Origin of the sequence: Flammeovirga aprica JL-4 (assembly GCF_012844305.1) — a bacterium.
GTDB lineage: Bacteria > Bacteroidota > Bacteroidia > Cytophagales > Flammeovirgaceae > Flammeovirga > Flammeovirga aprica.
The window spans coordinates 1-57,671 of the sequence record NZ_JABANE010000031.1; the positions used below are offsets into that span (position 1 = coordinate 1).

A 57,671-nucleotide genomic window follows, 5' to 3' on the forward strand; every position below is an offset into this window, starting at 1 on the left:
GAAAGGAGAGAGTATACTTGAGGCTTTTATAACGCTTGCTTCGTTGAAAATTCCTATTGCTGAGTAGTTACAAACCAGGTAAACCACCAAATGTATAAGGTCCATCTGAAAAAGGGAGTTCAGGAGTAAACCATGCTACTATAGAATAAAAACCATAGTTGGTTATTGCCTTGAAACATTTATAGCCATTTATCATTTTAGAATCTTCAGTAATATTCCATGATATATCAGACATGTCTTCTATAAACAAATTCCTTATTACAAATAGATAACCTAGTTCTACTTTTACTTCATTTGATTCATGGTCTTTTGTAACAATAATATCATTTGTTTTGGGTTCTGGCATGTTATGAATAATACCCGCTAATGACGTAAATTGACCTAATTGCGAGGTGATATCATCGTCATTTAACTTACCTTTACTTATTACAACCTCTTTATTATAGGTTTGAATAGACTGATATTCAGAATATTTCTTATTAAGTACTAAAATAAATTCACCTTCAACTCTGCTTGTATCATTTTGCCATGGTTGAAATGAATGTATGTACTTACAGGACAATTTTGCTAATCCATGATTTTTAATCTGTGAATGTAAAGAGGTTGACCAGAAAATGAGGAGAGTTGTAATGATATATTTCATAGATTTCTAAAGAATGGTAAGTAGCATAAAAAATATGACCAGTAATGAGTACATCCGATAAGAAATACTATAAAGTACATGAACATAAAATTAATAGTAATAGAAGCTTTGTTCTATTAGAATTGACCCATTTAAACATAATTAGTAATGAAAAAAGTTTGTTTTGCCTTGATTTAAAGTAGATGCAATTATGAAATTATAATTCGAATAACAAAATAAAAATTCAAAAACACTTCACACAGGACAATTAAATCTAAAAATATTAATACAAAAAAATAAGGATACCACATTGTGGTACCCCTATGAGAAAAAATTTCGTGATTGAAACTTTTACCATTCTATGTTACTGTAATTTTGTAAGCGTTGCTTACTTTTTTCTCCTTTTTAAAATTCTTACTCCTCTGAAACCATACTCGTCGTATGCTTCTTTAAGGTCAACTGTCTCAGTAGTTCCATCAGACAATGTAACATCTACTAGGTAATCACAAGTACCGTCACCGTAGTTGATTGTGATTGTTGACTCACCTTTTGTCATTACTTCCACACCTGAAACTGGTGCAAATACTGGCTTTTCACCACCGCAGTCTTTTACATATGATAATGGTTCTGTAATCTCTGTTGAGAAACTTTCACCTTCCAATGAACTTGTTACAGTCAATGATCCTGTTACTGTTTTAGTACCATCGATTTTCTCTACCTCTACATTTCTTACAATTTGCTCTGTGTAAGCTTCCGTTGTATCTGTTGCTGCAAATGACAACGATAAGTTCACTGTTTTAGAAATTTCAGATGAAACAGGAGTTGGTTTTTCATCTTCCTCAGTACCTTCTTCAAATACAATTGTTCCTTCCATTGAAGATGTACCGTTGATTACTTTTCCGTTTTCAGAGAAATCCTCAAATGTTGTTGAGTGGCTTACTTCTCCTTCTACTCTTGTATGTACTTCAGTTACTTTACCTGAAACCGTTTCTCCGTCTTTGCTTTCACAAGTGCCACCACTGAAATCAAATACTACAGTTTTTGTATCTCCTTCCTCTGTTTTTGTAACATCAGCACAATCCATATAGTGTCTAATATGGAAACGCTTGCCACACTCTCCTTTACCTTTCTTTGGTCTTTCTTCACCTCCAACTGATCTTGTATTTGAAGATGAACTGATTGAAAGTCCTCTTTCCATTGCATCGTCTGCAAGGTTGTCTGTATATTCTTGAACCTCTAAGTTAGATGATAGACCTGATGCTTCATCTGAAGCTAATTCTAAACCTGAAAACTGTGCATCTGCTGAAGTACCGTTATCCATGTCATTACAAGCCACCATTACAGATAAAAGAGCGATTCCGATTCCAATGTTTCTTACTTTCATTTCGTTAGATATTTTAAAGAGTTAAAATAGATTATCTTTGTGTTTTTTGAACTGCTTTATTGCAGTGTCATTCATAGAAAGGGAGATACTCTATTTTTGTACTCAATAAAATTTAGTTTTTTTTGAAAAAAAATTAAAAACCGCCAAAACAGCCCAGAATCGAAGATTTTTTCTTAAATTAATTTCATCTTTTTTTATCAACGTTTCCAATTCTATCTAAACTACACCAATGAAAAGAGTACATTTATTCGAATTTGAGGATCAAAAATGGCTTCCTTCTTTTTTAAGAAACTATGCCACCGACTTCCTGCAGTTTCTTTCCAATAAAACAAAAATGTATCAGCCTATTATCCCTATTATAGAAAAAGGACTTGAACATACTCCAAAAAAACAAATTGTGGATTTGGGCTCCGGTGGTGGAGGTGGATTGGTGTGGTTAAATGAAGAACTATTAAAGAAAGAGAAAGGCCTTAAAATTTTAATTACAGACCTCTATCCTAATTTACCCGCCTTCCAAAGAACAAAAGAGCAATCCCTTAATTTTGAGTTTATTGATCAATCTGTTGATGCCCGTCAAGTACCCTCGGATTTAAAGGGATTGCGAACGCAGTTTTTATCTTTCCACCATTTTAAACCAGAAGATGCCAAGCAGATATTAGAGAATGCTGTAAAGGAAAATGCTCCTATTGCCATTTTTGAAGCACAGGAAAGAAGTATTCCAAGTGTAATTGCGATGCTTTTCTCTCCACTTACCGTTTTATTGACCACCCCTTTAATCAGACCTTTTAGATTAGGCCGATTATTCTTCACTTATTTAATTCCAATTGTTCCTTTGTTAGCGTTATGGGACGGTGTGGTTTCTTCTTTCAGAACTTACTCTGTGAAGGAAATGAAAGACCTGATCCAACAAGTTGAAAACCACGAATTGTATGATTGGGAAGTCAACAAAGTCAAATCAGGCCCTGGAGTGATTTTATATTTATTGGGAACAAGAAAATAAATGATTATAACTTCCTCACCCAAATCAATATTCCTGTCACTGGCATGGAACAAGCGATCATTGTCACAATAAAGTAAAGGATGATACCACTCAAACCGAGAATTTCTCCTGTATGTAAGGGTAGAGAGACTTCCATAAATTGGTCAGCAATACTTTGATCAGAAAATAAGATGAGTTTTTTAAACTTACCATCTTTTCCATATTTCACATGATCGGGGACTACAGCCGAGAAAATGCTTTCCTGCTTGATTTTCGTGATTTGATAATGGGGGTTATCTTCAGTTGGAAGTTGAATTGTTGTGATCCCTTTATAAGGTAGTCGCTGATCGCTGTCTTCTAAAAGTACATTTAAAGAAACAGCTGCATCCTTTTTCTTTTCCTCCTGATTGTCGATTGACTCTTCCAAAAACGAAGCAAAAACATTGGACAACTCACTTTTCATATCCTCTGCATTGGAAGCATTCAGTACGGGCTGACCACCTAATGAAACCACCACTGTACTTTTTACCCAAGCATAAGAAACATACAATCCTGTGATCGAAATAAATAACAATAAAAGGAAAGTATAAAAACCAAGTGTATTATGAAGGTCATAAATCACTCTTGGCAATTTTGCAGACCACTTGACTTTAAAACCTTGTTTCCATTGTTTTTTATTTTTTGGAAACCATAATACCAATCCGGAAACAAGCAGTACTACAAAAATAAGAATGGAAATACCTACCATATGATTTCCCACTTTACCTAATAATAGGTTTTTGTGAAGGCTTTTCATTAAATCAAAAAAAGCACCGGTAGAACGGCTACTACTTCCTATAATCGCTCCTGAAGTTGGGTGTATATAATAATGTCCATCATAATCTTCTTCTTGATTATGATAGGCAACTAAAATATTTCTTGAAAAATCAGCGGGGTAAATAATGTTGGTAACTTGATGTCCTTCTTTCAAGAAATTGGTTTTAATTTGATCAGGTTGAATCCAATCTGTATTCGTTTTCTCTTGATTGAAAACCACTTTATAATTAAGCAGTTCTGAGATTTGCGTTTTAAAGGAATACATTGCTCCAGAAAAACAGACTACAAAAACTACTACACTTGACAAAAGTCCGAGCCACAAGTGTGACACGGACATAATGTATTTGAAAAGGGATTCCTTTTTTCTTCTTTTTCTGAATAAGGATTGTTTCAGACGCATTATCCTTTTTCGTTTTGACCTCTATAGCTTTCCTTTTTGATCAACTCCAAGTATTGAGCAAACTGCTCTTCAGAGAAGATTTGCTGAAGTGCTGTTTTACGGTCTTCGTTGAACTGATTCCAGTACATTGTTGCCGCTTCGCCATTACCATGGTAGTGATCGTGAGCATCTCTAAATGCTTTTGTGAAAGCTTGGTTGACAGCTTGGTACTTGATTGTTTGAGCTGAATCCAATGCTAAAGTCTGGATAATTTCCGCTTTCAACTCATCAGAATAATCAGATTGACCTGGCATATATCTTTTGATGTATTCATGAGTTGCCTCTTTTTGCTCATCATTCATGAAAGCTTTCAATTCCACTTCTTGTTTTGTGTAAGAAGTTTTCATGATTTTCATATATCCTTTACGGCTCATTTTGCCCGAAGCTTTCAACTCTACGACCTGCTTTTGTCTGTCCTCATCAAATGAAGTGACAATTGCATCATATTTTTCTACTTGGTCTGCAGTTAGGTTTAATTCCGCTTTTAGCTTTGCAAAGTCGATTCCTCTTCTCTTTTTCTCATTTCCACATGAAAACAAAACAGAGACTGTTGCTAGTAATAAAAGAAACTTTTTCATTTTGATAAAAATCTATGAAGGAGGAAAAACGAGTCTTCCTCCTGAATCGTAATTTATTTATAAATACCTTGTACGAAGATGTTACCACCGTCTAATTCTGCACCTTTTTGTGCATCTGTGCCTTGGAATTGCCAGATATAAGCATTGCTTCCTGCTGGGCTAACAGCGATATTGTAAACATCACCTTCTAAAGCACCACTTTGGTAATAGAACATGTTGGACTTTGGAACCTCTGAAAGAATTTCGACTGATTTAGATGCCACATCAAAATAAGCCATTTCGTAAGAGTTTTCTTCACCGCTTAAATCATCCAATGCAACATATCCTTTACCGCCACCAACATGATGGAAGTGAACTGATCCTACTGATTTACCTAATACCTCTCTGATATTAAATTCATAGCTTGGGTCATAGTTACCATCAGCATCTAACCTCGTGATTACAGCATCAGAACCGTCTGTTGTCATATTGATTTGATACACGTAGTTTTCATGAACAAACATTGATTTACCTCTAAAACCATACGTATCGCCAATTGATGCTACTGTTGTCACCACTTTAGGGTTAGCTAATGAAGGCCAATCCAACACTAATGTTGCTAAAGCTTCAGGACGAGGAGTATCCTCAGCGTCTGGCTCACCTACTTTTCTGTAGCCTGTACCATAATACACTTTATTACCATTGATAACAGGAGCATCTACACGGTATACATAATCATCACCAACATTAAAAGTTCCTAACTCATGCTGTACATAATCTGTTTGTGCATTAAAGACCAAACCAGGAATACCTACTTTTACTACTTGTAAAGTAACTTTAATACTTGTTTGATCTTCAGAAGTTTCACTCATAACATTATGAGCTAAAATATGATTGTCACTTACAGGAGCAAATCTTGGGTATTCACCCACCCAGTTACTTACATCTACTGTTTGAACTTTATTGTAACTTCTTCCTCCATCATATTCTAATTCATGGATATGACCTGTACCATAATTCAAATTATAGATTCTACCTCCAGCAGCTGCTACTCTTGCTGAACGAACGCCTTCCATTTGATAACCATTATTGATAAAAGTTAGGGTTGTATCAATAATATTGGTTGTAGGTTGCATAAATACTGTCGCGTCTCCTTCTGGGTCTGCAACATCTGCTGCTACGTGAAATACAGTCTTATCGTTTCCGTCACCTCCTTTAGAAGGTTCGTCATTTTTGTCACAGGCAGTAAGCCCCAATAATGCGGATGCAACAAACAATCCTGCAACTTTTGAAGTAGTTGATAGCTTCATTTATATCTATATTATGAACTTTTAAAAATTTGTTTCTTAAAAAATGGAATAGCTTACTTTGAAGTAGAAGCCTCTTCCAGGTTGTTGAATAGCGAAATTGTCGAAGACTTGCTCATTAAAAACATTTTTAATGTCTAGGCTGACCGCTAATTTATTTTGAGGGAAGCGATAAGATGCTCCAATATCATTGACAAACTGGGTTGGAATATGATCTTTGTTGTCACTACCAATATGTTCCCAGTATCTATAATATTTATGAACATACCTCATGTTCCAGTACACTTGCAATTGCCCTTTTGACTTAATCAACTCAGTCATATCATAACGCATATTGGTATTGAATTGCAGATAAGGTGCATTTTTCAAACGAGCTTGATAAAGATGGTCTTTTTCTCCTTTGGCAGTAAACTCATTGTTGTACCTTGTATCATTGTAAGAACCTGAAAAGGTGAAAAATAACTTCCTATTGTAATCGTAATCGATTTGAAGGTCTATCCCCTTGGAAATGATTTTAGGGTGGTTTTCATAAAAGAAATAATCTCCTCTATTATCCACACTTCTTTGAATCATATCTTCAACATTTCTGTAAAATAATGTTGTAGAGAAAGTTAATGCATGATCTCCCATATAAACTTCTCCATACCTGAAACCTAAATTCAAATTTTTACTGATTTCAGGTTTCAACTCCAAATTGGAAATACCATTTTCAGCACCATTACCAAAAAGCTCATCAGGCATCGGCAATCGTACCGCCTGCTCTGCAGAAAGCTGTACTGTAAATTTCTCTGTCAAATCATAACTTGATGCAATGCCGTAACCATAGTTGGTGTCACTAGACTCTTTTGGCAAAGGATGATACTCCCCACCGCTATAAGTATGATAAAGCGCATCTACAGTATATGAATATTGCTTGGCAAAAACATTTGTTCTCAACTTTCCATCCAGTGCAGTATTAGAGTAAGAAAGGCCGATTACACTTTTGAAAATATTCTGATAATCATTACTTGTGTCTTCCCCTAATTGAGCTGTTCTATTAAAACCTGTTCTTCTATAATCTGTAACAATTCCACTCATATTGAAGACATTATTATCATTCAATGCATATGAAACATTAAAGCGATTAATCAAAGTTCCTTCATCTGTTGTCGAGTGAATAGGGCTTCCTGTTTCTCCACCAGCAGGATTTTCACCCACCACATCTCCATGCCAATTGTACTTATTCTTTGTGGTATCTACCAAAGTTCTTGAATTCATGGCATAAGAAGAGAATAAGCTCACATCCAATCCTTTCGTAAACAAATCCTTCTTCTGATAAGAAATACTCGGTACCAAATTACCTTGTGTATAATGTCTTTCTCCAAAAGGAACATTCATTGTCGCTCCATGCTGCACTTCCTTGTACATATCAGAATAAACCATACTGATAAAGAATTGATCTGCCCATTTTACATCTGTAAAACCAACATCTACTTTAGTTCCGTATGCTTCATATCCGTCATTAAAACGTTTTGCTCTTACTTCAGAAACTCTACCGGTATTCGGGTCAGCCACCGTTACATCCTTTCCCCATACTTCGTAATCATTGTCGGCATAGTTATAAAACATTGATCCTCTGAAAGTGAAACCATTCTTTTTATTTCTATGCGATCCGTTCAGTGCTACTTGATGTGTATTGAAAGAGCCCATTGAATATGAAAAGTCTAATGAATTCTTCTTCGCATTTTTTGTTTTAATATTAATGGCTCCGCCCAATGCATCAGATCCTAGCGTCACAGGCACTACACCTTTGTAGACTTCCATTGATTCAATCAGGTTGACAGGAAGTGAATTAATAGAGTAAGATGCTCCGTAATATTCCATCGGCACACCATCAATAAAAATTCTTACTGCATTTCCACTTAATCCATTAATGCTGTACTTTGTTCTAGAACCTAATCCTCCTTCTTGTCTAACATTAATACCTGACGTTTGATCCAATAATGTATTTAATTCTACAGATTGAATAGCTACTTTTTCTGTATCTATTTTCTTAGAAGCAAAGCCCTGCTTCTCCATCTTCGTCTCTTCAGACTCTCCAATCACCATCACTGCATCCAGCTCCACCTCACTCTCTTTCAATGATATAACCATATTAAGTATACCATTTTCAGTAAGATTTATATTTTTTGTGAATGGCGAATACCCAGTACGCGTAACCACTAACTCATGTGCCCCTACTAGAACTTTAGGTAACTTAAATGTACCGTCTGCATCAGTATACCCTCCTTTTTTCAAGTCCTTCAATTGGACTGTACAAAATGGAATACCCTTTTTTGTATGAGCATCTATTACTTTTCCTGCAACATGTGCTCTCTCTTGAGCACTCAAAAGTGTTACCGATAAAAACAGAATATATATAGAGAGTAAGATACGACGTATCATACAGTGTGCGATTTTTATTTAGATCAATTTTAAATAACTTCACAAGGATACTATTTAGAAAAAGTCTAAACAATACTATTATCATCTATTAACAATAATTTTGAAACCCTTTTTTATTATGATGATCGTGGTCACCATTTCAGCGCTTGATTACTCCTCTTGAGGCAATGATTTTTGAATTACCTTCTTTTTTCTCTTTTCTATCAACAAGTCTTTCTCCTATCAATACATGTTTCTAAGATTTAAAACATATCAAATGAATAGATAAAAAGAGATTATTCATACCCTATTTTTTTCAGAGAAGAGGTAAGAAAAATAGTTCGTGCTGTGGTTCAGCGGACGTTGTAGTACAACATCCCTACATCCTACTTTCAATTTTTGGTAGAATATCATTTATGATGGATACCGTTCGTTGTAGGAATGTTGCATTGCAACGTCCACTGAGCCACTATAAAAAACACTTTTAGAACCACAACACGATCTACTTTTTCTTCATTCTTAACTCTTCATTCTTCATTCAAAAAGAGATTTATCTACTCTCTTACTAGTTTTATTAAGGCTAAAAAAGGGATTTATTCCCCGAATTAGAAATCATCTTTATTATTTTAGATTAAGTACTTAAAAGATTTGATTAACTTAGCTTTAAGTTCTTCAAGTGTAGAATTGATTTTTTGGTAAGCAAATAGCACTCTTACTCTATTTTATGCTTCAAGTATTTTTTACTCCATCTTAGTTCCACTTCACTCAATGTCACAGGATCTTCAATATTGGAAACAGCTTAAAGAAAAAAACGATGCTTCGGCCATCAAATACTTTTATGATCAATACATAAAACTATTGTACAAGTATGGCTATCATTTTTGTCAGGATGCGACGCTTGTAGAAGACTGCGTACAGGATCTCTTTCTTCGATTATGGGAAAAACGCTCTTCATTGGGTGATACTGACAATGTGAAGTTATATTTGATGGTTTCTTTGAAACGGAGCATTTATGAGAAACTGAAGAAAAATTCTAAAACCACCGTCACAGAAGAAGTACCCGAAGACACTTTTGATGTTACTTTCACAATGGAAGAGCAAATTATTTCTTCTGAAACGGATCAGATCACAAAAGACAAACTGCTGGAATGTTTGGAAACCCTTTCCGGAAGACAGAAGGAAGTGATCTATTTAAGATTTTACAATGGTTTTACGCCTGAAGAAGTCAGTGAAATCATGCAAATCAGTAATCAATCTGTCAGAAATGTTCAAGCCTCAGCATTGAAAAAAATGAGAAATAACATGGATGACCCTCTACTTATATTGGTGGTTGGAAAATTAATTGAAAGTTTTTTCCACGAAATATAGTACAAATCAATTTTATAGCTCTTTACTGAATATACCTCACTGATAATAAGATGTCTGCAATTGATAAATATATAGAGAACAAAGATTTCGTCACTTGGGTTTTAGGAGATGTTTCTAAAGATGAGTTTTGGAAGAACTACCTTGAAGAAAATCCTGAGGAAAAGGAAAATATTGATAAAGCGAAAGATTGGGTAAAACAGGTAAAAGTAAAAGACCCTTATTTTTCTGCTCAGAGAGAAAATGAGCTGTGGAAAATAATTGATCAGAAAATTGCCAGCTCAAATAATCCTATTAAAACAAAAACGATTTCCTTCAAAAACACTTGGTGGAAATACGGTGCCGCTGTGATTGTACTTGGGCTGATTGTGAATTTCTATTATAGGAATTTCGTCCCTCAGCATCATGTGGAGATGGCCAAAAAAGGATTTACCAATGAGGTGAAACTACCTGATGGCTCCACTGTGAACCTGAATGCGGAGAGTTCAATCTCTTATGACAAAGAAAGTTTTACAGCCGGACGTTATCTTTCACTGAAAGGTGAAGCCTTCTTTAAAGTTGAAAAAGGACAGACTTTCCAAGTCAATACTGAAATGGGTACAGTAACAGTGCTGGGTACTAGTTTTAATATTTTGGCGAGAAAGAAAACATGGGTTGTCAGCTGTTACACCGGAAAAGTGGCTGTAAAGGATAATGATGGCAATCAGGTGATCTTGACGAAAGGACAAGAAGCCGTTTATAAAAATGGAAATTTTGTGACTAATACGCATAAACTGAGTCAGCCAGACTGGCAAAGAGGATTATTTAAATACTCTAATGCTACTTTGGAAACGGTCTTTAAGGAAATACAAAGGCAGTTTGACGTCCGCATTATTTATAAAAATTCGGATATTCAGAAGTTGCGTTTTTCGGGTACTATATCGAATAAGTCCCTTGAACAAGCCCTTGATATTATATCCAAATCCATGGATATCAATTACAAGATAGACAATCAGACAAAAGAAGTTGAGATCTCTTATTAAACATAGTTATTTATTACTCTTACTGATTACCTTGTGCCCATTACTCCTTTGGGCACAAGGTCCGCTTTTTACTGCCCAATTTCACGAACAGCCCCTCAAAAAGGTACTTAAGGAAATTGAACATCATTTTGGTGTGTACTTTTCATTTAATGAGAAATTGCTGGCGGAGAAAAAAGTAAATATTGATTTTGATGAAGCTACTTTAGAAAAAGCACTGGTACAAGCACTAGCCGGAAGTGAACTGGAATACGAGGTTCTAGACGAACAGTTTATAGTCATCCGCAAAAGAACAATTCAAAAAATCAACATTAAAGGAATAGTCAGCGACACGGACAATAACACCCTGCCTTATACTACCATTGAATCATTAGGAACACAGAAATATGCGGTTTCTGATGTTGATGGAAAGTTTAGCGTTTCAGTACCTGCCAACGACACGCTTTTAATAAAATTTCTTGGGTTTGAAGACCTTGCCATTCCTGTAGCCGGATTAGATACTTCTCGTCCATTGGACATTGCACTTCGTGTAAAAAAGCAAAGCCTGCCAGAATTAGTATATGAAACGCAACTTGATTCTATCACTTCCTTAATCGATGGACAAAGTAGAGGTAAAAATGTAAAAAATGCTGGTATTGGGAACTTGCCCACTTCTGATCAGGAAGATGTTTTTTATGCCTTAAAATTATTGCCTGGCGTAAGTACAGCTGGCTTGTCATCTGCTTTGGAAGTAAGAGGCGGTGAAACGGACCAAAACCTCACTTTGATTGATAAATTTCCGATGTATCAATTGGATCATTATTTTGGTCTGCAAAGTGTAGTAAACCCTGATATTACCAACTCAGCAACCCTTTACCCTGGCGGTTATGACTGCCTTTATGGAGCAAGAGTATCCAGTATTTTAGATATAGGTCTTAAAAATCCTACGCTCTATCATACTGAAGGTAATGTAGGCGTCAGTCTTTTGGGTTATAAAGCCTACCTTTCAACCCCTATTATCCGTGGTAAACTTGCTGTATTAGGTACATTTAGAAAATATCACGGCGCAATTGAAAGATTATTGTATGACAGAGATTTAAAAACTGGCGACAGTAAAGAGTTTTCTGATGGCGAAGAAAGTGTGAGTATCTACAATCAAAGCGTTAAGCCTGATATTAATTATCATGATGCGAATGCTAAAATGATTTATCAGATTAACAAAGACCAAAATATTACATTCAGCTACCTCTATTCTCAAGATAATTATTACTCCGCTTTTGACCTTCCTTTACCATTAAGGAAACTTTCAAGAAGAAACACACAAGTTGAACCCAAAACCAACTCTGATACACGAGAATGGAGCAATAATGCAATGTCATTAGGATGGAACCTCAACACTAAGAAACTTAACTCTAGTGTATATTTCACTTATTCTGATAATACTAGAGAAAATGAAAAGGTATTCTATAGAAGAGATACTACTAATATCAAACCTCTGAAAAAAACCACTACTTTCAGTAAACAAAAAATGCAGGATATCAGCTTTCATTCTGATCAACAGATTTATCTTAAAAATGGTCGATTGGATGTTGGCGGTATTTATACTTATTATTCTGTCTACAAAGACATCAAACCCAATAGTTTTCTACTGAAACAAGTAGACAGTCTCACCTCTTCACAGTCTGTGGGACTTTATACGCAATATAATTTCTACCTCAACAAATTATCGTTGACAGTAGGAAGCCGATTATGGTACTATCAGCCCAGCAACAAAACCTATCTGGCACCAAGAATTCAAGGTACTTTACCCGTAGGCAACAGTAATTTATTCAGTTTGAAATTCTCAGCCGGACGTTACTATCAGTTTATCAGAGAACTTTCTGATGAACTTACATATGATTCTTATTGGATTATTTCTGATGATGAGAACATACCGGTCATTACTTCCAATCACTTTATAGGCGGTGGTACTTTCAGATGGCTGAATCATGCTTTTGATATAGAAGGCTACTATAAAAGAAGTACTGGAGAAATGTCAGACCTTACATTTAGAAACCCTGTTTACTTCCACAAATACATTGGTGATGGGGATTCTTATGGAGTGGATCTTATGTACGAGTACAATGCTAGGCGTTGGTATTTTTACATGAGCTACGGCTATAATCAATATAATAAACAATACACACCTAAAGAGGCTGAGAGGAAAAGAACAAGTATACTTCAGTTAGCCAGCATGTATAAAAGGAAAAAATGGAAAGCTGGCTTTACTTGGGTCATGAAAAATACGGCTTATGATTTCAATGAATTATTGCAGATACCGCAAGGTACAAACAACGAACAACCTAAAGGATCTGATGTAGAACCTTATGATATACCACTCTATCACCGCTTGGACTTTTCTTCAGAATATAATTTTAGAATAGGAAAAAGAATGAAGGGCGAAATAGTTCTTACTATTTATGACTTATACAATCAGCAGAATACAGAGGAGCGTCAAGTAACGCAAATTAGCCCTGAAATCACCAATAATTATGAGTATGTGCTGACAGACATTTCACAGCTTGGCATCACTCCAAACCTATCTTTTAACCTAATTTTTTAATAAACAGATCTTTTGTTAAAAATAATTAATATAAATAAGTGTAATTATTTGTATAAATAGTATAACATTTTAAATTTGTAATTATAAATCCAGTACGTGAATTACTTAATCTATTCAAAAATCAAATACCTGAGCAATTTATTTGTCCAATGATTGCTTAAACTTTTACACGACTATAACTACTTATTTTTACGTGTAGGTACGATTTTTTACTACTTATAAATTCTAAATTAATGATGAAAAAGCAGAGTATTAACTATCCAAAAAACTCGCCGCAGGCAGAATTAAACAAAAGAAAAGTAACATTACTAGAACAGGGATGGAATGAATCTGATCGTCTTTACATGGATCGTCTAAAGAAAATGTTGCTTGACAGTCAAGGGTACATCGACAAACTACACAAAACTGTCTATGACAAGAACAGACGCATGAATGAAATGCAAGATCACATCTACTTCCTAGAGGATGAGCTTTATGCAATTACTCAAGAAGGTAATGTACAACAAGAAAACAATGCTCAAGAATTAAATACGATGGTTTACGACGAAGCCGTTTAAATTACTCGAACAGCATTATGTAAAAAAATCTTACAATGCATTTAGGTGTTGTAAGATTTTTTTATGCCCCTAATTTTTCTCAATCGCTTCACTTTCTATATATTTAGGCTGATAATTTTATGGAGAATACGTTCGATGCTTGATCAAAAAAGTAGAGAACCTATTCTAAGCTCAATTCAAGCATTAATAATTATCTAATTTTTACTTCCATCAACAATCTTTTAATATGAAAAAACGATTATCATTATTAATCGGATTCTTGTGTGTGCTTTTCCTATCTGCACATGCGCAAAACAAACAAATATCACTTGAAGACATCTGGAGGGACTATAAGTTCTATCCTCAATCTGTCAATGCTGTTCGCTGGATGAAAGCAGGACAGTTCTACACAAAACTGAAAGACAACAAAATCATTAAAAATGATGTGACTACCGGAAAAGAAGTGGAAACTATTCTTGACGGAAGTGCATTATCACCTGAAATTAAAATCGGCGGTTATTCTTTCTCAGCAGATGAGAGTCAAATCTTACTGATGACGGAAAGAGAATCAATCTATCGTCGTTCTTTTAAGGCAGAATATTTCGTTTACAATTTTGAATCAAAGGTAGTTACTAAGTTATCTTCAAAGGGTAAACAATCTTATGCTACTTTCTCACCTGATGGTAAAAAGGTAGCTTTCGTAAGAGAAAATAACCTTTTTGTAGTGAATCTTTCAGACATGAAAGAAACACAATTAACCACTGACGGTAAATTCAATCATATCATCAACGGTTCAGCGGACTGGGTTTACGAAGAGGAATTCTCTTTTGCTAAAGCATTTTTCTGGTCGCCTGACAGCCGTAAAATTGCTTACCAAATCTTTAATGAAACAGAGGTACCAGAATACAATATGCAACTTTGGGGTGGCCTTTACCCTAATGATTACCGCTTCAAATATCCTAAAGCAGGAGAGAAAAACTCAGTGGTGGCTGTGGCAGTAGTTGACCTTGAAAACGGCAACAAGCACACAAAATTAGATATCGGAACGGAGACAGATATCTATATTCCTAGAGTAAAATGGACTACGGATGCTAACACAGTGTCTATTATCAGAATGAACCGCCTTCAAAATAAATTAGAAATCTTACATGCTGATGCTTCTACAGGTAACAGTAAAGTGATCTTGACAGAAGAAAGTAAGACGTATGTTGACATGGATTACTGTGACAACCTTACTTATTTGAAAGACGGAAAACACTTCATCTACACTTCAGAGATGAGTGGTTATAAGCACATTTACTTATACAATACTGATGGTACTCAAGTTCGTCAAATCACTTCTGGAGACTGGGAAGTAAGCGAGCTTGTAGGCATTGATGAAAACAGTAAAAAAGCGGTTCTTTATTATGTTTCAAATGAAGTAGCACCATTAGACAGAGACTTCTACTCTATCGATATTTATGGTAAAAAGAAAGTAAAACTTTCTACTAAAAGCGGTCAGACTCATGTTAATATGAGTAATGACTTCAGCTACTACATTGCGAAGCACAGTAACTCTGAAGAGGTTTCATCTACTTCTTTATTCAAGACAAAGAAAAATCAGTTAGTAAAAGTTTTAGAGGATAATGCTGACTTTAAAACGTTGATTGAGAGCTACGGTTTTGTGAAAAAAGAGCATTTCACTTTCACAACAGAAGACAATGTAGAGCTTTTCGGTTATATGTTGAAACCTGCTGATTTTGATGAAAACAAAAAATATCCTGTTTTAATGTTCCAATACTCAGGCCCTGGTTCAAATCAAGTGGCTAACTCTTGGGGTGGCGGTAACTTTGCTTGGCATCAAATGCTAACGCAAAAAGGATATATCGTGGCTGTGGTTGACCCTCGCGGTACAGGTTCGAGAGGTAGAGATTTCAAACATGCTACTTACGCTCAATTGGGTAAATTGGAAGCGATTGATCAAATCCAAACTGCAAAATGGTTAGGAAAACAAAACTACGTTGATGCTAATAGAATTGGTATCTGGGGATGGAGTTTTGGTGGTTATATGTCATCGTTATGTTTGTTTACAGGTGCGGATCAATTCAAAATGGCCATCGCCGTTGCTCCTGTTACAACATGGAGATACTATGACACTATTTACACAGAGCGTTTCTTGAAAACACCTCAATTAAACCCTTCTGGATACGATGATAACTCTCCTATTCAGCACGTGAACAAACTAAAAGGTAAGTTCTTCTTGATACACGGTACGGGTGATGATAACGTTCACGTTCAAAACTCATTCGACTTGTCAAATGCTTTAATTCAAGCTGGAAAACAATTCCGTGAGTTCTACTACCCGAATAGAAACCACGGTATCTATGGTGGAAATACAAGACTTCACTTATACCAACAAATGACTGAATTTGTTGAAAATAATCTATAAGTCATTCTTTGACTAAATGAAAAATCCCATTGAAATATGTTTTTTCAATGGGATTTTTTGTCATGTTGGTTTTCAATTTTAATTCAACCCCAATTCCTCCAATCGCTTCAAATCTGCTTTCAGCATCTCTTGCGTCAATTGATCAGAGTCTCCGTATTGCTTTCTTAAATCCTTCAATTTCTGATGCAATGTCTCCTTTACCTCAGCGTAAGAAGGATCAGTATACACATTTTGCATTTCATCAGGATCTTTTTCCAAATCATACAATTCCCATTCATCCACATCATAATAAAAATGAATCAGCTTGTAACGTTTTGTTTTGATACCGTAATGACGCTTTACGCCGTGAATGCCCGGATATTCATAATAATGATAATATAAAGCATCCCTCCAGTCGGTTTTCTTCTGTTCCATCAATGGAAGCAATGAAGCTCCTTGCATATCTGTTGGTATTTCCACACCTGCTGCTTCTAAGAAGCTTGGAGCGTAATCAATATTCTGTACTAAATCTTTATTGACTGACCCAGCTTTAATATGTCCTGGCCATCTTACCATCAATGGTGTTCTGAAAGACTGCTCGTACATAAACCTTTTGTCAAACCAGCCATGTTCACCTAAGTAAAAACCTTGATCTGAAGTATAAACGACAATTGTATTTTCAGCTAAACCCGTTTGATCTAAATAATCCAACAGACGGCCCACATTTTCATCTACACTCACCAATGTCCCAAGATAATCTTCCATATAACGTTGGTATTTCCAAGCCGTCAATTCTTTTCCTTTTAAATCACTGTTTTTAAAATCTTCATTAATGGGACCATACACTTCCTCCCATTTAGCCTTTTCTTCAGCTGTCATTCTTTTCAAGTTCTTGGAATAGGCGAAATCATACCATCCCATAAAAGGCTTGAAACCTTTGGCATCTCTTATTTCGGGTTCAACTTTAGTATCATTGGTCAATCCCATATGATCTGAAATTCTCATTTCAGCCTCTTGCGCCGCTTTTCCCCTGCCTTTATAATCATCAAACAAAGTGGCAGGTTGTTTTATTTTCTGATCTTTAAAAGCTTGAAGGTGCTCCATGGCCACCATCCATTCACGGTGAGGTGCTTTATGATGCACCATCAACATAAACGGCTCTTCATTCTTTTTTCTTTTGTCTAGATAAGCAATGGCTTTATCAGTGATAATATCCGTTACATAGCCTTTTTCGTTGATCATTCCATTTGGTGTTCTGAAGTCAGGCTGATAATAATCTCCTTGATCCGGCAACACTTCCCAATAATCAAAACCTGTTGGCTGAGATTTCAAATGCCATTTCCCCACAATAGCCGTTTCGTATCCCGCATTCTGTAAGATTTTCGGATAAGTGATTTGTGTAGAATCAAATACATCTAAATTATCTTTTACCGAGTTGAAATGACTCATTTTCCCTGTCAAAGTCACCGCTCTACTTGGTGAACAAATAGAGTTAGAAACATAAGCATGATCAAACCGCATCCCTTCATGGGCCAATCTGTCAATGTTGGGCGTATGAATCAATGAAGTGTCATAAGCACTGATAGCCTGATAAGCGTGATCATCAGACATTATATAAATGATATTGGGTCGTTTTGTTTTCTCTTCCACTTTCTTTTCCTGACAAGAAAACAACAGGGTACTCAATGAAAGAGTGATGATAAGGGTCGTAATATTTTTCATTTCTTATTTCGTAGTTATATGTTGAGCATGCTTGACAAAATGCCAAACATGCCCTCTCTATTCATTTCAATTCTAAAATACTGATTTTCTTAATACAGTTGCCCCTAAAGGCTTCATCATTTCACTTACCTTCTCTCCTTTATCATTCTTAAATTCCACTTCCAAAGCAACACTTTCAAAAGGGTTACTTCCCTCTTCTTGATTGACTTTAATGGATGCATTAGAAACTAATTTATAAGTGGCTTTCTCATCTTGAGTGTAAGCATATTTCTGATCTTTGAAATCACCTTTCCATACTTTCACATCTTCTGCCGTTCCTTCCAAAGGTAAAGCAAATAATAATGGTCCATAAGAAATATATTTCCCTTGTGACTCTTGATGGATTTCAGGTGAAAAGCCCATTTTTATAGTAATAGAGGACTTGTCCACACCACTAGGGATAATTACATATCCTCTATTATTAGCTGAAAATTCTTTTCCGTTTACTTCAAATCGCTCTGCCCACTGCGGTACTCTTAATGCTAAATCAAAAGCAGTATTTCCTGCTACTTTCAACTCCACCTGATCTGAAGCAGGATAGTTAGTGACTTGCTGAACTTTCACTTTCTTTCCATTGACAATTGAAGTGAAAATTGACGGACCGTATAAATCCAAGAACAACGTATTACCATCCGTCTGCCACATATTTTGAATAAAATAAGGATAGATTCTTCCGGCATTCGGAGCACAACAAACTGCTATATCTTTATGAACTGGAGAATATTTAAAACGGTTTTCTTTCGATTCTTTACATTCATGATCATTGATATGACCGCACATCGAATAAGAATTATCACTCTTACAATAAGCGATAGAAGAATGGTGCGGATGTCTTGCTCCTTGCGCCGCATTGAACAGCAACCACTCTATTTTATCGCCCCATGCACTGTTATGATCAAATTTATTCAACACTGCATAACTATCTAGTAGTTCCTGCAATGAGCAATATTCATAACCTGTGCTATCTGCATCAGCATGTCTGCCGAAAATCCATTCATCGCCAATAGGGCCACCACTTACACTGACTACATCCTTCAGCTTCTCTAAATAATGCTGTAAACCTTCTTTGTATTTTGGATCATCCGATGTATAGGCCACTAAAGTCAAACTTCTCAAGTGTTCATAAGTATGTACCCCGTGACCTTTAAATTTATAATTTTTATCCGCCAGATTTTTCAGTAAAATATCCTCTTCCGCCATTTGATGAAGGTTATAATCATCCAATAAGAATTTGGCAAAATCTAAATATTTTTGTTCTCCTGTGATATCAAATAATTGATCACAAACATCCGTAAATGTCAGTCCATGACCTACTCCAGCAAAAGGTTTTACCGTTTTAAAAGGAGTCGATTTTCCAATAGGGTACGCTTGCATTGTCACATCTACTGCTTTGACCACCGCCACTAACACTTTTTGATCATCCGTTGCTTCATAATAAGCCAACAACCCTCTGAATAATGAAGCTTGTGCCCATAATTCACCATTTTCAGTGTTATGATCATAGCGTAAATCATCTGCGTAAACACCTATATATCCATCAGAATCTTGTGTAGCCAATTTCTCATTGACATACTTCACTACTTTAGCAATTGCTTCTTTATCGCCAGTTAATAAAGCATTTCTTATATAACCGTCCCACCAATTGGATTGAGTTTCTGAGTTCCACCACAGAAACTGCACATTCCAATCACCTTCTGAGTTAACTGCTCCTACGTCTTTTGATTTTACTTTTTTGGTTAAACGATCTTTGCCGTAAATATCATCTTCTAGGATTAAATCAGGAACAAGTTCGTCTAAGTGTCCTACAAATCCATCTTTCAGGTCATACTCCATCTGCTGTTTGATCCATCCTTCAGGATGAACATCTCCAAACTGCACTGTTTTGATTGTTGAATTGGTCTTTTTCATTTCATGACATCCGTTTAAAAGAAATACTAGAATGGGAAGGGTTAAGTATAAGTTCTTCATATTGTACATCTTAGATTTTTCAATACTCAAAAGTAATGTACAAAACAGCATCAAACTTTGTATATTTTTTCAATTACTATGCATATATTGTCATTATATTATAATTCATTAATTTTCAAGGAAAATATAATCTAATATCAAAGCAAAAAGAGAATATACTGAGCAATCTTCCGCCTCTTTTAAAATCTTTAAAGTGGAACAGCAAGCCTTCACGGCCTATTGGCATTATCACCCGGAAGTGGAACTCACCTATATTACAAAAGGAAGAGGTTTACGATTTGTAGGTGATGAAGTGAGTACTTTTGAAGAGGGAGATTTTATTTGGGTGGCCCCCAATGTTCCGCATCAGTGGGTTTCTTCCAAAGAAGTAGAAAAAGTGGAAGCTTATGTTATACAAATTGACACGCAAAAGCTCAATCAAATACCTGAGATCAAAAGCCTTCTGGACTTACTTGACCAAAATGGAAGCGGTCTTAATTTTACAGCTCTCAAAACTAAACTAAAGTTGAATTGCATTTCTCTTTTTCAAGCGGGAAGCAATCCAAAACAGCTCTTGATTTTACTGGATTTAATACATCAATTAGGACAGTATAATGCTGAACTCATTCCAATGATGAAAAACAGCGAACAGCAGATCATTGGTAATGAAAGACTGGATATTATCCACCGTTTCATTTTCGAGCATTACCAACAGCAAATTGAATTAGATACTTTATCTACAAAAGTCAATATGACAAAAACCTCTTTTTGCAGATGGTTCAAACAAGCGAAAGGAATCAGTTTTGTAACCTACTTACATCAATTCAGAATTGAACAAGCTTGTCATTTGCTTAAAAACTCTACCCTTACAAAAAGTCAAATTGCCTATGAAGTGGGGTTTGACAGTATCAGTCAATTTAATCGTACTTTCAAAAAAATCAAAGGAGTTTCTCCATCAGAATTTTCTAAGAATATTTCGTTAACATAAAAACTTTTTTCTTCTCAACCTAAAACAAATCATCCTTAAACATGTTAAAATTCAGTATATTATGAAATGAACATTACAACATGCTCAGATAATATTTAACTAACTATTTTCTAATTACTGGATGAAAAATAAGTACTTTGATTTGATTGATCAGACCTATTACTTTCCTCAAGAAGGTTTTGATCTGAAACAGGATTCTTTGGCTTTTCATGGAATCAGCCTGAAACATTTAATAGATAAGTACGGCACCCCTTTCCGATTTTTCTATTTACCAAAAATTGGAGAACAGATAAAAAAAGCTCGAAACTTGTTTAACAGAGCCAGAAAAAGGCATGGGTATAACGGAAGTTATAATTACTGTTACGTGACCAAATGTAATCACTTCTCACATGTGGTGTCTGAAGCTTTAAAATTTAATGTAAATCTCGAAACTTCTTCCACATTTGACATCAACCTGATCCAAAGTTTACATGCTGAAGGGAAAGTAGACAAAGAAAGACAGATCCTTTGCAACGGCTATAAGACGGATAATTACCTCAAAAAAATCATTGAGCTCCAAGAATCAGGGTTCTCTAATATCACCATTATTCTAGATGGCAAAAATGAATTACAGCGTTTATTAAACCTCGTTAGTGAGTCTGATCAAACCTTTAATATTGGTGTTCGAATCGCCATCAACGGCGAACCGGGTTCCCCTTACAATACTTCCAGACTTGGAATTCCGAGTAATGAAATTGTTGATTTTGTACAGAATGAAGTCAATCCATTAGAGAATATTCAACTCAAAATGATGCACTTCTTTGTAGACTCCGGCGTGAAGGACACCCTCTATTATTGGAGAGAGTTTCAGAATGCTTTGTTTACGTATGTCAAACTGAAGGAGGTTTCTGAATCTTTGGATTCTTTTAATATTGGAGGTGGTCTACCCATCCGAAATAATCTTGGATTTGAGTACAATTATGATGAAATCATCAATAATATCGTTTCTACTATCAAAGAAACTTGTACTGAACATAATATTCCTGATCCACATTTATTTACGGAGTTCGGAAAATTTACTGTAGGTGAAAGTGGGGCTATTATTTTTCAAGTCCTTGACCAAAAACATCAAAATGATACGGAATGCTGGTACATTATCAATAATAGTTTGATGAATACGATCCCGGATGCCTGGTCAATTCATGAAAAATTTATCCTTCTTCCAATCAACAAATGGCAAAATCGATACAGAAAAGTCATTATTGGTGGTATTTCTTGTGATCATTCAGATTATTATAATTCGGAAGACTTAAATCAAGAAGTACTCTTGCCTGAATACAGCGAGGAAGATGAAGAACCGCTTTACTTGGGCTTCTTCCATACAGGTGCCTACCAAGATGCTATTTCTGGTTATGGTGGAATCAAACACTGCCTTATTCCTTCACCAAAACATGTGATTATTGACAGGGATGAGAAAGGAAATATTGTGGATTATGTCTATAGAAACGAGCAATCTGTGGAAGACATGTTCCATTTATTAGGGTATAAAGGAACAAACGAAACGGAATAGCTTATGCCAAATTTTGCAGGTTTAGAAGATGAATTTTGCCAAAAAGACACGGCAAAAGTATGGTTGCAATCCATTCCTTATGACGGTACAAGCACATGGGGAAAAGGGGCTGACAAATCCTTTGCTCCTTTTCTTGATGCCTTGGAAAATATGGAGCTTTATGACATAGAAACGGACTCTGAAGTCTATCATGAAGGTGTTCATATTCTTGATCCCATCACTGAAAAAAGCACTCCCGAAGCGGTTTTTAAGGCCATCTATGAAAGCACAACAGAGCTTTTAAAGGCGGATAAGTTTCTGACTTTCTTCGGTGGTGAACATTCCATTAGTATTGGAATTATAAAGGCTTTCTATGAAAAGTTTGACAACCTGACGGTATTACAATTAGATGCCCATACGGATCTACGCCCCTCTTATTTAGGTACGCCTTATAATCATGCATGTGCTGTTTATGATGCTAGTCTGAATACAAATCTGATTCAAGTGGGCATCAGAAGTATGGACATTTCTGAAATGAAATACCTTAATAAAGAGAAAACATATTTTGCTGAAGAGATTTACGGCACGACTGATTGGATGCAAAAATCTATTGATCAATTGACGGATGATGTTTTTATCACGATTGATCTTGATGCGTTTGATCCTTCGATTATGCCTTCTACCGGTACTCCTGAACCAGGAGGTTTACTTTGGAACCCTACCATTCAATATTTAAGAAAAGTTTTTGAGCAAAAAAATGTGGTGGGTTTTGATATCGTTGAATTGGCTCCAATCAAAGGCCTCAAAGGTCCTGATTTCTTGGTCGCCAAACTCTACTATAAATTGTTAAGCTATAAATTTAAATTCAATGGGAAATAAAGGACCAGTAACCGAATTCATGCTTGCCCACTACAAGCATTTCAATGCCGCTACTTTAATCGATGCTTCTGAAGCCTATGTCAAACATATCAGTGATGGGAAAAAAATGTTGGTTTCCCTCGCTGGAGCCATGTCAACTGCCGAACTCGGTCGATCTTTTGCTGAAATGATCCGACAGGATAAAGTGCAGATCATTTCTTGTACAGGTGCCAACCTAGAGGAAGATGTGATGAACCTTGTAGCACACAATCATTATGAAAGAGTGCCCAATTACAGAGATCTTACTCCAGAGGATGAGTGGAATTTACAGGAAAGAGGTTTGAACAGAGTCACAGATACTTGTATTCCTGAGGAAGAGGCATTTAGAAGAATACAAGAGCATATTTTCCAAATATGGAAAGAGGCAGAAGAAAAAGGAGAACGTTATTTCCCGCATGAATTCCTTTATAAATTATTACTGTCAGGTGTTTTGGAGCAATATTATGAGATTGATCCTAAAAATAGTTGGATGCTGGCGGCCGCCAAAAAGAACTTGCCTATTGTAGTTCCAGGATGGGAAGATTCTACCTTAGGAAATATTTTCGCCTCTTATTGTATTAAGGGTGAATTGAAAACTTCCACCATGAAATCAGGAATTGAATACATGACTTTCTTGGCGGATTGGTATACTGAAAATGCTACTGACCTTGGAATTGGTTTTTATCAAATTGGTGGTGGTATTGCCGGTGATTTCCCTATTTGCGTAGTACCAATGCTTTATCAAGATTTGGAAAGAACAGATACACCGTTCTGGAGTTATTTCTGTCAGATTTCAGATTCCACCACTTCTTATGGTTCTTACTCGGGAGCCGTTCCCAATGAAAAAATCACTTGGGGTAAACTCGATACCAAATCACCTAAATTCATTGTAGAATCAGATGCGAGTATCGTTGCTCCTCTGATGTTTGCTTACATTTTAGGTTGGTAATTTATTCTAAAACTTAATACTCCTTCATCATCTAAAATTATGATGGAGGAGTATTTTTTTAATTCACAATTTTATTCCAATTCGCATCCGCCTTCTTTTCTAATTGATTCGGTCCTTCCTCATGCCAATAGTCCTTCGTGTTTGAAAAGAACTTATTGTAGAAAAGCATCAAACGGCCATTTTGCACAACGAAGGTTTCATAATCCACACTCACTTTTTCTCCTTTATCTGCCATTGCATATGCACACCACCCACCGTAAGCTGGAACATACTTTTCAGGATTTGCTAAAAACTTATCAACATGTTTTTGTGAAATAAAACGATATTCTGCCCCATTATACTCGGCTGTGAATTCTTTTTCACCTTCTATCGCTTTTGTATCGAAATAACTCACAACATCATAACCACCAACCGCCAATTTTCCTTTTGAAAGGTTTAAATCTTGTGTAGATTGTGAATAACTCAGTTGGCTAATCGTGAAAAAACAAAAAAATACGAACAGTGCTTTACAATTCAATTTCATAGCAGTTAATTATTTTGAGCGAAATATTAGATACCAACACGAATGTTGATAACTTTTTGATTTATCTACTTATACTACAAATGAAAGTGAAAAGTTGTTCACAAAAGAATAACACTGTTGATTCATAACTCAACAATTATGGAAAATTGTCAACCTAAAACACAAAAAAGAAGAGCAAAACGAATTCTGCTCTTCTTTGAATATATATATATCAGTACTCGACTAATAAATCACTTGCTTATCAAAAGCTTCTTCTACCTCTGAAAGAATATTCATAACCTCATCGTGCGTCATCGCCTCAACAAGTTGTGTTCTGAAAGGCTTGAAATGCTGTACACCTTTGAAATAAGTAGTGTAATGTCTTCTCATTTCGAAGATACCTGTTTTGTCTCCTTTCCACTCTACTGAGAAATTAAGGTGACGTTTTACAGTATCAATTCTCTCTTGAATTGAAGGAGGAGCAAGGATTTCTCCTGTTTCCATATAATGTTTGATTTCTCTGAAAATCCAAGGATAACCGATAGAGGCTCTACCGATCATGATTCCATCGATACCATATTTCTCTTTGTATTCAACCGCTTTTTGAGGAGAGTCAATATCACCGTTTCCGAAAATTGGAATGTGAATATCCGGGTGAGCTTTCACCTCAGCAATCGGGTTCCAATCCGCTACTCCTTTGTACATCTGCTGACGAGTACGGCCGTGAATTGTCAATGCTTGCACACCCACATCTTGAAGTCTTTTCGCAACTTCTAAAATACGGATATTGTCATGATCCCAACCCAAACGTGTTTTTACAGTTACGGGCTTTTTGACTTGCTTCACTATCTCCTCCGTCATTTTTTGCATTTTGTCGATATCCAAAAGGATACCAGCACCTGCACCTCTACCTGCCACTTTTTTTACTGGACAGCCATAGTTGATATCAATAATTTCCGGATTTGCCTCTTCCGCAATGGCCGCCGCTTCTCTCATCGATTCAATTTTCTCACCGAAAATCTGAATACCAATCGGGCGTTCATAATCGTAGATGTCTAATTTCTGACGGCTTTTTACCGCATCGCGAATTAACCCCTCTGCAGAAATAAATTCTGTGTACATTAAGTCTGCACCGTTTTCCTTACAAACCGCTCTGAAAGGAGGGTCACTCACATCTTCCATTGGTGCTAACAATAATGGAAAATCTTTTATTTCTAAATCCCCTATTTTAACCACTTTTCTATAGCTTTTAATACGTTTTGCAAAGTATGAACTTCCTGATTCCAATCGTGCGATTACTACACTTATTAAAAGAAGTGTATCTTTGCTATCATTAGTGAACTCTATTAAAACACTTTAGGTTCCTAAATTCCTAATTATGAGTCAATTCATAACAACTATTAGGAATATTAGGCCTTATTTGTTTTAAAGTACAAATGTAATAAAAGAACATGACAGACCATATTCAAGCACAAAATCCTGGATATTTCTTTAAAAAATTTCTTTTACTTCTTCTTTTTGTGATCATGGCCGCATTTGTGGGGCAAGCTGTCATAGTGGGTGTCTTGTTACCTTATTATAGCTTTGACACACAAGAAGTATTTAATCAACTAGCACAACAAAATAACAGAATGGTATTACTGACCGTTCAAGGAATTTCGGCACTTTTCACCTTTATTTTAGGACCATTATTTTACGGATATTTATATGATCCGTCATTTACAAAGAAACTTCGCAGTTGTTTACCAGAAAAAAGTCAAATCCCACTCAGTGTAATCGTCATTTCTGCTTTTCTTCCATTAGGATCAGCATTACTTGTTTGGAATCAGAATATTGAATTTCCTGCCGCATTACATGAACTGGAAGCCTCATTCAAAGCCACTGAATTACATTTGGCAAAGCTGACCATCTTTCTTGTAGACTTTCAAAGTTTCCCTGAGTTTATAGTAGGCTTTTTTGTCATCGCAATTTTAGCAGGTATTGGCGAAGAACTTTTGTTCAGAGGCTATATTCAAGGGTACTTAGAAGGGATGTTTAGAAACGCTCATGTGGCAATTTGGGTGTCTGCTTTTATTTTTTCTGCCATTCACATGCAATTTTATGGTTTCTTTGTAAGAATGTTCTTGGGAGTATTGCTAGGTTACTTATTTTTGTGGTCAGGTAGAAGTTTGTACCCAGCTATGTTAGCCCATATTACCAATAATGCCATCACTGTGATCAGTGTTTATGTAAATAAAGAGGAAATATTAAAAGAAATGGCTGATCCATTTTCAACGGAAGCTCCGGAATGGTATATTGTAATACTATCTACAATTTTTGCCTTTGCTTTTTTATATTTCTATAAGAAACGAGATGATAAATTGTCTTTAAATCAAAAGTAGTAGAATAAAAAAACAGTAAATACTGTTCTAATACATAAACCTGAAATTCAATAAACAATAACATGGATAATTGGGAAAAGGTGTTTACCACTGAAAAGCTATATCAAGCAGAAATCGTGAAAGAAACACTAGAAGACAGAGGTATAAATGCCGTTATTTTAGACAAAAGAGATTCTTCTTACAATAACTTCGGTTATAGAGAAGTTTATGTTGAGAAATCTGTTGCTGAGCAGGCAACACAAATTATTAAACAAGATGTTCAATTTGAATAAGAGTTCTGAACTCACTCAACGTGTTATCGTTGGATTTTTAGGGGGCGTTGGTATGCTTGGCGCCATCTACTACGGAGTTTGGACCTATTTTATTTTATTTTTATTTATCAGTGTAGCTACCATTCTGGAGTTTTATCAACTACTACGTTTGGAAGCACACTTACCGCTTCGTACTTATGGTACTTGCTTAGGGATTCTGATTTACTGCCTTACATTTTTTATTGAATTAGATTTAATTGAAACAAAATGGCTTTATCTGGTGTTTCTCGGTTTTTCTTCCGCATACCTTATTAAGCTATACAATAAAAAAGACGACAAACCATTTAAGAACTTAGCCTATACCTTTTTGGGCGTAATGTACGTAGCCGTACCTTATTCACTGATTCATGCGTATGTATTTTTTGATACAAAATATCATTATGAAATACTTATAGGTGCCATGCTTATTTTATGGGCCAATGATTCAGGAGCCTACTTCTCTGGTAAAACATTCGGGCGCAGAAAGCTTTTTGAAAGAGTTTCTCCAAAGAAAACCTGGGAAGGTAGTATTGGCGGTGCAGCACTTGGCGTAACAGTCAGTTTGATTTTCTCTCATTTCTTCACTTCACTTGAAGCTTGGAGATGGGTGACAATCGCTATCATTATTGTTGTAACAGGTACTTACGGTGATCTTGTTGAATCCCTTTTCAAGAGATCAATGAGTATAAAAGATTCAGGAAAAACACTGCCAGGTCATGGTGGTTTCTTAGATAGATTTGATGGTTTACTTCTTTCAGCACCGTTTATTGCGGCGTTCTTGAAGTTATTCCCTCCAAATCTTTAAGATCCCAATCTAAAGGAAATAAAATCAGTATATGAAAAGGTTGTATTCTGATTCAAAGAGCATCAAATCGTTTCGGTTTGATGCTTTTTTTTGTGTATCTTTTTACTGTATTCAAGTGAAGTTCTGTTTAGTACTTACTTTTATTTTAATAACTATAGAATCTACAATATGGGATATGGAATAATGCCCTATAGAATCGACTTAGGGTACATCAAAACATGCTATGGAGTAAATGATGAGGGAGTCAAAAAAGACTTGATTCAGAAAGCTTCCTATGACCTTAAGAGGATTGATGAGAACCTCGAAATAGAAGATGGGTGGGAGAAAGCAATTAATATCTTAACCGAATTTTTAGAGGGTAAAGCATCAAAGGAAGTTTACAGCGGTGCGAAGCATTGGTACATACTCGAAAGTCTTATCAAAATACTTGGCTTTCCATGTGATAACTCCAATTGGTATCCTACCAGCATTGATCCCCTTTTCAATTTCAATGAATTTAAGATGTACACCATCGACAGCGAAAATAAAATCAACATTCCCGCTCCTGATGATTTCCCCGTTGTTTTTACTATCGAAAGAGCTCATTTCAACACCGCTCTCAATTCCATGAAAAATAGCGAATATGAGGAAGATCAAATCCTGCAATTTATAAAATGGGTAGAGTTAGCTCGAGAAAAAAATCAGGATCTGGTTTTATACTATTACTAAAAATCACAGTAAAAAAGACATTTTGAGGCTGAAAATAGAAATCACCACATTTTTAAAATACTATATTACAGCATTTTAATATTTTTATTGAAAATTTATTTCAAAAACATTTGCCAGTTTAAAAATAAACCTACATATTTGCACCCGCTATCACACAAAGATAGCACATAGAGAGTTGGCAGAGTGGTCGAATGCGGTGGTCTTGAAAACCATTGTACCGCGAGGTACCGGGGGTTCGAATCCCTCACTCTCTGCAAACACAGAGCATCAAATCGAAAGGTTTGATGCTTTTTTTATGCCCAAATTTTAATAAAAAAATACCACCTTGAATAAGTGGTATTTGATTACAAATGCTATATATAATTCTACTTTCTAGACAGAATACAAGACTTCATTTTCATTTTCTTCAACTAAAATGATAAAATCGATACATAAAGAAACTATTTCTTCGTTTTCATTGACTCCCCAAAGTGCCGGATAAGAACCATCTCCATCACCATCAGTAATAACACAGTCATTTTTATTCTCTAATGTGATCAATTGCGTTCCTCCAACTCTTGACCATTTATTAAACTCATACTCTTTTTGTGCAAAAGTGAGTTTCGTTAAATCTCCTGCATCGAAAATAGCTAAATTTCCAGCATCAACTGTATAAATACCATAGCCATTCAATGTGTTTGCCGCATACCACTTCACTGCCTTTTCATCTGAAAATAACACTCGTACGCCTATACTTTTACCAAATGCGGTTAACGATTCTACTTTGTATTGACCCGGTTTTACTTTAATATGTAAGGGTTCAAAATCTTTAAAATCATAACCAATATCTAATATCGACATGACACCTGTTTGCAGGTTCAAATTACCTACTGTATTAATTTCTGTTACACCTTCTCCAAACCTTTTGGTTTCCACTTTTCTTCCATGCTGGAAAAGTATATTCTCATTTAGGTCAAGTTGATCTATAACTTTTAGAAAGGGAGCACTCTCTGAACACTTGGAGAATATTTCTTGTTGATGTTGATCCGAAACCATCAGAGTATGAGGATGGTTTGCATGTACATCTATAGACTGAATCAACCAATTATTATCTATGAGTTTTAGCTTAAAAAAAAGAAAACTATCTGAATACCTTGTTTCATATTCCGTCTTTGTAATAACATCGGCCTCACCTTCTTTTATTTTTACATCCAATATTTCTGTAAAATCTTTATGTATACGAGGTTGTGAATGAGTAAAAGATCCCTGTGTCTCTGATCCACAGTTTTCAAGAAAATGTGATTTATCAACCTCATTGACCATTTCTCTCCAAACCTCAAAATCAAAATCTTTTTTATCATTCTTTTGATGATTATCTGAAATGGTTTTCCACTGTTTGTACCAGTGTTCCGTGAAAAGTTTCACTCTAGCTTCTGGAGAAGCTGCTATTCTCTTATCCATAATTTATGACATATAATTTGCTCAATTAATGATGTTCAAAGATAAAGCCAATACGCTTTAGCGAATAGTTTATGATGATTTTAAAGTTACCTGTTATTACTAATAAAAAAGTTCGTTATATTACTTCTGTATATTAAATAAGTACTAGGACAAAAATTTTGAATTACCACAAATGTTAAGCAAACTACTTCAATTCTTTAGTTCTTCTTCTAAAGAAACTGCACCTAGCATAAAACCTAATGGGCAAAACCTTCAAATGACTGAAGTGGATATTCCTGAAGACAGTGAGGCGGTTATAATGCCAAAAATGATGGATGATATGAAATCAGCCATTATTTCTAAATGGCATGTGAAACTTGGTGACATTGTGAAAGTGGGAGACATCCTTGCTGACGTGGAAACCGACAAAGCGACAATGGAATTAGAAAATTATGAAGCTGGTGAAGTCACTTATCTAAATCCCAAGAAAGAAGTTTTGGTCAATGATATCATTATGGTTATCTATAATCCTAATCGTAAAAAAGAGAATGAAGAAGACCTTGTCCGTATTCCTGCATTAAGTCCTGATATCGACAAAGTCACTATCACAAAATGGCATGTGAAAGAAGGTGACCATGTCAATATTAATGATGTTTTGGTAGAAGTTGAATCTGATAAAGCTACTTTTGAGATTGTGGCTGAACGTGAGGGTGTAATTAAAGCCTTAACTATCAATAAAGAGGTAAAAGTGGGAGCTCCAATATTGAAATATAAATAGAAACGTTGCCTGTTATATAACTGATCAAGAGAGATACAATATTACTGTTTGGTTTAGGTGATTGTATCAAAATCCCATCGCTGAATAGTACTTAAAAAAAACGTAGCAGGCTACGCGTCTACGGAGAGTAGAAACGTAGCCTGCTACGTAAATGCTTATTTATATTATTAGAAAAGAGGATTAGAATCCAATACCGACTAAAGTAATATCATCTCGTTGTTCTTCATTTTGCTTAAAGAACTCAAGTTCTCTTTGAATATTTTCAAACTGTGTATTAAAGTCCAATGCAGAATTACTATTGAGCATTTCTAAGAATCTCACTTTACCAAACTTCTTACGGTCTGTTCTATTTTGATCTACAAATCCATCAGAAGCTAAATAAATACTATCTTCAGGAAGTATGGTCAACATATGTTTTTCAAACTTTACATCTGCTTTTCTTGAAGATCCAATTGACTTTTTGGTTGTAGGATAGACAGTGATTTCTTTTTGGAAATTATCATAATGGTATAAAGGTGTTTTGGCTCCTGCAAATTCCAAAATGGTCAATCCACCTTGAGGCATGAATTTACAAATAATCAAGTCCATTCCTGCATCCTTGAAGGTGTCATCATCACGGAAAGCATTGTAGATTTTATCATGCAGTTTATCAAGAATACTGCTCACATCCTCCATTTTTTGCTCTCTGATCAAGTTATTCAAAATCGATGAGCCAATCATTGACATAAATCCTCCAGGTACGCCATGCCCTGTACAATCTGCCACCACAAAATAAGTGTGTGCTTTTTCTTGATGCAACCAAACAAAATCACCAGAGACCAGATCTTTCGGAAGGTATAAGCTGAAGATATTTTTGAAAGCTTTTCTTAAATCACGTTCTGATGGAAGTATGGCTTTTTGAATAGTTTTCGCATAACGAATACTATCTATCAGCTTATTATTGGTCTCTGTAATCAGATCATTCTTTTTCAGTAAAGACTCCCTCTGCATTTCTAATTCTTCATGCTGTTCTTCCAATTTGGCATTATTCGACATGATTTCATCATGAGCACTTTGAAGGTCAACCGTACGTTCTTTGACCAATGTCTGCAATAATTTCTTACTCTTTTTATAGGAATAAACTTTGTATTGATAGAAAGCTATAGCCAATATGATCAAGATAATAGCAGACATAAGTCTAAACCACGTCGTTTCCCACCATGGAGGTAAGATCTTAATCTTCATTTCCGTGATGACAGGGTTGAATTTACCGTCATTGTTTGATCCTTGCACCATAAACGTATATTCTCCAGCGTCAAGGTTGGTGTAATTTACCCATCTATTTTCAGCTGTTACTTCAAACCAATCCTTGTCAAAGCCCATTAATTTATAGGAGTACTTATTTCTAAGTGGAGAGGCATAATGTAAAGCGGCAAATTCAAGTGAGAAGTTTTTCTCATCATGATCAAGTACCAAAGAATTGGTTAGAGATATATTTTTCTCTAGAATCACTTCTCCTTTCACAGAATCTCCAACATGTACAATTTTATTGAAGAGTTTAAAATTGGTAAAAACAACAGACGGAACAAAAGTGTTTTCTTTGATTTTATCCGGTTCAAACATAGTGATACCATTCACTCCGCCAAATAGCATGAAACCGTCCTTGGTTTTCGATTTAGAGAGGTCTTGGAATTCATTGCCTTGCAATCCATCACTACGGTCGTAATTCGTTATTTCAAATGTCTCTTCATGTATTTTGGATAAACCATTGTTGGTGGAAATCCAGATGTGATTTTTGTCATCACTCAAAAGACCTTTAATTGTATTATTTGGTAATCCATTGGCGTCTGTAAACCTGACAAATTTATTTTCTTTCGCTATAAATTTATTCAAGCCTCCACCCATTGTACCCACCCAAAGGTCTCCATTTTTTGTAGGCAATAAGTCTAGGATATAATCCTGACTGATACTGTTTTTATTATTTATATCATTTTCGTAGACCACAACTTGAGGATTGTCTTCATAAATTTGATCTACTGGAATTTTATTCAAACCACTCGCTGTACCTACCCAAATATTACCAAAGCTGTCCTCTTGAATACTTCTTATGATTTCACTATTCAACTGTCCTTCTTGTTGTGTAGTGGGCAATTGTACAACAGCTGTAAGATCTAAATTATCATTCATCCTGAACAAACCTTTGCCGTAGCTTCCCACCCAAACTAAACCTCTGCTGTCTTGAAAGAGTGTCATAATCGATGAAAAATCATATTCCACTTTATGTACTCTTTCAGCCAATGGAATATTTTTATCAGCATTAAGGTCAGTCACAAATAATCCTCCACGTGAACCAATCAAGATCTTTTTCTTCCCAATACACTCCGCTTCAATGATGGCATAAACCTTATTGATTTCTTCAAAATGCTGGAATTGATCATAGTTTTGATTCGGAGGTAAATAATTTAATCCTTTCGTTCCTGTTCCTGCCCAAAGACCGCCTTTACTATCTCCCAGTAAACCACGTGTAGCATTGGCGAGTAAACTGCCTTTCGTTCCTACTTTTTTGATGTGGAAGAATGGTTTGCGGTAAACATCCAATTTATTAACACCACCTTCTACTGTACCAATCCACAACGTTCCTTGCTTGTCTTTATATAGCTTAAAAATATCACTATTATTTAGGCTATGTTCATTGTAAATGTTCTCCTTATATTTTGCTTTAAACTTTAAATTTCCTTTTTCATCATAATCCATCTCCACCAACCCTTCGCGAGTTGCTATCCACAGTACTTCTTTGTCATTGGTAAATTCTAAATCATTGACACCTCCATAAGCAAGTACAGAAAAGTAGGATTTACCTGTTTCTTTATCTTTAAACTCATAATTAAGACCCGCGTTAGTTCCCAGCAAAAGTCTTCCGTTTTTATCTTCCACTATATCACTGACCAATCCTGTTGTCTTATAAGTTTCGAAGACAAAGTCTCCATTCAGCTCGCTTTTTAAGCGATACAAGGCTGCAGCACTACCGCCAAACCATAATTCTCCAGCTTTTGACTCATAAACGCATGACACTTTCTTTGGATATTTATCACTTGCATGAAGATTAATGGACTTAAAACTTCTTTTTTCTATTGGAAGATTTAAATCCAATAAATCTATACCCTTAGAGTGAGTGACCCATAATCTATTTTTCGAATCAATCAGTAAATCTGTGATATGATCACTTGTGATACTATTTGGATCTTCAGGGTCGTTCTTATACACCACAAACTCTTGTAATGCCTTATTGAACATATTAAGTCCACCTCCTGATGTCCCCACCCAAAGGTTGCCGTCTATATCTTCATCAATCGCATAAATCAGATTACTGCTGATCGATGATTTGGAAGAGCCTTGATTGTCTTTTTTATAAACCTTAAAACTATAACCATCATATTTGTTGAGTCCATCATAAGTGCCAAACCACATAAAACCTTGGTGATCCTGAAAAATTGTAGGAATAGAGTTTTGAGAAAGGCCATTGTTGGTTGTTATCTGTTCAAAAAACTTCAATGAACTGATGGAAGGTTGTTGCTGATAAAATCCTATTCTTTTTACCCACTGATCTGCAACGGGAGTTACCGCCATATTATTGATTTCAATCGATCCGCCCTCTTCTGTAAAGGCAACAACATCAATTTCTTTGACCTCATTGTTTGTTGATTTAAAAACAAGAGCATATTGCTGGTCTTCCGATTGATCGATCTCTATATGTAAATTATCAAGTTGAGCACCTCTTAAAGAAACAAGAGCTTTTGATGCCGTATTATGATTAGTGGCATTAAAAGTAACTTGATAATATTTGTGGGGTAAAATCGGTACTTTCTTAGAGACAGATGCTTTTCCTTTCATTTTCAAATAAAAAGAACTCTCTTCTGTCTTTGTAATAACATCGCCTTCTAAATGATCCCATTTTTTTTGATCGAAAAGATTACTTTGCCTTAAGTGGAAAGGAATTTTTTTCTTCGCAATAACATACTTGCGGACTAATTTATTTTGAGCCCATTTCTTATTCGGCTCAGTATAAAAGCATTCAATGTAATACCCTTTATTTTCTTTCAGGTTATTTTTTACCTGAACAGGCACGAACGTAATATTCTTTCCTAATTGTGCGTCTTGCCTTCCGTAACCTATAGTGTTGTTATCTTTATCCTTCACAGCAATGTTGATAAATTGCTTTTTTGAGCTGTGATATTCCACTGGGATAAAAACTCTATAGCCTATCTTGACGAGGTTTGATGAAGTAAAAAAGGCGAGTGAGTCTTTACCTACATCTACTTTTTTGTAAGAAGAAAAACCAAGTGTAGTTAGAATAATAGTTACAAGAGCTAATAATTTTATTCTAGTTAATTTCATTTCCTTTAATAAGAGTATTTAAAAAATCTTTGTTAGTGTTTGTTGAACAAAGTGCGTATAATTTAATAGTGTAGTAAAAAGTTATGGTTTTAATCCTCCTTATAGGGGCGAATAAGTTTTTTTTCTTCAGATTCGAAATTATACCCCCCTTATTTCAAAATTTCCTCTCCCTTTAAATCGTGAATTGAACTGTATACAGCATGAGTAGTAAGTATTTATAAAAGAAGACAAAACGTATCTACGATTACTTCTATACTTATTATTCTCCCCTCATTCATGTACAAAAAAGCCTCTCACTGTATCAGCAAGAGGCTTTTCTCTATATCTCACTCACAAGCTTCACAACACTTGCTTTATTTGTCTTAGAATTTCTCTCCAGTTTCAATACGTGATCGTAAATCGATGGATCATTTTCGTTTGGTGAACCGAAGATCAAGCGGATATTTTTGGAGTTGGTATAGTGGATCAAATCTCTTAAGTAACGATCTGATAATTTACCAACTTCATCAATCACACAGTGTACAAAGTAATCCTCTTGTTCTTTGTAAGCGTTCTCTTGGAATACAGTTAACAGCGTAATGTAAATCATCGATTTCACCAACACGTCCGTACCTTCCGAACCTACATTAGACAACTTCTCTACCCAACCTGTATCGTTATTATTTTCGATCACTCTAAAGCGCAACATGAAAGTATCTTCCAATGTAATCTGTTTCTGAGCATTTTCTTTAATTACTCTACGAAGGTCTTTCAACAACTGAACTGAATAACGAGAATCTTTCGCTGAATTATTGACATTGACCTTAAAAATATCGCCTTGATCTGAGAAAGAAACGTTCTCATTGAGCTTGTAGATTTTCTTTAAAGTGGTCAACAATGGCGTGTTGTTCTCATTGTACTCCAATTCGATGGACTTCACTACTCCCACGAAGTTACTTTTCGCAAATCCGTTATTGATGTCCTTGACAATCTTCTTGATCAAGTCTGAAGTATCCGAAAGGTCTTTCACCTGACGAGCTACGGCACTGATGATTTCTCTATGCTGTTTCTCTAATTGATCCCTCATGTGCGACAATCGCTCTCCATCCAATAAACTCGGAAGGACTTTCTTCGCCAAGTAAATAAACTCTTGTAAAGTCGATTGAGCAAAAAGTGCAGGAATCTTCAAGTGATTGTCTCTTCTGAAGACACCTGTAAAGATTTGTCCTTTTGATTTGAAGGTAGACACCAAACGTGCTTTTTCTTTTAATGATTTTCTTAGTTCTGTCAATAAGAAAGATAAATCGCTGTCGTTGATTTCTGCTTCATTAAGGTTTTCTACACCTTCATCAAAATATTTTTGAAGACGTTCATACGCTTGTTCGTCTTCTTCTCTTGCCGCTTTGAATTGTTTTAAAAGATGATTGGAATGATCTTTCGTTCTGCGGTAAGCATCTCTTTTATCGTCCAGGTAGTTGAGTTGTTCTTCGTATTCCTCAACTGCCTTATCGTATTCTTCCTTCAGTTTTTCTAGCTCTCTGTCTTGGAATTTCTTTCTACTTCTTGTCTCCTCCGCTTTGTCCAAATAGTACGTTTTATCTTTTTCGTACCCTCTTTTTACAATTTGAGCTTCTTCAACCTGCTTCAGTTTGTGATTCAGAATTGTAATTTCTTCCTCAACCTCTGCTAACTTATCGGTATCAATACCTTTTTCCTCCAATAAACCTTTACGCTCTTCTTCAAGTGCAGTAATACGTTTATCATGATCGCCTTGATAGGCCGACCATTCTTTCTCTAACTTCGCTAGCTTTCCATCAATCTCTTCTTTTAAAGCATTGATTTTAGAGTTGAAAATATCAGAAATCTCACGTTCTTGAGCCCAACGGTCATCTTTTAAGTCCGCTAGTTTTCCTTCTAAGGTATCACAAGATTCTTGAGCAATTCTCAGCTTTCTTCTCAAATCAACCAAGGCTTCTTCTTTCAGCGTATTACCTTTTTCGATGATTGATGCTTCCTGCTCTCTTGCTTCTTTTAGTTCTTTTTCCTGATTGACAATTTCTGAAGAAAGGTCTGAAAGCGTTTGTTCCAGCTTCGTTAATTTCTTGCTATAGCTCCCTAATAGCTTTTCAACTTTCTTATCAATCACCTCATCCAATTCCGCTAAGTCACCTTCAGCTTTCGCCAATGCTTCTTTTTTAGCTTCATAAGTTGATGAAATATGATCGGTAGCCGTCACTTTTGAAGTCAGTGAAGCGATGTCCAATTTCACTCCATAGAAAGATTCACCTTCTAATAAAGATGGTTCCAAATCTTTTCTAGAAAGCAATTCTTCATCACAGACCTTACCGATATTTTCTGCCCAATCTGATTTATTTTGATCTAAGAATTCACGAAATGTACCTTCATAATTCTCTTGACGGACTTTCCATTCTTCCACCTCATCAGAAGCAATCTTCACCTGACGCTCCAATTCGATTTGCTGATTTCTCGCTTCATTACGGATAATCTGCTCTTCTAATCGCTTACGTTCTTTGGTGTTTTTGATTGTGTTTTCCGTCTCTACCAAAGTGTGTTTATTTTCTTTGATAGAAGATGAAAGTTTAAATCTTAGGGTATTGTTTTCTACTAAAAGGTTCTTTGCGAAATCTTTGTCTTGCTCCATTTCCAAAGCAACATCCGCTCTCGTTTTCGCTTCTTTTAGCTGATCTAATTCTGTTCTGTATTCTCCTTCCTGCGTAAAGAACTTAGTTCTTACTTCCTCTAACTTCTCCTGCTTTTCGCTTTGAAGTTTTTCTTTCTGAAGATGTAATTGTTCTTTGAGTAATTGTTTTTGCTCATTAAACTCCCCTTTTCTTGAAGTAAACTTTTGCTCTAGTGACGCTTTTTGATCAGAAATCAAGCGTTCAACCTCCGCCGTCTTCGCAACCAACATCTGTTTGATCTCCTGTTGATAAATCAACTGATCTTTCAAACGTGGTTCTTCTGCCACCAAATCAACTACTTGCTCAATTGAGAATGTTTCCCCACCGATATTGATGGATTCATATTCCTTCTCTCTTCTCTCAATCTCCTTCAAGGTCGCTTTAATCTCCCCTAATTCTTGATTGACTTCAGCTGTTTTCTCTTGATAGTTGGTCTCTGCTTTCTCGTACTTCGCCTTCATTTCATTTTCCTCTTTCTGCATTTCTGCTAAGAGTTTTTCACTGTCGGCTAAGTGTTTTTCTGCTAAAGCAACTCCACCACCAATCTGCTTGGCAAGACGTTGTTGGTAATCTTGCTGTTGGGTGATTTCAGCTTCTAATGAAACGATTTCCTCGGCATTACCTTTATTTCTTTCGAAGTCTTCAAAATCGGTTAACTGATCATCAAACTCATGAATGAAATTAGCAATCGTCTCCAAAGAAATAGGTTGCATTTCATAATCTGCAGAGGCCGCTTCACCAATCGCTCTTTTGATGTAATCCGACTTTAAGCCAGAACTTCTAAAGATGTTGGTAATCGCCTTCGGAATACCTTCTACGTGATGGCTTTTTACACCTGCAGACGGTTTTAATAGGCTGAATTGTGTATTGTATTTACTTACACCATAGATCACTTTTCTTAGATCCGCAAATCTTCTAATCTCGTCAGAGAAAGGAATTTCTGCTTTTTCTAAGTTCTCAATGACCTCATCATGCGTACATGCTTTTCGGTCTTTGATAAATAAATCTTTGTTGTAAGAAGCGTCTATAAATCGGAATCTCAAACGACCTCCAGATTTATATACCGTCAGTAAATGCTTTCCTCTTGGTGTCTGAATTTCATAAATCAGACGGGCATTGAGGTCTTGAAAATAATATTCAGAAAAGGACATTTGCTGTTCTTTGATCCCCAACTCTCTTTTTTCAGAAGTGGCGTGATAAAAGAATAAAACGGCTCTTAATGCTGTTGTCTTACCAAAACCATTGGATCCCACAAAGTGAACATTTCCTCCAAGATCCACTTCAGCATAATCAAAACCCGCACTTTTAATCAAGACGAGTTTATTTAAATATCTTTTAGGTGATTGTCTTGTATTCATTATTCGTGAGTTGGATCAATGTCTATTAAATCAACAATATCTTTCAGGTAGTTGTAAGATGATAAAACGATATAACCTTCGTTTTCATCATCCTCACACTCCATAAAACCCTGTCTTTTCATTTCGTCTACAAGGTCTCTTACTTTATCATGTGTAGAGATCGATTTGTCAGAACCAAAACGTTGAAGTTGATCATTCAAGTCCGTTTCAACATTGCATTTATGCACAATATCTTTGACATAAAAACGCATTCCTTCTCCAAATCCAGGAGCGAAAGTTGCAAAAAATGCTAATCGATCAATGTATTTATAGAAACGTTCGATTTTCTCTTCAATGGTCTGACGACCACCTTCGCGAGAAAAATAGAAGTAATTATTTCCTTTCTTTAGGTGAAACCCTAGCGGGGCATAGACGCTTTCGAATGCAGAAAAGTATTCTTCTACTTCATCGTATAATTTTCTGAATTCCGGTCTTATGGTATTAGCACTCAAAAATTGTCCTCGACTGAGCATCTCAAATACTCGACGGGTACTATTATGATCTAGATTCATGCTGTTTGTTATTTCTTTTCTGTTGATTTTGGACGAATAAAAGCAAACTGTTTTCCATTCAGTTCGATTTGTTTGGCATCATCAAATGGGTTTTTCGGTAATCCAAAATCCATTTCATCTTCAAAAATCAATGCCACCTGACAGTAAATTTTGATCAATTGATCTTCTGTCATTTCGTATCCATAATCATATTCTTTCACAAAGTGGAATAAGTCTTTATCCTGCAAGAAGAATGCTCTTTTCAGTTTACTGAAATCGATATGCAACATTTTCTGCTGTTGAGGATCTAATAAATCCCCATCGATATCCAACTCCGCCTGCAATTGCATCCTCATTTTGTGCTGACGACGAATCGCTACTCTTTCAATAATGTCTAACCCTTCATCACCTCTTAGGTAATCCAAGTCTAACATAGTTTGAAAACGTAGTTGCGTATCGAAGAACAAAGCACTTTCATGCGTGAAGACTTCCTCCACATTGGTACGCACTTCCAACTCATACAAATCTCTGTATTTCTTGAGTTGTAAAATCTTTTTATGTTGACGATCAAGCTCTGCAATCTGATTAATAAAGCGAACAATTTCCTGACGTAAAGCAATCAAGTTATGACGTGCCATGGTCAAGTGATTTCCTCTTAATTCGTTGACGATGGTACGAAGTCCTTCGTCTTGAACGACTCTGAAGAATGGGTTTTCCAGCAATTCCTCAGCGTTTTGAATCAATTGTAAAAGCTTTTCAGCTTGTTCGTTGTGGTCTTCAATTTTCACTTTTTTAAGTTCAATTGAAGATGCCGTTTTATATTCTTGTTTTACTAAAGCACTAAGCGTGGCTGCATTCTTACGAATTACCCTCCCAATACTGTTCAGGTTTCGCTTTACTCTATTTAAATAACGCTCTCTCTCCTTACTATCCTCATCAATTTCATAAAGGTAAATCGTCTTTTTCAAGATTCTGATACTCTCATCAATCTCAAAATTTCTGATATCCTCATTGATCTCCAGAAAATCCTCTACAAAATTGAGTAGACGTTCGTCTAAACGTGCCGGTTCACCTTCCTGCAAAGAGATGATTCCTCTTGCATTGGCCTGCAAGATTTCCTTTTCCTTACCATCAGCTATCTCCGTGAGTTCATCAAAAGAAGCACTCTTCTTTTTAAAGAGATGATTGATCACTTTCCGATGCCTGTAAAGTTCTCGTATTAATTCATCAGCTGTCTGTATATCTGCCACTTATCGTTGGTTTTGAATAATGATGAATGAACTTCATCAACTAGAACCTTATAATTAATAAAGACGGGAGAATTTATGCAAGTAATTCACAACTTTTTTCTCACGCCCTAAAGATTGATAAAGTATTTATAAAAATTATTTAAATCAACCTACCTATGGTTAAATGAATTAAAAGGATGATAACAAACAAAAACGTCTAGTGAATTCATCCGTTTAATAGTTCATTTTTATACTGCCAATTTACTAAAAATGAGGTAGCGTACACCTCATAAAAACAATTGATTTGCAAACGAATAAAAATACCTAATAAATTTATTAATACCACAATCAGAAATGAAAACAACAAAACTGTCTATGATCATCGCGGTGATTCTTTTCACTGTTGGATGTAACAAAGAAAACGATCAACTTCCCCCTCAAGAACACATCAAAAACATTGACCTAAGCTATGCTTCAAGTATCTTCATTGGTCCTAATGTGGTGGATACTGAAAACAGAAAAAGAATGTATAAAGTAACCAATGAGAATGAAATCGACACGGTGACTTATACCAATAATTTTGATGAAACCTTTATTCCTCAGTGGTTACCTACTGATCTTCATCAAATCAATAATGACCTACTCTACCTAGGGTTTCAAGGTGTTGAAAACTATATTTTAGACAATAGAAATGGCAACACAACTCCTATGCAGTCTGCTCCTCCTATCTCAGGAAAATTTTTCTTTTGTGAACAATTTATCCCTACTAGTGCAGGGTTAATTTACCTTGGCAATGATAGTAAATTGTACAGTATTGTTACAGGTGAAAGTTCAATAGTTGAAGTGCCTATTTCTACTGCTCACGATGGTGCAATCACAGGTTTCGCTGCTGACCCTAAAGGCAATATTCTTTACGCTGCCAATGTAGATAATTTTACAGAGATACATCTTCAAACAGCTAGTACGTCAAAGAAAATTGATACCATTAATAAAGTTGGACATATTGTACTTTGGGCAGGTATAAAAGAAAATGAACTGTTCTACTATAAATCCACTGATGATGAAAGCGAAACTAATGTACAATTAGTGGATACTGATCAGCAAACTTCAAGAAACTATGGAGACAACCGTTTTATACTTTCTTGTGGATTATCTAAAATCATGACTTTTGAAAACAAAGTAATGGGTATTGGTTGTAATGACATCTATGAACTTGTCAATACAGATGAGAGTGAAGAAATTTTAATTACATCGCTGAGAGATTTTAATATTATCAATAACCAAACGACTGAAAAGTCAAAAGATAAAATTGTAATTGCTGGAATCAATACTACTGGTAATCCTCAGTTGCTTAAGATCGACCCAGTTGATTATTCATCACAACATATCATGCAATTTGAAGGTCTTACTGTTTATGACATTGCTTCTAATGCTTTAGGAGAAAGTATTTTCTGGGGCACTTCCCAACAAAATGGCAAAACTGCGATTGGTCATTTACACAATGATGGCACCTATACATTCATCGAACAAAATATTGATGGGATCATTGATGGCATTGGTAAAATGAATTAATCTACTCAATATCTCTTTTCCTAAAAGCCTTCTGTAAGTCCTTCTTGCTGAAGGCTTTTTCTTTTACTGATAATAATCATTAACACTCATTGATAAGCATCATCAACAAAAGTGTATTAAATACGCATATTTGGTAGTAGTAATTAATACTTACCAATTATTTGACAAAAATGAAATCGCATAAATTATATGCTTTCTTCGTGCTTATCATTGTGGTAACACTGTTGGGGTTATCTAACCTCACCAACAACAGCAATGATCAAAAAGACACTAAGGAAGTAAAAACGGAACAAATGAGTGATGTGCAGAACACACAAGAGTAAACGCAATTAAGCTAGTATATTACACACAGTATATACGCAAAATAACTTAGCTGTAAAACCAATATTTTCGATTATTACTAAGATTTGCTCAAGCCTGAAAATTTGGATATCATAAATTCTGTCATCAGCATTTACTAACAACAAACTATCAGTGCTTGAGATCATGGAGTGAGGTTGTCTTTTTTAAGATAACCTCTTTTCTTGTTGTCTGATTTTACCGATTCTAAACCTCAATTCAGACATTAGAAATGGCATTTTTGTAGTGAAGCTGTTAGTAAAAGTTAAATTTTGTTTAGGTGCAAATGAATATCAATAATAATTCTTTTCAAGGTGTAAATTGCATATCTGAACATAGTGAGCATTTTATCAATTATGCTTGATATGTCAGTATTAAACAAAGAAAAGTTTTTGTAAGCAAATAATATGGCAGATCATAAAGTACTTCATGATAAAATCCATGAAGTGATTACGGAAGTAGGAAAAGTAGTCGTAGGTCAAGACTACATGGTTAATAGATTATTAGTTGGACTTTTTACCAACGGTCACGTACTTTTAGAAGGTGTACCCGGTTTGGCAAAGACCCTTACAGTAAACACTTTGTCTAACGTACTGGATTTGGATTTCCAACGTATTCAGTTTACGCCTGACTTATTACCTTCTGATTTGATTGGTACAATGATCTACAATCAGAGAGAAGGTAAATTTGAAGTGAAGAAAGGTCCTGTATTCTCTAACTTAGTATTAGCAGATGAGGTAAACCGTTCTCCTGCAAAAGTACAAGCCGCACTTTTGGAAGCCATGCAAGAAAAGCAAGTAACGATTGGTGAAACTACATTCAAGTTAGACCGTCCGTTCTTGGTATTGGCGACTCAAAACCCGGTAGAACAAGAAGGTACTTACCCTCTTCCTGAAGCACAGGTTGACCGTTTCATGTTGAAGGTATACATCAACTACCCTCGCAAAGAAGACGAATTAGAAGTGATGAGAAGAATGTCGAATCAGTCGTTTGATGATTCTGTTCGTTCTATCTTATCTAAAGAAGATATTTTCGCGATCCGTGATGCAATTAATGACGTGAAAGTAAGTGAAAGCTTGGAGCAATATATCATTGACCTTGTTTTTGCTACACGTTTCCCTAAAGATTACGGTTTAAATGAGGAAGCTCAATACATTCAGTTTGGTGTTTCTCCTCGTGCCTCTATCAACTTGCACAGGGCAGCAAAAGCAATCGCTTTCTTCGATGGTAGAGACTACGTTCTTCCAGAAGATATCAAAGAAATTGCTTATGATGTATTAAACCACCGTATCATCCTTAACTATGAGGCGGAAGCGGATGAAGTAACAGCAAAACAAGTTATTGATGCGATCTTGAATAAAGTGAAGATCAGCAAATAACTTTTGTATTTTCTCAAAAAAGAAAGCCAAAACATTGAGCGTTTATCATGTTTTGGCTTTTTTATTTTCTAAAACCAATAACATATTTAAGCTAAGTACTAAGTCAAAATTGTACTTATTACTTCAGAGAAATGAGATCTTGAATGAAAAAAATTATTACGCTTAAAGTAAATGCTATCTTAATCTTTATTGTATCACTATGTTGTATTGCATGCAATGAAGAAAAGAAGGAAAAGATTAGTAATGATATTTCCACCTTATCTAAAATAATAAACCTGCCCGTTGTTCCCAATAGTGCAATCTGGGAGATCAATTCTAAATCAAATGCAGATGGTTTTGCTCCTGGACCTACAGATTATCAACTCTACTGTGCCTTGGATTATGATTCTACTCAAATCCAAAAACTGACGCAGTCGCTTGAAAATCGTGATGACTTAAGTAAAGCAAAATTTCTGAATAAGAAGTTTATCAAGAAATGGTACCCTACTTCAGTGCAGGAACAGTTTTACAGCGATGGTAATTATTTGAAATTAAAGTCAAAGGTCTATCAGGGACAACCTTTTTATAAAGGTGCCTATCTCAATGGTTTTTTCTTTGTGACTGATGATCATAAGGTTTTTGTTTACTTATATACAATGTGATTTTTAATTCAACAGACATCAAAGAAAAGTTTTAGAGGCTATATCATGAATATTGATATAGCTTTTTTTATAAACTTACCTCAATAAGACATGATCGGTCACGTCATATTATTATCTTTGTTTCGATAAAAAAGAATTATGGAAGAGACATCATTATATATAGTTCCTACGCCTATCGGGAACCTTGAAGATATAACTGCAAGAGCATTGCGTATACTGAATGAAGTAGATACAATTCTTGCAGAAGACACTCGTAATACGGGTAAATTATTGAAGCATTTTGACATTAAAAGCAACTTGCAGAGTCATCATGCTTTTAATGAGCATAAGACTGTTGAGGGATTGATTCAGCGCCTTCAGAAAGGAGAGAAAATCGCCTTAGTTTCAGATGCGGGAACACCTGTTATTTCTGATCCGGGTTATATTTTAGTGAGAGCATGTGGAGAAGCTGGTATCAAAGTGGAAACGCTTCCTGGACCGACGGCTTTTGTACCTGCGTTGGTCAACTCTGGTTTGCCGGCTGACCGTTTTACGTTTGAAGGTTTTCTTCCCCACAAAAAAGGAAGACAGACTAAAATCAAAGAGCTGGAAGAGGAACAGCGCACAATGGTGTTTTATGAATCACCTCACCGCTTAGTTAAGTTTTTAGAGCAATTGGCTGAAGCTTGGGGTGGTGAAAGAAGAGCGAGTGTTTCTAGGGAATTATCTAAGTTTCATGAAGAGACTATGAGGGGAACACTCTCAGAATTAGCACAATATTATACAGAAAATCCTCCAAAAGGCGAGATTGTTGCAGTGGTGGAAGGAAAGAAAATTGAGAAGAAACCTAAGGGCAATAAGTATAAATACAAAGATCAATAATGAGGAAATTTATCTACGACTTTATAACAACAAACAGTGAGAAGAAGTGGTATCCGTGGCTTCTAGCTTTGCTTAGTGGCACCTTCTTGGGGCTTTCATGGCATGGATTCCTTCCTTTAGTTTTTATTGGGTTTGTGCCTTTATTGGAAATTGAAAGAGTGATTTCTCTTGACAGCAAGCGTTTCAAAGGATGGAGAATTTATGGTTTTGCATTCCTTGCCTTTTTTACTTTCAATTTCGTAGGGTATTGGTGGCTTTGGTACGCCTCTAAATGGGCCACTTTTGGTGCCTGGGGAGCCAATGCGGCTTTAATGGCATTGCCGTTCTTAGCTTTTTACCATACCAAGAGAATTTCTCAAGGAAAATTCCATCATATTGATTTTGTATGCTGGTGGATTGCTTTTGAATATGTGCACATGTTCTGGGAATTTTCATGGCCTTGGCTAAACCTCGGCAATGTATTGAGTTTTACTCCTTCCTTGGCACAGTGGTATGAATATACGGGTACTTTTGGCGGAACACTTTGGATTACATTGATCAATATCTATTTCTTTAGTTTTATGGTCAATGGACGAAAAATTGTTTCTATTTTCTTCTACTTATTGATTCCAATTTCTACTTCTCTGTATATGTATTATACTTATGAAGAAGTGGGTGAAGAAATTGAAGTAGCAGTAGTTCAACCCAACATTGACTGTTATTCTGAAAAGTTTAGATACAATGCCAGAACGGGAGCTCAAAATACAACAACTTATATTCCTCCTCAGGATCAGGTAAAACGTATGATGGACCTTACGGAACAGACCATCACGCCTAATACTAAGTTTGTATTCTGGCCAGAAACTTCCATCAGTAATAATATTGATGAAGACCGTACGAATAGAAGTCCTGACTTATTGGTCATCAAAAAAATGATGGCAAAATTCCCTAATACCACTTTGGTATCGGGTGCAGATACTTATAAAATCTATGGTGATACGGCGTTGACAACTACCTCAAGGCACTCTCAAAATATAGGGTACTATGATGTTTTCAATACGGCAGTAAGAGTAAAAGATAAAGAGCCTTTGTCTTTCTATCATAAATCACAATTGGTTATTGGTGTAGAAACGATTCCATTTCCAGGAATTCTAAAAGCCATTATTCTTAACTTCGGTGGTAGTTCTGGCGGATTAGGAAGGCAAGAGGAAAGAGATGTTTTTGCCAATGGCGACATCAATGTGGGGCCGATTATTTGTTATGAATCCGTGTATGGTGAATATGTGACAGAGTATGTTAAAAAAGGAGCTGATTTTCTTACAGTCGTTACCAATGACGGCTGGTGGGATGACACACCTGGACATACACAACACCTTGCTTTCTCATCATTGAGAGCCATTGAAACACGTAAAGATATTGCAAGATCTGCCAACACAGGAATTTCTTGTTTTATCAACCAAAGAGGGGATATTCTGAAGCCTATTGCGTATGGTGAGACGGGTGCTGAATTGGGCAACGTAAGAATTAACAAAGAAGAAACGTTCTATACATTATATGGTGACTATATTGCAAGAGTAGGAAGTATACTTGCTGTAACTATGCTTCTTGTAGGATGGTCACGTAGAAAAAATGCTTTACCTATTTAAGCACTAGATAAAAAATGGAAACCGTTTTTAGAGATTATATTGAAACTCCTCTAGGCCTTATGGTTGTAGAAGCTTCTCCTAGAGGAGTTTCAAAAATTCGCTTTCTTGATGAAGGCGAGGAAATATTAGATGATTTGACCAATCCACATACCATGGATGCGATCGAATGGATCGATAATTATTTTCAGGGCAATAGTAAACTGGGATTTGATTTTTCGATTGACCTATCGGGTACTACTTTTCAAAAGCAGGTTTGGAAGGAACTGTGCAAAGTGAAGTATGGTACTGTGGCTACTTATCTTGATATTTCTGAAAGAATTGGTAATCCTAAAGCCATCAGAGCAGTGGGTGCAGCCAACGGGCAAAACCCTATTGCATTGGCAATTCCTTGCCACAGAATCATAGGCAGTGATGGTACACTGACAGGTTATGCTGGCGGTTTAGGTAGAAAAAAATGGTTGCTACAGCATGAAGGGTATATCAAGTATGGCCAAGAACAGCTGAGTCTTTTTTAGCCGAAAATACTTTTGAAAAAGCCTTTTTTGTCTTCTTTCTTATCTTCACTCTGTTCTCCTACAAACGCATTTTCCATATCAAAATTTCTTACAAAAGGAATCAGCGTTTCATCAAACATACAGATCAATTCTAAATTTACTCTAGATTTAAAAGCCCCTAACTCCGCTTTCAACGCGTAGGAAACATTCATTCCTGCTTCCCTTTCATGAATAAATTTATCAAAATTATCTAAAGACATTTCCTGAATACTAGGTACATGACCATAGATCGTATTATTAAAAAGGTTGGCAAACTTTGTCACAAAAGCGGCGATCAGAATATTATCCAATTCCAATAACATTGCCTCTCTCATTTGCTTCTTTCCCCATTCTGTGGTCGGCAAAGTTTTTTCTATGATGCCTTGTTCATCTTCACCATGAACAATCAGCATCGTCTCCGCTTTCATATCGCCAATAATATCTGTAGTCAGTACAAACACATCTTCTTTATAGTCCTGACGTAATAGTTTTTCTTTGGAAAGGTCTTTTACTTCCATCACATTCCTTACTAAAATTTCATCTTTTAGAACGGTAGATAAAGCGTTAGCAACATTTCCCAATGCAATATTGGTTACATCATTTATTAAATAGGATTTCTCTATCGAAAACTGGGATTGAAACATAATGATTTCTTTCTGTTATTCTAAGTTAATTATACAGTTGCGAAAGTTGGTTTGAATAAAAATTCTGAGATGTCGTTGGCATCCAATACAAGGCAGACATTACCGTTGCCCAAAATAGTAGCACCACTGATAAAACGTGCATTTTCCACAGGTTTACCCAATGGCTTTTCTATTATTTCTTTCTGTTGCAATAATCGGTCTACTACAAAACCAATCATCTTATTATCAACAGATACAACAACAATATTAATTTTAGCTTCCGGGTCTTCTATCTTATCAAAAGAACGGTGAAGTAATTGAGGGTCTTGCAATCCGTCTATATCTTGACAGTCAAAAATATCTCTCAAAAACATCACAGTAATGGTATCATCAAGGTGTGTGGTCACCAGCCCTCCTCCTACTTTATGAATAGAAGACTTCTTTACAGAAATAACCGCCTCTGTAAATGATAACGGAATGGCGTACTCTGTATTGTTGATAATAAAAAGTAAAGCTGATTTTACCGCCATTGATGAAGGTAAACTCAAACTGAATGTTGTGCCCTGCCCTAATACAGTTTTGATATTGATTTTCCCACCAACTGCATCCACGGCTTTTTTCACCACATCCATCCCTACACCTCTGCCACTCACTGAAGTGACATTATCTACACTAGAGAATCCCGGTTCAAAGATAAACTTCACTACATCATCATCTGAAAGCGCGGCCAATGCCTCTGGTGTTGCCAGTCTTTTTTCGATGACTTTCTTTCTGATCTTATTTGCATCAATGCCATTTCCGTCATCAATGACCTCAATAATCACATACTCCTTGTCTGAAGTGGCACATAACTGAATCGTACCTTGTTCCTTTTTACCGTTTTTCTTTCTTTCCTCCGGACCTTCTATACCGTGACTTACTGCATTTCGGACCAAGTGAATCATAGAATCACTGATAATCTGCAGTACATTACGGTCAATTTCAATTTCAGTACCCTGTAAATCAAGATTTACTTTTTTGTTCTCAATCGTAGCAACGTCACGAACAATACGGTGAAATTTATGGAACAAAGCACCTACTTGTACCAGTCTTACACCCATTACAGAATACTGTAAATCAGAAGTGATTCTATACAAACGGGTATACTCATTGGTGGTTCCAAAACTAGCCCCTTGAGCAATGATTCTATCTTTTTCAATGGCCAACTCTCCAACAAGATTCAATAAAGTATCTAGCTTGGCAACGGGTACCTGTACAAAATCAGAGAAGGTAATCTTCGATTTTTTGTCCTCATCATCTGAAAATTCATCAGCCAATGGCACACCAATAGGAACGGGCTGTTCAGACGCTAAAGTTTCTTTCTGACTATCTGTCAACTCTTCTTCATTTTTTTCCTGAAGAGATGCTTCTAGTTCTTTATCCTTCTTTTCAGATGATTCTCCTCCGCCTTGGGTATGTTCATACTCTATCTCTCCTTTCAGGTTTCTAAGGATCACCTTGAGTTTCGCCCTCATTCCTTTATAAGGAACTTTTTTATCGACCTTCACTCCTTCAATCATTTCTCCAAGCTTGTCGATCGCTTTGAATAGATCATTGAAGACCATGGAGGTCAAGGCAATGTTTCCTCTTCGAATTTCACTGAAAATATCCTCCAACAGATGTCCAACGGAAGCTACATCTTCAAAACCCATTGCGGCTGCATTGCCCTTCAGTGTATGAATAATTCTAAAAATAGCCTCTGTTGCCTCTCTGTCAGCATGATTTTTTTCCAGCTGTGTAAATAATCTATTGAGCTGTTCAAAACTATCCTGAGCTTCGGCGAGAAATATCTGTTTAAGTTCTTCTTCTTTCATTCGTGTAAGTGCATGATAAGTACGAAGTCAAATTTCATGAGTCATTTTTTGGGTACGACATTACAGCCCGTTGTAATAGCAAGCACTACTCAACGTTTTCCGAAGGCGTTATATATCAAAAAATGGTGTAAAGAAATTTTGAATTGGCACTTGAGGTTAAATAATCTGACCTATTGCTTCCGTCAATTGTTCTGGCGTAAAAGGCTTCACTAAATAGCTGTCCAATCCCAGATTCATTCCCTCATCAATCACTGCTTGTTGTCCAACAGCACTGATCATTATGATTTTTGAAGTAAGGTCTTCTTCTTTTAAGGTTTTCAAAATATCAAGCCCCAACATATCAGGCAGGATATTATCCAGGGTTATCAAATCAGGTTCTGAGTCTAATGCTAAGTCTATCGCTTCTTCACCGTTTGATGCTTGTCCAATAACTTCAAACCCCGCTTCTTCTAATGCGTCCTTGATAATGGAACGCATATACAAGGAATCATCAACAATTAATACTTTTTTAGCCATGGGTAAATACACATTAAATTTTAAATCTTAGACCCTATTACAGTTTTAAGGTCGTCTTTTGTGATAATCTTAAAGATGTCTATTAAGATAATCAGTCGATCTTCTATCTTAATAATACCATTGATATAGTCCTGTTCTCCGTGCATTTCCGTCACCACGGCAGGTGTATAATCGATGTCCGTATCTGCTACAGACAAGGTATTGGGTACATCTTTTACTAAAATAGCCATATTGAATTCGTGGCTTTCCACTACAAGCGTGTAGCCACTCGTTTCATTGATTGTATTATTAAGCGAAAACTTATCTTCCAGATCAATAATGGCCAGTATATTTCCTCTGATATTTGCCACTCCTCTCACATAAGAGGGAGTAAGAGGTATTTTTGTAATCCGTGGAGTAATCACAACTTCTTTTATCTGATCTATCCGAAGTCCGTACTCTTCTTCTCCTAATCGGAATACAATAATATTGCTTTTCTGCTCCTGCTCATCATCAATTGTCACTTTAGCCATATCTATAGCCTCAGCAATTCTCTCTTCTTTTGATCGGGATGCATTGTTTGGTTCTTCAACAGTCATAATAGTGAGGTCTTTTGAAATCATTATTTTGGGTAGGGATGCTGTAAAACAACACCCCTACTTTCCATTATTTTAATTTAAACTTACCAACTCCCTCTTTCAATTGAGAGGCCACTTGGTTCAGTTCTTCCGATGTTTCACCCATCTCTTTCACTGATCCAGACATTTCATCGGCAACACCTGCCACGTTCTTGGTTCCAGCTGCTGTATCTTCTGATACCACCACAATCTTCTCAATGTTTTGTACAACTGAGTCAATTGAACCTTTCTGTGTATCTGTTGCTTCCAATACATCTTTCGACAGTTTCAGGGTTTCCTCACTAGAGTCTAAAATGGTTTTGAATACCTCTGATACGTCTTTCGTTGCATCATTACCTACTTTTACCGACTCTTCCATTTTGTCGATGGCTTTGGTCGCTAACCCAACGTCCTTCTGAACGTCTTGAATCACTTTCTCAATACCACCTGCAGACTGTCTTGAATCTTCTGCCAGTTTACGAATCTCTTCGGCAACGACTGCGAAACCTCTACCTGCTTCACCTGCTCTAGCGGCCTCAATTGCGGCGTTAAGGGCGAGTAGGTTGGTTTGTGAGGCAATATCTGTGATCACTGTCAGTGCTCTTGAGATTTCCTCCGATCGTTTGGCAAGAATTTCAATCGATTCTGAAGTAGATCCGGCGGAGTTTTCAATGGCATTCATGTTTTCCACCAAGTGCTTGATGATCATCATACCATTCTGACAAGACTCCATACCAGATTCAGCAGATCGGTTAATGACATGTGCCTTATTACCGGTGTCTTCCGCTGCGGAAAGGATTTCATCTACCAGTGTCGAAGATTCATCCGTTCTTGCTACCTGCTCCAACATACCTGATGATATATCTTGAATGGCTGATACCACCGTGTCTGTTGATTTATCCATGATACCGAACTTCTGTTTCATCTGATCCGAAGACCCTGCCACCGTATTCGACATCTGTTCAATTTCAAGAAGCAAGCTTTGTAATCCATCCAAGGCTTCATTTAGACCTTGAGCCATTTGCCCAATATCACCAGTGGCTTTCCCTGTGAATCGTTTTGATAAATCACCTTGTGCCATTGATTTGGTTAGTCCTTGGAATTCTAGAATTGGTTGTGATATGGATACAAGCAAGTTGTTGAAGGCATCGGCTAATTCTTTCCATGCACCTTGAGCACTTTCAATTTCAAGTCGCTCACTCAACTTACCTTGATCTCCTGCTATTTGTACTACTCGGTTAATCTCCGTAATGAAGTTTTTCAGGTTATCTCTCAGTGATCTGTTGTTTTCGATCATTCTACCGATATCTGAATCGAGGTTGATATTTCCGAGGTCAATCTTGGCATCAAAATTACCCTTGGCCAGTTCATCTAAGAAATCAGACAGTGCGTTGTAGGCTGTTTTAAACTCGGTCACATCTGAAGCGTATTTCACTACTTTAAAGATATTTCCTTCCGCATCTTCAATCGGGTTATAAGTGGCCTGCAGCCATATTTCTTGTCCTGATTTATTGATACGTTTATATTCACCACTGTCAAATACTCCGTTTCTCAGTTTCTCCCAGAAGTTCTTATACTCAAAACTTGTGGCATACTCCGGTTCTACGAAAATACTGTGATGTTTACCGAGAATCTCTTCTTTTCTATAACCTGTTGTGGTCAGGAAGTTATCATTACAATCCAGAATATGTCCTTGAAGATCAAATTCCACAGAAGCTTGCGCTTTCAGAATCGCATTGATTTTACCTCGGTTTTCAGCGTTGGCTAATCGTCTTTGAGTTACATCCTCTGCAATTTGTACTACTTTATAATAGTTACCCTCATGATCCTGCACTGGGTTATAAGTAGCTTGTAGCCAAATCTCCTCTCCTGCTTTATTCAATTGTTTGTAGACATCTCTATCAAACTCGCCTACACTTAGTTTCTGCCAGAAGGTCTTGTACTCTTGGGATTGAGAATATTCTGCTGTTACTAATTTACTGTGGTGTGCTCCCACAATTTCCTCTTTGGTATATTGTGTATTCTGACAGAAGATATCATTGCAGTCAAGTACATTACCTGTAAGATCAAATTCCATACGCATGTAACTTGCATCAATCGCCGCAATCTTACCACGGTTATCCGCATTGGCAATTCTTCTTGCTGTAATGTCATTCAAGTAAGCTACAACCTTCACATAGTTACCATCGTAATCCTGAATCGGGTTGTAAGAACCTTCCAGCCAAATCTCTCTTCCATCTTTTGTGATACGTTTGAAGGAATCTACCACGTACTGCCCTTTCTGCAGTTTGGCCCACAGTTCTTTATTTCTCAGCACTGTATCTTGATCAACACCTACAATCACATCATGCGGACTGTTGATAATTTCACCCTCATTATAACCCATCACTTCAAGCAACGTGTCGTTCATGGCTGAAATTTCACCTTCCATAGAAAGCTCCATTACACCTGATGATTTCGAGATCGCTTCATCCAAACCATCTTTCTCTACTTGCTGATCCATTTGAGCTGTGATATCAAAACGAATCGCAATGTACTTCACTGGTTTCCCATCGTTGTCCAATACCGGGGCAATAGTAGCATCAACCCAATAATAACCGCCGTTTTTCTTCAAGTTACGATACTTCACTTTGAAGATTCTACCCGCTTGAATAGTGTCCCAGAATTCTTTGAAAATTTCCTTAGGAGTAGAAGGGTGACGCACAATATTGTGAGGTTTGCCTAGTAACTCTTGTCTGGTATATCCGGAAAGTTCAGCGAAGGTGTCATTGACAAAAGTAATGTTACCATGTAAATCTGTTTCAGACATCAGCGCGGCAGAGTTGAAGGCGTTTACTCTTGATTCTAATTCGTTCTTTAAGGCTTCCGCTCTTCGTTGTGTCTCAATCTGTTCAGTAATGTCAGTAGCATATTTTACTACTTTCATTGCCTTGTTATTCAGGTCGAAAATTGGACTATAAGTAGCTTGCAACCACATGATACTACCATCTTTTCTCACCCTTCTATAAACACCTTCATCATGGACACCTTGATTCAGCTTATCCCAGAAGCGTTCATATTCAATTGAACTTGCATGACTGTCTTCTACCAGCATTCTGTGATGTTTACCCATCAGCTCATTTTTAGAATAACCGGTCGTTTGTACAAACAGATCATTACATTCAATCATAAGACCATCCATGTCAAACTCCACAACAGCTTGCACCTCACCAATGGCTTTGATTTTGGCTCTGTTTTCTGAGTTATTCAAACGACGTTGGGTGATATCCTGTAAGTAGACTACGATTTTCACATAGTTGCCATCATAATCTTGAATTGGGTTGTAAGAACCCTCTAGCCACACATCACTTCCATCTTGTCTCTTTCTTTTAAAGGAGTCTACATGGAATTGGCCTTGTGATAATTTATTCCAAAGTTCTTTATTCTTATTAATGGTCTCATGGTCTGAAGTCAAGAGTGCATCATGACTCTTTCCTAATAATTCACCTTCATTGTACCCTAAGGCCTCAAGGATTGTGTCATTGGCCGACATGATTTCACCGTCCATTGTCAATTCAAGTACACCTGTAGATTTCGATAATGCTTCATCTACACCATCTTTCTCTACTTGTTGGTCCATTTGAGCTGTAATATCAAATCGGATCGCAATGTATTTCACTGGTTTGCCATCATTGTCCAATACCGGTGCAATTGTAGCATCAACCCAGTAATAACCACCGTTTTTCTTCAGGTTACGATATTTCACTTTGAAGATTCTACCGTCTTGGATCGTTTCCCAGAATTCTTTGAAGACTGACTTAGGAGTAGAAGGGTGACGTACAATATTGTGCGGTTTCCCTAATAATTCGTCTTTCGTATAACCTGATAGTTCGGCGAAAGCATCATTGATAAAAGTAATATTACCATGTAAATCGGTCTCTGACATCAGAGCAGCAGAGTTGAAGGCATTTACTCTTGATTCTAATTCGTTTTTAAGTGCTTCCGCTCTACGTTGTGTCTCAATCTGCTCTGTGATATCCGTAGCATATTTCACTACTTTAAACACCTTATTATTAAGGTCAAAAATTGGATTATAAGTAGCTTGCAACCACATTATACTTCCATCTTTCTTCACTCTTCTATAGACACCTTCATCGTGTACACCTTGCTTCAGTTTATCCCAGAAACGTTCGTATTCTACCGAATTACCGTAACTTTCTTCTACCAGCATTCTATGATGATTACCCATCAATTCAGCTTTCGAATAACCTGTAGTTTCTTCAAACAGATCGTTACAATCCTGCATCACCCTGTTCAAGTCAAACTCCACGACTGCTTGTACATTACCAATCGCTTCAATTTTGGCTCTAGTTTCTGAGTTTCTTAAGCGTCGTTCTGTAACATCCTCAGCAATTTTTACAATCTTATAAACATTACCTTCAAGATCTCTAACAGGGTTATAAGTAGCCTGCAACCAAACTTCTCTTCCGCCTGCTACTTTTCTTTTATAAACATCTTTATCAAAGTTACCTTGTCTCAGTTTGTCCCAGAAGTTTTTGTATTCTTGAGATTTGCCATAAGACTCTTCTACTAAATTGATATGGTCCAGCCCCATTAATTCATCTTTGCTGAAACCTACACCTTCAGAGAAAAGGTCATTACAATCAATAATACAACGATTCAGGTCAAACTCCACACGCATGTAACTTGCATCAATCGCTGAAATTTTACCTCGATTATCTGAGTTGGCCAATCGACGTGCTGTTACATCTTCCGCAATTTTAATGATCTTGTAAATGTTGCCATCCTGATCTCTCACCGGGTTGTAAGTAGCTTGCAACCAAACTTCTCTTCCGCCTGCTACTTTTCTTTTATAGACATTTTTATCCGATTCACCATTTCTCAGTTTATCCCAGAAATTTCTATACTCCTGTGATCTTCCATAAGCTTCATCTACTAAGTTGATATGATCTAAACCTATAAGTTCATCTTTAGAATAGCCTACACCAATGGAGAAAAGCTCATTACAATCAATAATGCAACGGTTCAAGTCAAACTCTACACGCATATAGCTGGAGTCAATCGCCGCTACTTTACCTCTGTTATCCGCATTGGCCAATCGTCTTGCTGTTACATCTTGAAGGTGAGCAATTACTTTAGCTACATTACCATCATAATCTTTCACAGTGTTATAGGTACCCTCAAGCCATTTTATATTTCCATTGGCATCTACTCTTTTGAAGGTATCTTTCACTGCCAGACCTTGAGACAGTTTATCTTTTCTGTTCTTATCAATTCTGATATGGTCATTTTCCTGAGGAATCAGTAAATCATGGCTTTTGCCCAACAACTCCTCTTCTCTATAGCCCACAAAATCAAGGAACTTCTGGTTTACCGTTTTAATGTTACCATCCAAGTCCATTTCTAGAATACCATTTGAATCAGAAATTACCTCTTGTACAGCTTCTCTTTCCTTCTCATTGTCCATTTGATCCGTCACATTAAAACGGACCCCAATGTACTTGATCGGTTTTCCATCCGCACCCATTACCGGGGCAATTGTTGCCTGCACCCAATAGTGGCTTCCATCTCTAGCCTGATTTCTATAAATTCC

Annotated in this window: 42 protein-coding genes and 1 tRNA gene (1 of these 43 running past the window's edge); 23 read left to right on the plus strand and 20 right to left on the minus strand. The window is 36.3% G+C overall.

What is annotated here, in order from left to right; genetic code table 11:
* Positions 1 to 67 precede the first annotated feature (67 nt).
* Both HHU12_RS12855 and HHU12_RS12860 read right to left on the minus strand, forming a co-directional pair.
* Positions 68 to 643, minus strand: coding sequence for a GLPGLI family protein (locus HHU12_RS12855; RefSeq protein WP_169657150.1), 576 nt, complete (start codon positions 641 to 643; stop codon positions 68 to 70).
* Between the two features lie 367 nt (positions 644 to 1,010).
* Positions 1,011 to 2,006 carry a hypothetical protein gene (locus tag HHU12_RS12860; protein ID WP_169657151.1) on the minus strand — a complete coding sequence of 332 codons (996 nt, stop codon included), beginning with the start codon at positions 2,004 to 2,006 and terminating at the stop codon, positions 1,011 to 1,013.
* A gap of 229 nt (positions 2,007 to 2,235) precedes the next feature.
* Between HHU12_RS12860 and HHU12_RS12865 the strand changes: the two genes are divergently transcribed.
* Complete coding sequence (locus HHU12_RS12865; protein ID WP_169657152.1) at positions 2,236 to 3,006, plus strand: hypothetical protein; 771 nt, start codon at positions 2,236 to 2,238, stop codon at positions 3,004 to 3,006.
* A 4-nt stretch (positions 3,007 to 3,010) separates the two neighbouring features.
* Here HHU12_RS12865 and HHU12_RS12870 read toward each other — a convergent pair whose 3' ends face one another.
* From HHU12_RS12870 to HHU12_RS12885, 4 genes are read right to left on the minus strand one after another with little or no spacing between them, the layout of a single operon-like run.
* Positions 3,011 to 4,201, minus strand: coding sequence for a PepSY-associated TM helix domain-containing protein (locus tag HHU12_RS12870; RefSeq protein ID WP_169657153.1), 1,191 nt, complete (start codon positions 4,199 to 4,201; stop codon positions 3,011 to 3,013).
* Complete coding sequence (locus HHU12_RS12875) at positions 4,201 to 4,818, minus strand: hypothetical protein (RefSeq protein WP_169657154.1); 618 nt, start codon at positions 4,816 to 4,818, stop codon at positions 4,201 to 4,203. The genes HHU12_RS12870 and HHU12_RS12875 overlap by 1 nt, the downstream gene beginning before the upstream one ends.
* Before the next feature lie 53 nt (positions 4,819 to 4,871).
* Positions 4,872 to 6,107 (minus strand): hypothetical protein, encoded by a 1,236-nt coding sequence (locus HHU12_RS12880; RefSeq protein WP_169657155.1) that lies wholly within the window; start codon positions 6,105 to 6,107, stop codon positions 4,872 to 4,874.
* Between the two features lie 36 nt (positions 6,108 to 6,143).
* Entirely contained in the window at positions 6,144 to 8,528 is a 2,385-nt protein-coding gene (locus HHU12_RS12885) for a TonB-dependent receptor (RefSeq protein ID WP_169657156.1), read from the minus strand.
* Between the two features lie 747 nt (positions 8,529 to 9,275).
* Here HHU12_RS12885 and HHU12_RS12890 point away from each other — a divergent pair.
* The 5 genes from HHU12_RS12890 (at position 9,276) to HHU12_RS12910 (ending at position 16,436) form a co-directional block, all read left to right on the plus strand.
* Positions 9,276 to 9,875: an RNA polymerase sigma factor gene (locus tag HHU12_RS12890; RefSeq protein WP_169657157.1), complete on the plus strand. Its 600-nt coding sequence runs from the start codon at positions 9,276 to 9,278 to the stop codon at positions 9,873 to 9,875.
* Positions 9,876 to 9,925: 50 nt separating this feature from the next.
* Positions 9,926 to 10,894, plus strand: a complete 969-nt coding sequence (locus tag HHU12_RS12895; protein WP_169657158.1) for a FecR family protein — start codon at positions 9,926 to 9,928, stop codon at positions 10,892 to 10,894.
* Positions 10,895 to 10,925: 31 nt separating this feature from the next.
* Positions 10,926 to 13,472 (plus strand): TonB-dependent receptor, encoded by a 2,547-nt coding sequence (locus tag HHU12_RS12900; protein ID WP_169657159.1) that lies wholly within the window; start codon positions 10,926 to 10,928, stop codon positions 13,470 to 13,472.
* A gap of 344 nt (positions 13,473 to 13,816) precedes the next feature.
* Positions 13,817 to 14,029 carry a hypothetical protein gene (locus HHU12_RS12905; RefSeq protein ID WP_169657160.1) on the plus strand — a complete coding sequence of 71 codons (213 nt, stop codon included), beginning with the start codon at positions 13,817 to 13,819 and terminating at the stop codon, positions 14,027 to 14,029.
* A gap of 226 nt (positions 14,030 to 14,255) precedes the next feature.
* Positions 14,256 to 16,436: a S9 family peptidase gene (locus HHU12_RS12910; protein ID WP_169657161.1), complete on the plus strand. Its 2,181-nt coding sequence runs from the start codon at positions 14,256 to 14,258 to the stop codon at positions 16,434 to 16,436.
* A gap of 78 nt (positions 16,437 to 16,514) precedes the next feature.
* Here HHU12_RS12910 and HHU12_RS12915 read toward each other — a convergent pair whose 3' ends face one another.
* Together HHU12_RS12915 and HHU12_RS12920 are read right to left on the minus strand one after the other, a co-directional pair.
* Positions 16,515 to 18,137, minus strand: coding sequence for a sulfatase family protein (locus tag HHU12_RS12915; RefSeq protein ID WP_169657162.1), 1,623 nt, complete (start codon positions 18,135 to 18,137; stop codon positions 16,515 to 16,517).
* A gap of 72 nt (positions 18,138 to 18,209) precedes the next feature.
* The gene (locus HHU12_RS12920; protein ID WP_169657163.1) at positions 18,210 to 20,084 is read right to left on the minus strand and encodes a beta-L-arabinofuranosidase domain-containing protein; all 1,875 of its coding nucleotides are present in this window, start codon (positions 20,082 to 20,084) and stop codon (positions 18,210 to 18,212) included.
* Between the two features lie 244 nt (positions 20,085 to 20,328).
* Between HHU12_RS12920 and HHU12_RS35820 the strand changes: the two genes are divergently transcribed.
* From HHU12_RS35820 to HHU12_RS12940, 4 genes are all read left to right on the plus strand, one after another.
* On the plus strand, positions 20,329 to 21,111 hold the full coding sequence (locus HHU12_RS35820; RefSeq protein ID WP_394353199.1) for an AraC family transcriptional regulator: 783 nt from the start codon (positions 20,329 to 20,331) through the stop codon (positions 21,109 to 21,111).
* Positions 21,112 to 21,232: 121 nt separating this feature from the next.
* On the plus strand, positions 21,233 to 22,660 hold the full coding sequence (locus HHU12_RS12930; protein ID WP_169657165.1) for a type III PLP-dependent enzyme domain-containing protein: 1,428 nt from the start codon (positions 21,233 to 21,235) through the stop codon (positions 22,658 to 22,660).
* Positions 22,661 to 22,663: 3 nt separating this feature from the next.
* Positions 22,664 to 23,518: an agmatinase gene (speB, locus tag HHU12_RS12935; RefSeq protein ID WP_169657166.1), complete on the plus strand. Its 855-nt coding sequence runs from the start codon at positions 22,664 to 22,666 to the stop codon at positions 23,516 to 23,518.
* A complete protein-coding gene (locus HHU12_RS12940) occupies positions 23,508 to 24,485 on the plus strand; it encodes a deoxyhypusine synthase family protein (protein WP_169657167.1) in 978 nt (325 codons plus the stop codon). Before speB ends, HHU12_RS12940 begins: the two co-directional genes overlap by 11 nt.
* A 58-nt stretch (positions 24,486 to 24,543) precedes the next feature.
* On the opposite strand, the gene HHU12_RS12945 is transcribed toward HHU12_RS12940, so the two are convergent.
* Both HHU12_RS12945 and dusB read right to left on the minus strand, forming a co-directional pair.
* The gene (locus tag HHU12_RS12945; protein WP_169657168.1) at positions 24,544 to 25,008 is read right to left on the minus strand and encodes a YHS domain-containing (seleno)protein; all 465 of its coding nucleotides are present in this window, start codon (positions 25,006 to 25,008) and stop codon (positions 24,544 to 24,546) included.
* A gap of 222 nt (positions 25,009 to 25,230) precedes the next feature.
* Positions 25,231 to 26,223, minus strand: coding sequence for a tRNA dihydrouridine synthase DusB (gene dusB / locus HHU12_RS12950; protein ID WP_169657169.1), 993 nt, complete (start codon positions 26,221 to 26,223; stop codon positions 25,231 to 25,233).
* Between the two features lie 215 nt (positions 26,224 to 26,438).
* Here dusB and HHU12_RS12955 point away from each other — a divergent pair, with 215 nt between their 5' ends.
* The 5 genes from HHU12_RS12955 to HHU12_RS12975 all read left to right on the plus strand — a co-directional run bounded on the left by HHU12_RS12955 (position 26,439) and on the right by HHU12_RS12975 (position 29,425).
* On the plus strand, positions 26,439 to 27,368 hold the full coding sequence (locus tag HHU12_RS12955; protein WP_169657170.1) for a CPBP family intramembrane glutamic endopeptidase: 930 nt from the start codon (positions 26,439 to 26,441) through the stop codon (positions 27,366 to 27,368).
* Between the two features lie 62 nt (positions 27,369 to 27,430).
* Positions 27,431 to 27,640, plus strand: a complete 210-nt coding sequence (locus HHU12_RS12960) for a putative signal transducing protein (protein WP_169657171.1) — start codon at positions 27,431 to 27,433, stop codon at positions 27,638 to 27,640.
* Positions 27,624 to 28,463, plus strand: coding sequence for a phosphatidate cytidylyltransferase (locus HHU12_RS12965; RefSeq protein WP_169657172.1), 840 nt, complete (start codon positions 27,624 to 27,626; stop codon positions 28,461 to 28,463). The genes HHU12_RS12960 and HHU12_RS12965 overlap by 17 nt, the downstream gene beginning before the upstream one ends.
* Before the next feature lie 168 nt (positions 28,464 to 28,631).
* Positions 28,632 to 29,171 carry a DUF7691 family protein gene (locus tag HHU12_RS12970; protein WP_169657173.1) on the plus strand — a complete coding sequence of 180 codons (540 nt, stop codon included), beginning with the start codon at positions 28,632 to 28,634 and terminating at the stop codon, positions 29,169 to 29,171.
* 169 nt (positions 29,172 to 29,340) lie between these two features.
* Positions 29,341 to 29,425 (plus strand) — tRNA-Ser (locus HHU12_RS12975).
* Between the two features lie 118 nt (positions 29,426 to 29,543).
* On the opposite strand, the gene HHU12_RS12980 is transcribed toward HHU12_RS12975, so the two are convergent.
* Positions 29,544 to 30,611, minus strand: coding sequence for a DUF4241 domain-containing protein (locus HHU12_RS12980; protein ID WP_169657174.1), 1,068 nt, complete (start codon positions 30,609 to 30,611; stop codon positions 29,544 to 29,546).
* Between the two features lie 172 nt (positions 30,612 to 30,783).
* On the opposite strand from HHU12_RS12980, the gene HHU12_RS12985 reads away from it, so the two are divergent.
* Positions 30,784 to 31,368 (plus strand): biotin/lipoyl-containing protein, encoded by a 585-nt coding sequence (locus tag HHU12_RS12985; protein WP_169657175.1) that lies wholly within the window; start codon positions 30,784 to 30,786, stop codon positions 31,366 to 31,368.
* Positions 31,369 to 31,548: 180 nt separating this feature from the next.
* Here the strand turns inward: HHU12_RS12985 and HHU12_RS12990 are convergent, their stop codons facing one another.
* The 4 genes from HHU12_RS12990 to HHU12_RS13005 all read right to left on the minus strand — a co-directional run bounded on the left by HHU12_RS12990 (position 31,549) and on the right by HHU12_RS13005 (position 41,561).
* Entirely contained in the window at positions 31,549 to 35,742 is a 4,194-nt protein-coding gene (locus HHU12_RS12990; protein WP_169657176.1) for a ligand-binding sensor domain-containing protein, read from the minus strand.
* 319 nt (positions 35,743 to 36,061) lie between these two features.
* Positions 36,062 to 39,781 carry an ATP-binding protein gene (locus HHU12_RS12995; RefSeq protein WP_169657177.1) on the minus strand — a complete coding sequence of 1,240 codons (3,720 nt, stop codon included), beginning with the start codon at positions 39,779 to 39,781 and terminating at the stop codon, positions 36,062 to 36,064.
* Complete coding sequence (locus HHU12_RS13000) at positions 39,781 to 40,332, minus strand: condensin complex protein MksE (protein WP_169657178.1); 552 nt, start codon at positions 40,330 to 40,332, stop codon at positions 39,781 to 39,783. Before HHU12_RS13000 ends, HHU12_RS12995 begins: the two co-directional genes overlap by 1 nt.
* Before the next feature lie 8 nt (positions 40,333 to 40,340).
* Positions 40,341 to 41,561 (minus strand): hypothetical protein, encoded by a 1,221-nt coding sequence (locus HHU12_RS13005; protein ID WP_169657179.1) that lies wholly within the window; start codon positions 41,559 to 41,561, stop codon positions 40,341 to 40,343.
* 333 nt (positions 41,562 to 41,894) lie between these two features.
* Here HHU12_RS13005 and HHU12_RS13010 point away from each other — a divergent pair, with 333 nt between their 5' ends.
* The 7 genes from HHU12_RS13010 to HHU12_RS13040 all read left to right on the plus strand — a co-directional run bounded on the left by HHU12_RS13010 (position 41,895) and on the right by HHU12_RS13040 (position 48,472).
* On the plus strand, positions 41,895 to 43,112 hold the full coding sequence (locus HHU12_RS13010; RefSeq protein WP_169657180.1) for a hypothetical protein: 1,218 nt from the start codon (positions 41,895 to 41,897) through the stop codon (positions 43,110 to 43,112).
* A gap of 170 nt (positions 43,113 to 43,282) precedes the next feature.
* Entirely contained in the window at positions 43,283 to 43,435 is a 153-nt protein-coding gene (locus HHU12_RS13015) for a hypothetical protein (RefSeq protein ID WP_169657181.1), read from the plus strand.
* 423 nt (positions 43,436 to 43,858) lie between these two features.
* A complete protein-coding gene (locus HHU12_RS13020) occupies positions 43,859 to 44,830 on the plus strand; it encodes an AAA family ATPase (protein ID WP_169657182.1) in 972 nt (323 codons plus the stop codon).
* A 143-nt stretch (positions 44,831 to 44,973) separates the two neighbouring features.
* Positions 44,974 to 45,471, plus strand: a complete 498-nt coding sequence (locus tag HHU12_RS13025; protein WP_169657183.1) for a hypothetical protein — start codon at positions 44,974 to 44,976, stop codon at positions 45,469 to 45,471.
* Positions 45,472 to 45,609: 138 nt separating this feature from the next.
* Positions 45,610 to 46,332, plus strand: coding sequence for a 16S rRNA (cytidine(1402)-2'-O)-methyltransferase (gene rsmI, locus HHU12_RS13030; protein WP_169657184.1), 723 nt, complete (start codon positions 45,610 to 45,612; stop codon positions 46,330 to 46,332).
* Positions 46,332 to 47,957, plus strand: coding sequence for an apolipoprotein N-acyltransferase (lnt, locus tag HHU12_RS13035; RefSeq protein ID WP_169657185.1), 1,626 nt, complete (start codon positions 46,332 to 46,334; stop codon positions 47,955 to 47,957). Before rsmI ends, lnt begins: the two co-directional genes overlap by 1 nt.
* 14 nt (positions 47,958 to 47,971) lie before the next feature.
* Positions 47,972 to 48,472: a methylated-DNA--[protein]-cysteine S-methyltransferase gene (locus HHU12_RS13040; RefSeq protein WP_169657186.1), complete on the plus strand. Its 501-nt coding sequence runs from the start codon at positions 47,972 to 47,974 to the stop codon at positions 48,470 to 48,472.
* Here HHU12_RS13040 and HHU12_RS13045 read toward each other — a convergent pair.
* The 5 genes from HHU12_RS13045 to HHU12_RS13065 form a co-directional block, all read right to left on the minus strand.
* Entirely contained in the window at positions 48,469 to 49,134 is a 666-nt protein-coding gene (locus HHU12_RS13045; RefSeq protein WP_169657187.1) for a hypothetical protein, read from the minus strand. The two genes, HHU12_RS13040 and HHU12_RS13045, sit on opposite strands and share 4 nt — an antisense overlap.
* Before the next feature lie 29 nt (positions 49,135 to 49,163).
* Positions 49,164 to 50,966, minus strand: coding sequence for a chemotaxis protein CheA (locus tag HHU12_RS13050; protein ID WP_169657188.1), 1,803 nt, complete (start codon positions 50,964 to 50,966; stop codon positions 49,164 to 49,166).
* A 156-nt stretch (positions 50,967 to 51,122) separates the two neighbouring features.
* On the minus strand, positions 51,123 to 51,482 hold the full coding sequence (locus HHU12_RS13055) for a response regulator (RefSeq protein ID WP_044202290.1): 360 nt from the start codon (positions 51,480 to 51,482) through the stop codon (positions 51,123 to 51,125).
* 20 nt (positions 51,483 to 51,502) lie between these two features.
* Complete coding sequence (locus tag HHU12_RS13060; RefSeq protein WP_169657189.1) at positions 51,503 to 52,060, minus strand: chemotaxis protein CheW; 558 nt, start codon at positions 52,058 to 52,060, stop codon at positions 51,503 to 51,505.
* Positions 52,061 to 52,127: 67 nt separating this feature from the next.
* On the minus strand, positions 52,128 to 57,671 hold the 3' portion of the coding sequence (locus tag HHU12_RS13065; protein WP_169657190.1) for a methyl-accepting chemotaxis protein. It continues 729 nt past the right edge of the window; 5,544 of the gene's 6,273 nt are visible here — the last part of the coding sequence; its start codon lies off the right edge, out of view; the stop codon is at positions 52,128 to 52,130.

Bases quoted from the DNA above. Each gene is read 5' to 3' on its own strand.
- HHU12_RS13010 (WP_169657180.1), top strand. From the start codon at position 41,895: ATGAAAACAACAAAACTGTCTATGATCATCGCGGTGATTCTTTTCACT.
- HHU12_RS12945 (WP_169657168.1), bottom strand. From the start codon at position 25,008: ATGAAATTGAATTGTAAAGCACTGTTCGTATTTTTTTGTTTTTTCACG.
- HHU12_RS13015 (WP_169657181.1), top strand. From the start codon at position 43,283: ATGAAATCGCATAAATTATATGCTTTCTTCGTGCTTATCATTGTGGTA.
- HHU12_RS12890 (WP_169657157.1), top strand. From the start codon at position 9,276: ATGTCACAGGATCTTCAATATTGGAAACAGCTTAAAGAAAAAAACGAT.
- rsmI (WP_169657184.1), top strand. From the start codon at position 45,610: ATGGAAGAGACATCATTATATATAGTTCCTACGCCTATCGGGAACCTT.
- HHU12_RS12870 (WP_169657153.1), bottom strand. From the start codon at position 4,201: ATGCGTCTGAAACAATCCTTATTCAGAAAAAGAAGAAAAAAGGAATCC.
- HHU12_RS12905 (WP_169657160.1), top strand. From the start codon at position 13,817: ATGGATCGTCTAAAGAAAATGTTGCTTGACAGTCAAGGGTACATCGAC.
- HHU12_RS12985 (WP_169657175.1), top strand. From the start codon at position 30,784: ATGTTAAGCAAACTACTTCAATTCTTTAGTTCTTCTTCTAAAGAAACT.
- HHU12_RS13040 (WP_169657186.1), top strand. From the start codon at position 47,972: ATGGAAACCGTTTTTAGAGATTATATTGAAACTCCTCTAGGCCTTATG.
- HHU12_RS12895 (WP_169657158.1), top strand. From the start codon at position 9,926: ATGTCTGCAATTGATAAATATATAGAGAACAAAGATTTCGTCACTTGG.
- speB (WP_169657166.1), top strand. From the start codon at position 22,664: ATGCCAAATTTTGCAGGTTTAGAAGATGAATTTTGCCAAAAAGACACG.
- HHU12_RS13025 (WP_169657183.1), top strand. From the start codon at position 44,974: ATGAAAAAAATTATTACGCTTAAAGTAAATGCTATCTTAATCTTTATT.
- HHU12_RS13055 (WP_044202290.1), bottom strand. From the start codon at position 51,482: ATGGCTAAAAAAGTATTAATTGTTGATGATTCCTTGTATATGCGTTCC.
- lnt (WP_169657185.1), top strand. From the start codon at position 46,332: ATGAGGAAATTTATCTACGACTTTATAACAACAAACAGTGAGAAGAAG.
- HHU12_RS12970 (WP_169657173.1), top strand. From the start codon at position 28,632: ATGGGATATGGAATAATGCCCTATAGAATCGACTTAGGGTACATCAAA.
- HHU12_RS12885 (WP_169657156.1), bottom strand. From the start codon at position 8,528: ATGATACGTCGTATCTTACTCTCTATATATATTCTGTTTTTATCGGTA.
- HHU12_RS12965 (WP_169657172.1), top strand. From the start codon at position 27,624: ATGTTCAATTTGAATAAGAGTTCTGAACTCACTCAACGTGTTATCGTT.
- HHU12_RS12860 (WP_169657151.1), bottom strand. From the start codon at position 2,006: ATGAAAGTAAGAAACATTGGAATCGGAATCGCTCTTTTATCTGTAATG.
- HHU12_RS13050 (WP_169657188.1), bottom strand. From the start codon at position 50,966: ATGAAAGAAGAAGAACTTAAACAGATATTTCTCGCCGAAGCTCAGGAT.
- HHU12_RS13045 (WP_169657187.1), bottom strand. From the start codon at position 49,134: ATGTTTCAATCCCAGTTTTCGATAGAGAAATCCTATTTAATAAATGAT.
- HHU12_RS12930 (WP_169657165.1), top strand. From the start codon at position 21,233: ATGAAAAATAAGTACTTTGATTTGATTGATCAGACCTATTACTTTCCT.
- HHU12_RS13060 (WP_169657189.1), bottom strand. From the start codon at position 52,060: ATGACTGTTGAAGAACCAAACAATGCATCCCGATCAAAAGAAGAGAGA.
- HHU12_RS12875 (WP_169657154.1), bottom strand. From the start codon at position 4,818: ATGAAAAAGTTTCTTTTATTACTAGCAACAGTCTCTGTTTTGTTTTCA.
- HHU12_RS12855 (WP_169657150.1), bottom strand. From the start codon at position 643: ATGAAATATATCATTACAACTCTCCTCATTTTCTGGTCAACCTCTTTA.
- HHU12_RS12980 (WP_169657174.1), bottom strand. From the start codon at position 30,611: ATGGATAAGAGAATAGCAGCTTCTCCAGAAGCTAGAGTGAAACTTTTC.
- HHU12_RS12995 (WP_169657177.1), bottom strand. From the start codon at position 39,781: ATGAATACAAGACAATCACCTAAAAGATATTTAAATAAACTCGTCTTG.
- HHU12_RS12990 (WP_169657176.1), bottom strand. From the start codon at position 35,742: ATGAAATTAACTAGAATAAAATTATTAGCTCTTGTAACTATTATTCTA.
- HHU12_RS12910 (WP_169657161.1), top strand. From the start codon at position 14,256: ATGAAAAAACGATTATCATTATTAATCGGATTCTTGTGTGTGCTTTTC.
- HHU12_RS12960 (WP_169657171.1), top strand. From the start codon at position 27,431: ATGGATAATTGGGAAAAGGTGTTTACCACTGAAAAGCTATATCAAGCA.
- HHU12_RS12940 (WP_169657167.1), top strand. From the start codon at position 23,508: ATGGGAAATAAAGGACCAGTAACCGAATTCATGCTTGCCCACTACAAG.
- HHU12_RS12955 (WP_169657170.1), top strand. From the start codon at position 26,439: ATGACAGACCATATTCAAGCACAAAATCCTGGATATTTCTTTAAAAAA.
- HHU12_RS12880 (WP_169657155.1), bottom strand. From the start codon at position 6,107: ATGAAGCTATCAACTACTTCAAAAGTTGCAGGATTGTTTGTTGCATCC.
- HHU12_RS13020 (WP_169657182.1), top strand. From the start codon at position 43,859: ATGGCAGATCATAAAGTACTTCATGATAAAATCCATGAAGTGATTACG.
- HHU12_RS12865 (WP_169657152.1), top strand. From the start codon at position 2,236: ATGAAAAGAGTACATTTATTCGAATTTGAGGATCAAAAATGGCTTCCT.
- HHU12_RS12915 (WP_169657162.1), bottom strand. From the start codon at position 18,137: ATGAAAAATATTACGACCCTTATCATCACTCTTTCATTGAGTACCCTG.
- HHU12_RS12920 (WP_169657163.1), bottom strand. From the start codon at position 20,084: ATGAAAAAGACCAATTCAACAATCAAAACAGTGCAGTTTGGAGATGTT.
- HHU12_RS13000 (WP_169657178.1), bottom strand. From the start codon at position 40,332: ATGAATCTAGATCATAATAGTACCCGTCGAGTATTTGAGATGCTCAGT.